53 protein-coding genes, 2 tRNA genes, 3 rRNA genes and 3 pseudogenes (1 of these 61 running past the window's edge) are annotated in these 57,671 nt (G+C 35.1%); 38 read left to right on the top strand and 23 right to left on the bottom strand.

Translation table 11 applies throughout. The annotated features are described in order from the left end of the window. The 4 genes from SO785_RS08645 to SO785_RS08630 form a co-directional block, all read left to right on the top strand. Positions 1-494, top strand: the 3' portion of a protein-coding gene (locus tag SO785_RS08645; RefSeq protein ID WP_021873994.1) for a DegV family protein. Its footprint begins 436 nt before the window's first position; 494 of the gene's 930 nt are visible here — the last part of the coding sequence; the start codon falls outside the window, past its left edge; the stop codon is at positions 492-494. A 120-nt stretch (positions 495-614) separates the two neighbouring features. Next, positions 615-1,493 carry an ROK family protein gene (locus SO785_RS08640; RefSeq protein WP_011254003.1) on the top strand — a complete coding sequence of 293 codons (879 nt, stop codon included), beginning with the start codon at positions 615-617 and terminating at the stop codon, positions 1,491-1,493. A gap of 145 nt (positions 1,494-1,638) precedes the next feature. Continuing rightward, positions 1,639-1,827 carry a CsbD family protein gene (locus SO785_RS08635; protein WP_003549333.1) on the top strand — a complete coding sequence of 63 codons (189 nt, stop codon included), beginning with the start codon at positions 1,639-1,641 and terminating at the stop codon, positions 1,825-1,827. Positions 1,828-1,878: 51 nt separating this feature from the next. Beyond that, the gene (locus SO785_RS08630; protein WP_003549332.1) at positions 1,879-2,139 is read left to right on the top strand and encodes a GlsB/YeaQ/YmgE family stress response membrane protein; all 261 of its coding nucleotides are present in this window, start codon (positions 1,879-1,881) and stop codon (positions 2,137-2,139) included. Between the two features lie 49 nt (positions 2,140-2,188). Here the strand turns inward: SO785_RS08630 and SO785_RS08625 are convergent, their stop codons facing one another. After that, complete coding sequence (locus SO785_RS08625; RefSeq protein WP_003549331.1) at positions 2,189-3,415, bottom strand: DUF2974 domain-containing protein; 1,227 nt, start codon at positions 3,413-3,415, stop codon at positions 2,189-2,191. A 190-nt stretch (positions 3,416-3,605) separates the two neighbouring features. On the opposite strand from SO785_RS08625, the gene SO785_RS08620 reads away from it, so the two are divergent. The 3 genes from SO785_RS08620 (at position 3,606) to SO785_RS08610 (ending at position 4,976) form a co-directional block, all read left to right on the top strand. Then, positions 3,606-3,678, top strand: a tRNA-Thr gene (locus SO785_RS08620). 307 nt (positions 3,679-3,985) lie between these two features. Beyond that, entirely contained in the window at positions 3,986-4,606 is a 621-nt protein-coding gene (locus tag SO785_RS08615; protein WP_015613270.1) for a CadD family cadmium resistance transporter, read from the top strand. 16 nt (positions 4,607-4,622) lie between these two features. Further along, positions 4,623-4,976 carry an ArsR/SmtB family transcription factor gene (locus tag SO785_RS08610; RefSeq protein ID WP_003549329.1) on the top strand — a complete coding sequence of 118 codons (354 nt, stop codon included), beginning with the start codon at positions 4,623-4,625 and terminating at the stop codon, positions 4,974-4,976. Positions 4,977-5,455: 479 nt separating this feature from the next. Here the strand turns inward: SO785_RS08610 and SO785_RS08605 are convergent, their stop codons facing one another. Continuing rightward, complete coding sequence (locus tag SO785_RS08605) at positions 5,456-6,406, bottom strand: hypothetical protein (protein ID WP_011254006.1); 951 nt, start codon at positions 6,404-6,406, stop codon at positions 5,456-5,458. A gap of 136 nt (positions 6,407-6,542) precedes the next feature. Between SO785_RS08605 and SO785_RS08600 the strand changes: the two genes are divergently transcribed. From SO785_RS08600 to SO785_RS08545, 12 genes are all read left to right on the top strand, one after another. Next, the gene (locus tag SO785_RS08600) at positions 6,543-6,854 is read left to right on the top strand and encodes a hypothetical protein (protein ID WP_003549327.1); all 312 of its coding nucleotides are present in this window, start codon (positions 6,543-6,545) and stop codon (positions 6,852-6,854) included. Then, entirely contained in the window at positions 6,854-7,930 is a 1,077-nt protein-coding gene (locus SO785_RS08595; RefSeq protein WP_011254007.1) for a cell division protein, read from the top strand. The genes SO785_RS08600 and SO785_RS08595 overlap by 1 nt, the downstream gene beginning before the upstream one ends. Further along, positions 7,927-8,457 (top strand): hypothetical protein, encoded by a 531-nt coding sequence (locus SO785_RS08590; protein ID WP_003549322.1) that lies wholly within the window; start codon positions 7,927-7,929, stop codon positions 8,455-8,457. Before SO785_RS08595 ends, SO785_RS08590 begins: the two co-directional genes overlap by 4 nt. A gap of 185 nt (positions 8,458-8,642) precedes the next feature. Next, the gene (locus SO785_RS08585; protein ID WP_011254008.1) at positions 8,643-9,584 is read left to right on the top strand and encodes a Rep family protein; all 942 of its coding nucleotides are present in this window, start codon (positions 8,643-8,645) and stop codon (positions 9,582-9,584) included. A gap of 220 nt (positions 9,585-9,804) precedes the next feature. Then, entirely contained in the window at positions 9,805-9,996 is a 192-nt protein-coding gene (locus SO785_RS08580) for a helix-turn-helix transcriptional regulator (RefSeq protein ID WP_003549318.1), read from the top strand. 63 nt (positions 9,997-10,059) lie between these two features. Next, positions 10,060-10,854, top strand: coding sequence for a phage integrase SAM-like domain-containing protein (locus tag SO785_RS08575; protein WP_021873996.1), 795 nt, complete (start codon positions 10,060-10,062; stop codon positions 10,852-10,854). Between the two features lie 32 nt (positions 10,855-10,886). Then, positions 10,887-11,294 carry a hypothetical protein gene (locus tag SO785_RS08570; RefSeq protein ID WP_236622503.1) on the top strand — a complete coding sequence of 136 codons (408 nt, stop codon included), beginning with the start codon at positions 10,887-10,889 and terminating at the stop codon, positions 11,292-11,294. Between the two features lie 260 nt (positions 11,295-11,554). Then, the gene (locus SO785_RS08565; RefSeq protein ID WP_003549314.1) at positions 11,555-11,770 is read left to right on the top strand and encodes an AbrB/MazE/SpoVT family DNA-binding domain-containing protein; all 216 of its coding nucleotides are present in this window, start codon (positions 11,555-11,557) and stop codon (positions 11,768-11,770) included. Positions 11,771-11,773: 3 nt separating this feature from the next. Continuing rightward, positions 11,774-12,175 carry a type II toxin-antitoxin system death-on-curing family toxin gene (locus SO785_RS08560; RefSeq protein WP_003549313.1) on the top strand — a complete coding sequence of 134 codons (402 nt, stop codon included), beginning with the start codon at positions 11,774-11,776 and terminating at the stop codon, positions 12,173-12,175. Positions 12,176-12,305: 130 nt separating this feature from the next. Next, positions 12,306-12,530, top strand: a complete 225-nt coding sequence (locus SO785_RS08555) for a DUF3923 family protein (protein WP_003549312.1) — start codon at positions 12,306-12,308, stop codon at positions 12,528-12,530. A gap of 2 nt (positions 12,531-12,532) precedes the next feature. Continuing rightward, positions 12,533-12,727, top strand: a complete 195-nt coding sequence (locus tag SO785_RS08550) for a hypothetical protein (RefSeq protein WP_003549311.1) — start codon at positions 12,533-12,535, stop codon at positions 12,725-12,727. A gap of 47 nt (positions 12,728-12,774) precedes the next feature. Continuing rightward, positions 12,775-13,083 (top strand): hypothetical protein, encoded by a 309-nt coding sequence (locus tag SO785_RS08545; protein WP_011254009.1) that lies wholly within the window; start codon positions 12,775-12,777, stop codon positions 13,081-13,083. Between the two features lie 405 nt (positions 13,084-13,488). Here SO785_RS08545 and SO785_RS08540 read toward each other — a convergent pair whose 3' ends face one another. After that, entirely contained in the window at positions 13,489-14,313 is an 825-nt protein-coding gene (locus SO785_RS08540) for an aminoglycoside N(3)-acetyltransferase (RefSeq protein WP_003549308.1), read from the bottom strand. A gap of 165 nt (positions 14,314-14,478) precedes the next feature. On the opposite strand from SO785_RS08540, the gene SO785_RS08535 reads away from it, so the two are divergent. The 4 genes from SO785_RS08535 (at position 14,479) to SO785_RS08520 (ending at position 18,247) form a co-directional block, all read left to right on the top strand. Continuing rightward, positions 14,479-15,879 carry a C69 family dipeptidase gene (locus SO785_RS08535; RefSeq protein ID WP_011254010.1) on the top strand — a complete coding sequence of 467 codons (1,401 nt, stop codon included), beginning with the start codon at positions 14,479-14,481 and terminating at the stop codon, positions 15,877-15,879. Between the two features lie 167 nt (positions 15,880-16,046). Then, complete coding sequence (locus tag SO785_RS08530; protein ID WP_021873998.1) at positions 16,047-16,988, top strand: collagen binding domain-containing protein; 942 nt, start codon at positions 16,047-16,049, stop codon at positions 16,986-16,988. Between the two features lie 116 nt (positions 16,989-17,104). Then, positions 17,105-17,353 (top strand): LPXTG cell wall anchor domain-containing protein, encoded by a 249-nt coding sequence (locus SO785_RS08525; protein WP_021873999.1) that lies wholly within the window; start codon positions 17,105-17,107, stop codon positions 17,351-17,353. A 96-nt stretch (positions 17,354-17,449) separates the two neighbouring features. Beyond that, positions 17,450-18,247: a putative ABC transporter permease gene (locus SO785_RS08520; RefSeq protein WP_003549297.1), complete on the top strand. Its 798-nt coding sequence runs from the start codon at positions 17,450-17,452 to the stop codon at positions 18,245-18,247. A gap of 18 nt (positions 18,248-18,265) precedes the next feature. Here the strand turns inward: SO785_RS08520 and SO785_RS08515 are convergent, their stop codons facing one another. From SO785_RS08515 to nrdJ, 4 genes are read right to left on the bottom strand one after another with little or no spacing between them, the layout of a single operon-like run. Next, positions 18,266-18,829, bottom strand: a complete 564-nt coding sequence (locus tag SO785_RS08515; protein WP_011254011.1) for a cob(I)yrinic acid a,c-diamide adenosyltransferase — start codon at positions 18,827-18,829, stop codon at positions 18,266-18,268. Then, positions 18,829-19,353, bottom strand: a complete 525-nt coding sequence (locus SO785_RS08510; protein ID WP_003549293.1) for an ECF transporter S component — start codon at positions 19,351-19,353, stop codon at positions 18,829-18,831. Before SO785_RS08510 ends, SO785_RS08515 begins: the two co-directional genes overlap by 1 nt. Positions 19,354-19,356: 3 nt before the next feature. Continuing rightward, positions 19,357-19,755: a DUF4430 domain-containing protein gene (locus SO785_RS08505; protein WP_015613271.1), complete on the bottom strand. Its 399-nt coding sequence runs from the start codon at positions 19,753-19,755 to the stop codon at positions 19,357-19,359. Between the two features lie 17 nt (positions 19,756-19,772). Beyond that, positions 19,773-22,007: a ribonucleoside-triphosphate reductase, adenosylcobalamin-dependent gene (gene nrdJ, locus SO785_RS08500; RefSeq protein ID WP_003549289.1), complete on the bottom strand. Its 2,235-nt coding sequence runs from the start codon at positions 22,005-22,007 to the stop codon at positions 19,773-19,775. 247 nt (positions 22,008-22,254) lie between these two features. Here nrdJ and SO785_RS08495 point away from each other — a divergent pair, with 247 nt between their 5' ends. Beyond that, on the top strand, positions 22,255-23,295 hold the full coding sequence (locus SO785_RS08495; protein ID WP_003549287.1) for an AI-2E family transporter: 1,041 nt from the start codon (positions 22,255-22,257) through the stop codon (positions 23,293-23,295). After that, positions 23,292-23,864, top strand: coding sequence for an SGNH/GDSL hydrolase family protein (locus SO785_RS08490; RefSeq protein ID WP_003549286.1), 573 nt, complete (start codon positions 23,292-23,294; stop codon positions 23,862-23,864). Before SO785_RS08495 ends, SO785_RS08490 begins: the two co-directional genes overlap by 4 nt. 35 nt (positions 23,865-23,899) lie before the next feature. Here SO785_RS08490 and SO785_RS08485 read toward each other — a convergent pair whose 3' ends face one another. Continuing rightward, a complete protein-coding gene (locus SO785_RS08485; protein ID WP_003549283.1) occupies positions 23,900-24,082 on the bottom strand; it encodes a hypothetical protein in 183 nt (60 codons plus the stop codon). A 229-nt stretch (positions 24,083-24,311) separates the two neighbouring features. Between SO785_RS08485 and SO785_RS08480 the strand changes: the two genes are divergently transcribed. After that, a complete protein-coding gene (locus SO785_RS08480) occupies positions 24,312-25,646 on the top strand; it encodes an SLC45 family MFS transporter (RefSeq protein WP_015613273.1) in 1,335 nt (444 codons plus the stop codon). A 118-nt stretch (positions 25,647-25,764) separates the two neighbouring features. Here the strand turns inward: SO785_RS08480 and SO785_RS08475 are convergent, their stop codons facing one another. The 4 genes from SO785_RS08475 to trpX all read right to left on the bottom strand — a co-directional run bounded on the left by SO785_RS08475 (position 25,765) and on the right by trpX (position 28,976). Then, positions 25,765-26,121, bottom strand: a complete 357-nt coding sequence (locus tag SO785_RS08475) for a hypothetical protein (protein ID WP_003549279.1) — start codon at positions 26,119-26,121, stop codon at positions 25,765-25,767. Positions 26,122-26,332: 211 nt separating this feature from the next. After that, positions 26,333-27,094, bottom strand: coding sequence for an ABC transporter ATP-binding protein (locus SO785_RS08470; RefSeq protein ID WP_003549277.1), 762 nt, complete (start codon positions 27,092-27,094; stop codon positions 26,333-26,335). After that, complete coding sequence (locus tag SO785_RS08465) at positions 27,091-27,987, bottom strand: ABC transporter permease (protein ID WP_003549276.1); 897 nt, start codon at positions 27,985-27,987, stop codon at positions 27,091-27,093. Before SO785_RS08465 ends, SO785_RS08470 begins: the two co-directional genes overlap by 4 nt. Continuing rightward, complete coding sequence (gene trpX / locus SO785_RS08460; RefSeq protein ID WP_011254013.1) at positions 27,984-28,976, bottom strand: tryptophan ABC transporter substrate-binding protein; 993 nt, start codon at positions 28,974-28,976, stop codon at positions 27,984-27,986. Before trpX ends, SO785_RS08465 begins: the two co-directional genes overlap by 4 nt. Positions 28,977-29,330: 354 nt before the next feature. On the opposite strand from trpX, the gene SO785_RS08455 reads away from it, so the two are divergent. The 3 genes from SO785_RS08455 (at position 29,331) to SO785_RS08445 (ending at position 32,965) form a co-directional block, all read left to right on the top strand. Continuing rightward, a complete protein-coding gene (locus tag SO785_RS08455; RefSeq protein ID WP_025079808.1) occupies positions 29,331-30,038 on the top strand; it encodes a YjjG family noncanonical pyrimidine nucleotidase in 708 nt (235 codons plus the stop codon). Between the two features lie 68 nt (positions 30,039-30,106). Continuing rightward, positions 30,107-32,026, top strand: coding sequence for an elongation factor G (locus SO785_RS08450; protein ID WP_011254014.1), 1,920 nt, complete (start codon positions 30,107-30,109; stop codon positions 32,024-32,026). 120 nt (positions 32,027-32,146) lie between these two features. Next, positions 32,147-32,965, top strand: coding sequence for a Cof-type HAD-IIB family hydrolase (locus SO785_RS08445; protein WP_021874000.1), 819 nt, complete (start codon positions 32,147-32,149; stop codon positions 32,963-32,965). Positions 32,966-32,999: 34 nt separating this feature from the next. Here the strand turns inward: SO785_RS08445 and SO785_RS08440 are convergent. Beyond that, positions 33,000-34,086: pseudogene (locus SO785_RS08440) on the bottom strand (endonuclease/exonuclease/phosphatase family protein). A gap of 123 nt (positions 34,087-34,209) precedes the next feature. Beyond that, positions 34,210-35,223: a D-2-hydroxyacid dehydrogenase gene (locus tag SO785_RS08435; RefSeq protein ID WP_015613274.1), complete on the bottom strand. Its 1,014-nt coding sequence runs from the start codon at positions 35,221-35,223 to the stop codon at positions 34,210-34,212. Positions 35,224-35,826: 603 nt separating this feature from the next. On the opposite strand from SO785_RS08435, the gene SO785_RS08430 reads away from it, so the two are divergent. The 3 genes from SO785_RS08430 to SO785_RS08420 are packed head-to-tail and all read left to right on the top strand — an operon-like array spanning position 35,827 to position 41,051. After that, positions 35,827-36,654 carry an exodeoxyribonuclease III gene (locus tag SO785_RS08430; protein WP_003549252.1) on the top strand — a complete coding sequence of 276 codons (828 nt, stop codon included), beginning with the start codon at positions 35,827-35,829 and terminating at the stop codon, positions 36,652-36,654. A 59-nt stretch (positions 36,655-36,713) separates the two neighbouring features. After that, positions 36,714-38,156, top strand: coding sequence for an amino acid permease (locus SO785_RS08425; protein WP_003549250.1), 1,443 nt, complete (start codon positions 36,714-36,716; stop codon positions 38,154-38,156). A gap of 60 nt (positions 38,157-38,216) precedes the next feature. Further along, complete coding sequence (locus tag SO785_RS08420; protein WP_011254017.1) at positions 38,217-41,051, top strand: DUF3427 domain-containing protein; 2,835 nt, start codon at positions 38,217-38,219, stop codon at positions 41,049-41,051. A 28-nt stretch (positions 41,052-41,079) separates the two neighbouring features. Here the strand turns inward: SO785_RS08420 and SO785_RS08415 are convergent, their stop codons facing one another. After that, positions 41,080-42,093, bottom strand: coding sequence for a serine hydrolase domain-containing protein (locus tag SO785_RS08415; RefSeq protein ID WP_025079807.1), 1,014 nt, complete (start codon positions 42,091-42,093; stop codon positions 41,080-41,082). A 298-nt stretch (positions 42,094-42,391) separates the two neighbouring features. On the opposite strand from SO785_RS08415, the gene SO785_RS08410 reads away from it, so the two are divergent. The 5 genes from SO785_RS08410 to SO785_RS08390 all read left to right on the top strand — a co-directional run bounded on the left by SO785_RS08410 (position 42,392) and on the right by SO785_RS08390 (position 48,330). Further along, positions 42,392-42,805: a peptide deformylase gene (locus tag SO785_RS08410; RefSeq protein ID WP_011254019.1), complete on the top strand. Its 414-nt coding sequence runs from the start codon at positions 42,392-42,394 to the stop codon at positions 42,803-42,805. Positions 42,806-43,384: 579 nt separating this feature from the next. Next, positions 43,385-44,948: ribosomal RNA gene (locus SO785_RS08405) — 16S ribosomal RNA — on the top strand. Positions 44,949-45,152: 204 nt separating this feature from the next. After that, positions 45,153-48,058: ribosomal RNA gene (locus tag SO785_RS08400) — 23S ribosomal RNA — on the top strand. A gap of 69 nt (positions 48,059-48,127) precedes the next feature. Then, positions 48,128-48,244, top strand: a 5S ribosomal RNA gene (gene rrf, locus SO785_RS08395). The 16S, 23S and 5S rRNA genes sit together here with 1 tRNA gene alongside, the layout of an rRNA operon. Before the next feature lie 13 nt (positions 48,245-48,257). Next, a tRNA-Asn gene (locus tag SO785_RS08390) sits at positions 48,258-48,330 on the top strand. A gap of 43 nt (positions 48,331-48,373) precedes the next feature. Here the strand turns inward: SO785_RS08390 and SO785_RS08385 are convergent. Further along, a pseudogene (locus SO785_RS08385) lies at positions 48,374-49,292 on the bottom strand (LysR substrate-binding domain-containing protein); the annotation flags it as partial. A gap of 135 nt (positions 49,293-49,427) precedes the next feature. Between SO785_RS08385 and SO785_RS08380 the strand changes: the two are divergent. After that, a pseudogene (locus SO785_RS08380) lies at positions 49,428-51,277 on the top strand (flavocytochrome c). 29 nt (positions 51,278-51,306) lie between these two features. Here the strand turns inward: SO785_RS08380 and SO785_RS08375 are convergent. The 7 genes from SO785_RS08375 to SO785_RS08345 all read right to left on the bottom strand — a co-directional run bounded on the left by SO785_RS08375 (position 51,307) and on the right by SO785_RS08345 (position 57,485). Beyond that, the gene (locus SO785_RS08375; protein WP_003548560.1) at positions 51,307-51,948 is read right to left on the bottom strand and encodes a LysR family transcriptional regulator; all 642 of its coding nucleotides are present in this window, start codon (positions 51,946-51,948) and stop codon (positions 51,307-51,309) included. A gap of 160 nt (positions 51,949-52,108) precedes the next feature. Beyond that, on the bottom strand, positions 52,109-52,339 hold the full coding sequence (locus SO785_RS08370; protein ID WP_003548562.1) for a cytochrome b5 domain-containing protein: 231 nt from the start codon (positions 52,337-52,339) through the stop codon (positions 52,109-52,111). A gap of 95 nt (positions 52,340-52,434) precedes the next feature. Beyond that, positions 52,435-53,304 (bottom strand): lysophospholipid acyltransferase family protein, encoded by an 870-nt coding sequence (locus SO785_RS08365; RefSeq protein ID WP_003548564.1) that lies wholly within the window; start codon positions 53,302-53,304, stop codon positions 52,435-52,437. Then, entirely contained in the window at positions 53,301-54,248 is a 948-nt protein-coding gene (locus SO785_RS08360; protein ID WP_011254020.1) for a glycosyltransferase family 8 protein, read from the bottom strand. The genes SO785_RS08365 and SO785_RS08360 overlap by 4 nt, the downstream gene beginning before the upstream one ends. A 12-nt stretch (positions 54,249-54,260) precedes the next feature. Further along, positions 54,261-55,217, bottom strand: coding sequence for a glycosyltransferase family 8 protein (locus SO785_RS08355; protein ID WP_003548569.1), 957 nt, complete (start codon positions 55,215-55,217; stop codon positions 54,261-54,263). A 29-nt stretch (positions 55,218-55,246) separates the two neighbouring features. Further along, positions 55,247-56,083 carry a glycosyltransferase family 8 protein gene (locus tag SO785_RS08350; protein WP_011254021.1) on the bottom strand — a complete coding sequence of 279 codons (837 nt, stop codon included), beginning with the start codon at positions 56,081-56,083 and terminating at the stop codon, positions 55,247-55,249. A gap of 643 nt (positions 56,084-56,726) precedes the next feature. Further along, positions 56,727-57,485: a lysophospholipid acyltransferase family protein gene (locus tag SO785_RS08345; RefSeq protein WP_011254023.1), complete on the bottom strand. Its 759-nt coding sequence runs from the start codon at positions 57,483-57,485 to the stop codon at positions 56,727-56,729. Between the last annotated feature and the right edge of the window lie 186 nt (positions 57,486-57,671).

Below are 57,671 nucleotides of genomic sequence, written 5' to 3'. Positions count from 1 at the left end.
ATGATCTAACTGACTTGCAAAAAACGATGGATGTGCGCTTTATTGTGGACGATTTGAGTCATTTGAAGAGAACAGGTCGTTTATCTAATGCAGCGAGTTTTGTAGGCTCATTATTCAAAATTAAGCCGATTCTATCAATGGATGTACAAGATCAAGGCAAAATTTCAGCCATTGCCAAAGAAAGACAAACAAAACGTGCATATAGGCATGTTCAAAGTGATTTTGATAACTTAACTAAGAATATGCCTTATAAAATTCAATGTACGATTTTTGATTCATTGGCTCCTGATAAAAAGAAGGAATGGATTGAAGACTATAGTGCAAAATTCCCTAAATATAAGTTCGATGAGAGTATTATTGGGCCAATAGTTGGTGTTCATGTGGGACAAGGGACAATGTCAATGATCTGGTGCCGTGATCTTGATGATTACTTTGATGAAAATGACAAGCCAATTGAAGGAATCAATTCTGAGGAAGTTGTGGATAAGGCGTAAGTAAATAAATTTAATTACATATGCATGAAAGCCTTTACACATAAGGGCTTTTTTCTTTATAATATTAAGAGCAAAAAACTATTTGGAGATAAAAAAATTTTACAAGAAAAGGATGAGAATATGGCAGAAAAGAAATATGTCGGTAGTATTGAAGCCGGTGGTACAAAATTTATCGTAGCAGTTCAAGACGTTGAAACGGGTAAGGAAGTTGCCCGCGACAGAATTCCTACTACAACTAATAAAGAAACTTTAGAAAAGACTGCTGAATTCTTTAAAAAGCATCCAGTTGATGCTTTAGGCATTGGTACTTTTGGTCCAATTGATATCAACCCTAAGTCACGTACTTATGGTTACATCCTTGATACACCAAAGCCAGGCTGGTCAGGTACTAATGTTAAGGGCTTCTTTGAAAAAGAACTTGGTATTCCAGTTGTAATGACTACTGATGTTAATGCATCTTGTTATGGTGAATATGTTGCACGTGGCCGCGATGATTCTAAGAGTTACTTCTATGCAACTGTTGGTACTGGTGTTGGGGCTGGTATCGTTCAAGCGGGTAAGTTACTTGGCTTGAATAACCACCCAGAAATGGGTCACATGCTTGTTCGTCGTTATCCTGGTGATGATTACAAGGGTTTTTGTCCATTCCATAATGATGCATGTGTTGAAGGTATGGCAGCTGGTCCAAGTCTTGAGGGCAGAACTGGTATCCCGGGTGAAAAGCTTTCACGTGATAATGAAGTGTTCACTTACTCCGCATACTACATTGCACAAATGCTCTACAACGTTTATATGACTGCACGTCCAGATGTAATGATTGTGGGCGGTTCAGTACTAAACGAAGATGATCTTGTTAAAGTGAGAAAATTCTTTGATGAATTTAATGACAATTATGTTGCTACACCTGATTTGGATGAATTAATTGTTTCTCCAGCGGTTGCAGACAATGGTTCTGCAACTCTTGGTGATTTTGAACTTGCTAAGAATTTACTCAAATAAAAACACACGATTTACTTAAATAAGCAATAAAAAGGCTCAGCATGTTAAGAAAGACATAAGCTGAGTCTTTTTTGACGTAATTAAGGGTATATCAGCGTAGTATTAACTTTACAACGTATCACGTTATTAATGAAAGGAGCCGCTTATGAGTAATATGGATAGTGGCTTAAAAGACAAGATAATTGGTAAGGCTAAAGAAGTTGAAGGTAAAATTACTGGAGACAAGTCTCGCGAAGCAGAAGGAAAGGCTCAAAAGACAAAAGGTAAAATAAAGGCTAAAGCTAAAGAAGTAAAAGATGATATAGAATCTGATCATCAAATAAATGATAGGTAATAGAATCATCACTTGGAAAAATATAAACTTAGTTAGAAATATGGTGATCCTATGATTTATTGGATTTGGGTTTTAATTGTCGGAGCTATAATAGGACTGCTTGCCGGTGTCATAACTGGTAGGGGTGGTTCAATGGGCTTTCTTGCTAATATCATAGCAGGACTTGTTGGCTCAACGCTAGGCCAAGCAATCTTTGGCTCCTGGGGACCGCAAATGGCTGGGATGGCAATAGTGCCGTCGGTACTAGGGGCAGTTATCTTGGTATTAGCAATCTCGTTTGTTACGGGAATGTTTAATCGAAAACATGCATAATAAATAATAAAACGCATACCTATGGGCATGCGTTTTGTTTCATGTGAAACTATTTATTTTCTCGTTCACGCTCTTTATCATCTTTAAAACGCTGTTTAATTTCTTCAGGCAAAAGGCTTGGAACAGTTTTATCGTAAAATTCAAAGAAAATAGGAGCTTTGTTAGAATCATTACTCTTAGGATATAAAGCAAAATCAGTTTCATTAAATGGCAAACTGATATTGCCGCGAATTGCGTTAAGAATTTCCCCAATCATATGTAAAACATATTTACGTGTTTCAGGAGTTAAAGCCATAATTACACGGCTAAATCTAACAGTACCTAATAATTTGTTGGCAGTAATTTGGAAGACATCAGTAATATTTAGTTCGTTAAATGTTTGAAAAAGTGTATCCCATAATTCCCCACGTTGTTTATCTGGAATAGTATGGTTGAAATCTATGAGAGAATGTCTTAATGATCTTGAACCAGAGGTGAGCCCTTCGGCTAGTACGAAACTATCACGCCCCACGCTCCATCTACGGGGGTCATGCTGTTGAATCATGGGAGCATTGCTTTTGACAATAATAACTCGTTCAGGGTGATCTAGCATGGTACCGATAATTGAAGCCTCAGGTAGATAAGTTTTCATTTTTGGAAGAGCTCTAACAAAGCCCGGTGAACGCCAAACTTGATGGAAAAAGCCAGGACCATCAAAACTAAAAGCTTTAATAACACGATCCTGCAATGCTGGTTCTGCTACACTTAAGGCATATTCTGCGTAATTACCACCTTTTGAGTGACCAGCTAAGTAGATCTTATCATCAGGATATTTTGCGGCAATTTCTTTAAGATAGTTAGCAGCAACGTCTTGTCCATAAACCTTAGGCATATAGTTCATATTCATATCTTCGTTCCAACCGATGATTGAGCTGTCGGTACCGCGATAGACAATTAAAATAGTTGTTGCATCTAACCGAAAAGTTGCAGCGGTAAATTGAAGTGGATATGGGTCTTTTTCCAGCCTATTAGTCCAATTCAATATTTCAATATTACCTAAACGTGGACTTTTTGGAAGAAGTAATACTTGAGCGCCAGTTTCATCATGCATTTGTACTTGAAAAGAAGGAAGAACGCGAAGTTTTTCTGCTACTTCGTTTAGAGTGTGTCCTTTAGCTGATTTATCTACAGGGAGATAGATAAATGAGGCGAAGAGTGATGCATCTACACTATTGAATGGCTTCTCTTTAAATGTCAAATCTCCGCGCCAACGTAAATAATCAAGAGTTCCTGCCATAAAGTCATCCTTTCATAGTTAATGATATTATTTTACTAGTGTATTCATAAAAATGAAAATCACTCGAATAATTAAATACGGGAAAAATACTAATTTTGAAAAATTTTTCGATTTTTTTGCAAAAAAGGGTTGCGCAACCTCCATCTATATGGTTTAATAAATACTGTTGTTGATGAGACAACAAAGAGTTGCTGACTTAGCTCAGTTGGCAGAGCACGTCACTAGTAATGATGAGGTCGGAGGTTCGAATCCTCTAGTCAGCATTATAAAGATTCATTTAGATTGATTAGCTTTGATTTATCAACGTTTTATGAAGATAAGTTAAGGCTAATTTTTTTACGTAAAGAAAAATGATGCACACTAAGTGCACGCAGTTAAATTATTAAAGTGCAATTTTTGCACACGGTTTTAAGAGCGGAATAATGTAATGATAAAGATCATGGTCATGTAGACCATGATCTTTTTACTTTTTAAAGAAAAAAATAAAGATATCTTGACATTTAGATGCAAATATTCCAAAATAACATTCAAATGTAGATTTGAATGTTATTTGGAGGAAATCGAAATAAAATGTTAAAAACTATTATTACCAGTGCAATCACATATAGTAGTACCGCTATAGATTTATTAATAATTTTGATGCTCTTCTTTGCCAAAATTAAAGACAAAAAAGGTATTAGAGACATTTATATAGGACAATTCCTTGGATCTGATGTTCTAATACTAGTTAGTTTATTCTTTGCTTTTATATTGCATTATGTTCCTGATAAACGGTTATTAGGACTACTTGGAATAATCCCTATATTTTTAGGATTAAAGGCTTTAATTTTTGGTGACTCCGATGGTGAAAAGATGGCCAATAAGGAACTGAATAATAATAATAATAAAATGAATTTAATAAAAACTCTTATGTTCATTACTATCGTAAGTTGTGGGGCTGATAATATTGGACTATTTGTACCTTACTTCATTAGTTTGACACCATTGAATTTGGTAATAACCTTGATTGTATTTTTGATAATGATTTTTTTGTTAGTTTTTGTTGCTCAAAAATTGGCTAATGTTCCTACTATAGGTGAGGTTCTTGAAAAATATAGTCGTTGGTTCATAGGATTCGTCTATATTTTTATTGGCGGTTCTGTTTTAATTGAAAATGGATCAATTCAATTTATAATTAATTTATTTAAATAATGAGTGAGGTAATCTTATGGACGTTTTAGATAAAGCTGATATTACTTGTGATCAAACATTAGTAGAAACAGATAAAGTGATAAAAGTTTCAGACTTTTTGGACAAACCCAATATAAAGAAATACTTCTATGCATTGTCTAAGATTTCTGATGAAAAGAAATTAAAAATCGTTTTTTCATTGATTGCACAAGAATCACTCTGTGTTTGTGATATTGCATATATTTTGGATTGTAGTATTGCTACTGCTTCACACCATTTAAGAAAGCTTTACGACGAGAATATTTTAGGTCGTGAAAAAAGAGGGAAAATGGCGTACTACTTTATTAAGGATGATGATTTGAAAGAATTATTTGCTCAACTTAATAAATAAGATTGTAATTAATATTTTTACAAAATGGGTTGTTTTGTTCGAAAAATCGAGATAGAACGTATTTTATATTAATAAACTTTACTAAAGAGGTTAGTAATAGAACTACATTGTATGTAGCATTTACCAGTATGCTGGTAAGTTTAGCTATTAATTCATAAGTAGCTCTAGAAAATCTTAATAATTAAGCCAAAAAACCAAGTTGATTTTCAACTTGGTTTTATTTTATTTAAAAAATAAATAATTTCCGTCTACTGACATTAGTAATATTTTAACGGTCACTAATTGAATACTTTGATCATAAATTCATATGATCAGGGTGATAATGAGCAAATAATCAATATCTTGTATTTTTAAATTTTTTATTTACCTAATGCTTAAAAAAATAGGTAATGTAGCTGCCCAATCGGTGTCAATAAAAATATTATTTTTAATACTCTGAATTAAATAGTCTTTTGTATTTTCATATTTAAGATTATTAATTATTTTCTTTTACCGAATAAATCATTATTCTCAAGCATAGTTTCAGCTGATCTTTTGTAAAAAGTATTATCTTCATCTATTCCCATTTTAGCTAACTCATTTAAATAAAATTTATCCAGTTTTTCTATCCACTCAATTAGCAAATTGATTGCTGTATTAAAACATAATATATTTTCATCTGACGTATCATTAAAAAGACACATTCTAAAGTAATTATAATTATAGTTATCTGTGTTCCAATCATCATCGCTAAGCATAAATTCTAAATCTGGCTGTAAATTATTAAAGCTTTCACTCAGTTTAGAAAACATACAACTTGGTGGATATAAATACGAGTTATTTTTTTCGTTTATCATATGAAGATTAGAATCAGAGAACTCAAAAAAAGTAAATGGTGGTTGCGGTTCAAACAATATACTATAGTCATTTTCATTAAATCCATCATCACAGAACTTTTTTAAGGCAACATTATTAAAGATGTCTTTTCTATCCTCTTCGGCACGAATTATTAAATAATTCAAATTCAAATATTTTTTTGCACGAGTATTACTAGATATTATAAAACCTATATTGTACATATTTAACGAAATTTCCGTTTCGCCAATATCAAAGTCTTTAATGAAAGTCTTTATATAGTTATAGACCTTCATTAAATATTCAGTAGCATTAGCTGGAATAAGAAAAAGAGTTTCAATATAATCAATTGCACAAATCTTACATAAAGCCTCTCTAATAACGGGTTCTTTGGGTCTATTTCCTTTTTTCCAACTAAAAATATTGGAATTTCCGTTTTTCATTTCAGACTTATCTATTGGTATAGCTAGTTTCTTTGGAACTAGCTTATTTATTTTGCGCGCAAAGTCATTTTGTGAGTCTGAATGACCACTTAAATATTCATTAATAAATCTAGGAAAATTGTTATTAGGAATAGGATATTTAGGTTTGGGCATAATAATATCTTCTTTCACCGTCAAAAGTTATGAACATAAAGCTGTACGTGTATTTTATCATCATACACTTTATAGTAAACAGTGAAGATTAAAGAAATCTTCAAAATAAATTTTAATTAAGGAGGATTTTCAAAAAATGAAAATCAAACGAACAAGTGGCTACTCAGAAACACTAGCCAAAATGTACATTCCAAGTGACGTCTCAACTTACTCATTATCTATTAATTTAGATACTCAAGTTAAATGGGTCAATGGAAGACCTACAGATGAGGTAACGGGCTATCAATGCTGGTTTATTGCTGAAGGAACAGAGCCGTTTAAGGTTAAATTCACTAATAAGGTTAGCCTACCATCTATGTTTACCAAAATTAAATTTCAAAATCTTGAGGCTTGTGAGGTTGGAAACAACGTATATTTCAAAGCCAATGGGTTTGAGGTGATGAAATAATGTCAAGTAATGAAACTGCTCGTTATATCACTCAATGTCTTAACATGTCACTTGATCTTTCAGGTGAAACAAGTTATACGAACAGCTTTAAAGTCAAGGTGTTGAAGAATGGCTTTCTTTTCATTCCTCATTTACCTGCAAGTTACATCATTGATAATGATCTTTATCAGCGGATTTATAAGATTGCCAATTCCGCATTATATCCGCTTAAATCGTTGCTAAAGCAGTCAACTATGTATCTTGTAGCAACCAATGAAGAAGACTTTGGAAACCAAAGAGCCTTCTACTATCCGTGGACTGGCATTAGTAGAAGACTCACAATTACAGATATGAATGCATACCTTGCTTCCAATCCTAATAAAGACATTGAAATAATGCAAGGTGTATCTATCGACTATGACAAAGTAACTTCAATTTTGATTGCTGGAAATTCTGGCTCAGGTAAGTTCTACACGCTGACATATTTACTTACAGTTCTTTATTTAAAAGATATTTCTGACCTGTATATAATCGATCCAAAATGTGATGTGCCAGCGCGTTGGGCGCATGTCTATGGTTTAGAAGATAGAACAATCTTTCCAACCGAAGAAATGTCAAATAGCGATTTTGTTAACCAATGTAATGAACTATTGGCTAATGTCGTTAAAGAGATATATGTGCGTCAAAGAATCCTTTACATCGATCCACATCATCACTTCAAGCATTTAACAGTTTGTATTGATGAAGTGCTGGCTTTAACTGATGGATTGCCAAAAAAAATAAAAGATACTTTTTTCTCATTACTCTCACAGATATCTCTTCTTGGTAGAGCAACGAAGGTGCACCTGCTTTTGATTAGCCAGCGTTTTAGCAATGATGCTATTCCCATCGCCGTTCGTGAGCAGGCAAATGTATGCTTGCAGTTGGGCAATATCAATAAGAAAACAACACAATTTCTTTTTGATATTGATCCTGATGGGATATTAATACCAACGGGAAAAGGTACAGGTCTTTTTCAAATAACCGACAATACTCATCCATTTCAGGTGTTACCTCTATTAACACCTACGTACAATATCAAAGGAGGAATTTTATGATTGAAAATCATAAATATCAACCCAGTCCCATTAAGTTATATTTACCTTTTATGATGTTTTTGGGCACATTGATTTTGACTTCCATTAATTGGGCGCTATTTTACTTTTGGAAAGTAAAAATTGCGCAATCATTAATCGTAAATACTATTATTGCTGGAATCTGTTTACTCATTTTAGCAATTCAAATTGTTCACAAAAGTTTAATTAACTATATTAAATCACTTTTGCTAACATTTGATATTCAGCATATGTTGGTAATTCCAGCAGAAATTAATGAATTTACAGGCAAAAGAAAAATTAATGCGATCACACAAACATATAATTCTTATCTTTACCAAAGCTATGGCGAATATAGAGATAATAAATTATACATTTGTATTAGATTACCAATCAACATTGCTGCAGCTAAATTGTTGGATGACAACCTAAACAAACTACGTGAATCAATTGTTAGTCAGAATCCTGACTATTCTTTCACAGGTTTTGAACGACAAGGGTATTATCTAATCAGCGAAGGAACCAAATAAAAGGAACGCGAGTGCCGTAGCACGCGTGCCCTGACAAGGGATAACGCGTAAGCGAAGGCACTCGCACTTTTATGTAAAATGTGTTGTGTAAAGTATCCATAATCACTATTGCTCTGGGCTGAGAGCTTGTTATTCAGTCCCTACACAAGATTGTGTAAATTGTGCAAAAAAGGAGAGTGGTAAAGATGAAAAAGGCTGTAAGAGCCAGACAATTCATGTATACCCAAGACATTGAACACCTCCCATTCAAACAGGAAGACTTAAAAGAGCTACTTGAAAAGTCGAATGCCGAACAATGGGCGTATATTCTTCATGACAAAGATGTTAACGAAAAAGGCGAACCAATTAGACCACATTTTCATGTGATTTTAAAATTTAAAGATGCAAAAACAATTTCCCGTATTGCTAAATTATTTAATGATCAACAACAATATGTCGAAGTTTGGCACAATACCATTAATAATGGATATAGTTACTTAATTCATGAGACAACTAATGCCAAAAATAAACATCATTATGATCCTAGTGAAGTAGTTGCATCTTTTGACTTTGTAACAAGGATTAAACAAATTAGGGAAAAAGTTAATAAACCGTCAAGACATGACATAGAGAATTTTATTGATGATTATTCAAATGAACAATTAACCAAAGAAGAACTTCAAGAAAAAATTGGTGTCCTTGAGATGGCAAAACATAAAACGTTGTTGGATCATATTGAAGACATTTTAGCTTATAAAAAACATCAACGATTTTTAAAAGACTTTAAAGGACAAAAGTGTACCACTTATTGGATTTGGGGATCTTCTGGAATTGGAAAAACAAAACTTGTTCGTGAAGTTTTAGAAGAATTACATCCCAACAATTTTATTATTCTTGGGTCTCAACGTGATCACTTTCAAGAGTACAAAGGTCAGGAATTTATAGTAATTAATGACCTTAGACCCAACGATTACGACTATGGTCAATTACTTACCCTTTTAGACCCTTGGGAAATTGATAAAATGGCGCCTGCACGATACCATGATCGTTATCTCAATGCTCGTTCAATTTATATCACTACACCATATGATCCACTTAGTTTTTATTTTGAATGTAACATTTCAAATCAAGTAGTAGATTCGTTTTAGCAATTAAAAAGAAGAATTGTTTCTTTAAAATTAACCGAGGACACGTATAGTGATCTAAAAAACGAACTAATTAAAGATGAAGAAATAGCAGAAGCAATTTGGAAGATAAAATCACAAAAAAATACTAGTCATGCTGATAGCGATAAAAGCAATGACTAGAATCTCGACTAATTTGATTCTATCCCAAAATTGCTTATAAAACAATTTAAGGAGAACAATAATGATTAAATATCTAACTGGTAAAGAATTATGTGAAGCTTTAGGAATTAGTACAACGCTATTGTATAAATTTCGAAAAGCAGGTATGCCCTATCATCAACTACCAGGCGGTAGACCTTTTTACTTGATTGATCAAGTCGTTGATTGGTTAAAAAACGCAGGTTATCATCAAGAAAAGGTTTGGACAAAGTAATCAAGAGGGCGGATAATGAAAGGGATCATTATTCCGCTCTCTTTTTTATAAGAGAGGTTTAATATGATCAAGAAAATTTTAAAGGGTAAATACAAAGGTCTTTGGTTAGTTAGAATCCAACCTATGATTAATGGCAAGCGTAAAAGTGTAACAAGAAGAGCTGACAGTAAGCTTGAAGCACAGAAGCTTGAAATTGATTTGAAAGTGAAATATGCGAGCTATAAGAATGGTTTACCAAGTATTACTGATGAATCTAAACTTCTAATTGAGTACACCAAATTTGTTGAGAAAAAGGCACAGTCTATTACTGCGACAACTAATCGAAGCTGGAAATATTCATTAACTTTGTTAAATGAATATCTTGAGCAAGAAAAGAAAATAGATATTCAGCTAAGAGATGTTGATCAACATTTCTTTAACGATTTTGGACATTGGTATCTTAAGAACCATCCTAAAGCAAGCGTTAAGAAGAGTACTGTAATAGATGTAACTTTGGCACACTTTAGAACATTCTTTACTTTTCTTTTGGATAAGGCAGTTTTAAGCGTTAATCCAATTCCTAGAGGTTATCTAAAATTATTCTTTAAGCAGTCTGATTTTAGTACTGGTAGGAAGTGGCACTTATTTTCTAAAGATGAAATTAGTGCTTTAAGAGAAGAATTACTTAAAGAGTATAAAGGAGCTACGGTTGCTAATTCTGTGTCTAGGTTAGCTTTAATTGTGGATACTTATCTAGGATTACGTCCAGAAGAATTACAAGTATTAAAGTTTGACCAATTAGTAGAGTATGAGGGTTCTTATACTTTTAAAATCGACGATAGCTGGTCTGAAAAAGAAAAAAGCCTAATGGTTCTTTGAAAGACAGACCCAAAGGCGCTTATAGATATTGTTTGCCAATTAAGAATATTGAAGTAATTGATTTAATTAAAGATTTTCAGATGAAACAAAAAAGGTACCTCGATGAATATGGTTTAAAAAATACATCGGGATACATCTTTCTGAACTTACATAATTATAAATCAATTAGTTCAAATAACCAATTACCGGTAACACAAAAGAGCTTAAATGAAAAATTAAAAGCTGTTTGTAAGAATGCAGGGATTGAAAAACAGAAAGATTCAATTTTAGCTTTGTATTCTTTGAGAGTTTATTTAAGCAGTTTACTAGGCAATGATAATCGCATATCTAATATGTATGCTTGCCAAAGAATGGGAAATACTATTCAAGTTTTTCTTTCAACTTATGTAAAGGAAAATCGTGAATCTTATAAAGAAAATTCTCAACTTTGGAATTGTTAGTTAAAAATGCACTTTATTTGCACTTTGCAAGTATTGTGCTTATTAAAAAATATTGATATATCAAGGATGTTGGCTAAAACCTCTGCGCTTCTAGTCAGCATTAATAAATACGTTAGATCTAGTCGAGAGACTAGATCTTTTTTTGTGCTTAGATAACATATAAATAGTATTAAAATAAATTTTATTGCATTTCAGCTGAATATAATTATTATACGTATTATACTTATAATAATATATCAAAATAAAATGAGGTGATTTAAATGGATGATGTATTATATAAAAAAGTAGTAAAGAATGGTTCTTCACTTGCTATAAATATTCCTGTTAAAGAAGTACAAAAACAAAATATAAAAGCAGGTGATATTGTAGAAGTTAAAATTAAAAAGGCGCATCAAGTCAAGCAAGAAGATATGCATGAGATTGATGGATTAATTTCTGATTATTGGGATATGCTTGAGTATTTAAAGGATAAATAGATTGTGGTCAATTATTTAAGTGAAGTAGATATTTTAACTATTAATGCACGAATTATTCAACGTGAAGGTGAAAAGCATCAAGTATCACATGTTAGAGACGCTGAAGCATTACATTTTCTAATTGAGCAACCCAAACAGATAAGTTTTGGACAAGAATTATATCCGACATTTAGTTCTAAAGCAGGAATATTGTTAATTAAATTAATAAAAAAGCATGTATTTGATGATGCTAATAAACGTACAGCAACTATAGCCTTTTTACTATTTCTAAAAAGAAATTCATATCATTTAAAATGTTCATGGAAAGAGTTGGCGGATTATACTCTTTCAATAGCCCAAGTAGATGACAGCGAATTGGAATATACTGATATTTATCATTGGGTTAGTGAGAATATAAAAAAATAAAAGCTTAGAGGTTCGAATCCTCTAGTCAGCATTAATAAATACGCTTGAAAGATCTGATTGAAAAATCAGATCTTTTTTTGTACTATAATTAAAATTTTTAACATTAGTACAATTTTCTTGAAGGAAAATTATGAAAGCGGGGAAACCAAGTGGATTAATTGTCTTGTTAGTCTGGATAATAGTTGCAGCAATTATTTGGTTTAGAAATATCGATGGAGCAGGAGTAGCTCAAACGGTTCAATTAAAAGAGGTAACTCTAATGATCTGGCTGATTTTTGCGATCCCTATCGCTATTGGCTATGTAATTTGGTTTATCATTTTGAAGAGAAGACAAAAAGCATCATCTAAGGAGTAGAAATGCGTAAAGATATTATTACTGATCATGCTAAGATTTCATGGATTCTTGATCAATGTCAGATTTTGCATCTAGGTTTATCTAATAAAAACGGCAGCTATATTGTGCCAGTTCACTATGGTTATCAAGAAGATACTGATGTAAATATACTATTTATATTCATGGCACAGGAGACGGTGAAAAAGCCGCTGCTCTAGATAAAGAAGAATCAGTTGGCTTTGAAGCAGACCATAGTCATGAGAATTTGATTTACACGCCACCACGCAAAGGTGATTTTGGACCATCATTTATGAGTGTGATTGGTAATGGTGTAGTGCGCAAGATAACTAGTTTACAAGAAAAATTGTTGGCTTTACGCACAATCATCCATCATTATGTGAATACGATTCCCGTTGCTATCTCTACTGATGACGTTAAAAATGTCTCTGTTTGGGTAATTGAAGAACGTCATGGCAAGCATTATGAAAATGGTGCAGTAGCTTTTGATGATTTTGATTATGAAAAACTGGACGATACACCAGATGCGGAAAGTAGCGCTTCGCAAAAGAAGTGATTCTAAAAGATTATCAAAAAAATGTATTTTTGCACATTTTTTCCTTAATATAGCTTTTGATATAATAAAAAAGTGCACTGATACCATCAATGCACTTTTTTATGAAAGGTCGTGACTTCACTTGAAGGAGTCCTTTTATGCGCTTGGCTGATGGTGTATGCCAGTACACCAAGATCAAGAGCGTTCAGCGACAAGTGTTGTCAGCCTAATTGATCAACAATATTGATTAAATACTACGATAATATTGTAGCATTTGCTCGCGATTTTGAAAACTATCAGGATTTTTAATGTCAGGATAGTTTTAGCATGGAGTATTACATTCTGTAATGCTCCATTTTTTGTTACTATGAGTCATAAAGAATAGCAGCATGAGAAAAAATCTCGTGCTGCTATTTTTAGTATCTATTAATTTATTGCGTTACCAAATCGATGATCTTTTTCATCAAACCATTGACGAGCAAAGTCGACTAAAGGTCTACTATTAATTACTTTAATGATTCCTTTGCCTAATTTTTGTGATTTGAATTCATCAGGGCACTTTTTCTCAAAAGTTTCGCCCAATTCATTAAAATCGTCGTAAGAATCCAAATCGACGTTTTGATAATCCGTCCAAATCGTTTTCCCATCTTGATCAATACTGGTTGCGGCAGAACAAGTTTCAGTTTTGCGATGAATCGTAGATTCCGCATAATGAAGCATTGTGCAAGTTTCGTAATCAGTACCCAAGAAAATAATTTTTCCGTTGTTTTTGTACAAATAATCAAGTGGACTATTGATACCATATGGCATGTTTAAAGGTTGACGTACTGCGATGTCGGTCGCATTTTTGCCCCAGATGGCAATTGGCAAATAGGGATGCGTGCTGCGAACTACATCAGACAAGTTTCTGAAATATTCCGGTGTTACTCCTAGGCCTTCTGTTGCTGAAGTCTGGGGATCATATGGCGGCATATTATCTCTGACAACTTGAATCAAATCCTTGCGAACAGGTGGATATTCCCAAGTTGCCGGATCGCAATTTGTTGAAACCTGTGAAGGCATCATTAAAGTTCCATCAGACAGTGTTTCTTCAAGAGCTTTGACGATTGTCTCAGGACCACCAGGCAAATATTGAAATTTGCTCATGGCAGTGTGCACCATGCAGACATCCGCTCTCTTAACACCTAATTTGTCAAAAGCATCTTCTAAATCATTTTTTGTAACGACAGTTTCGATTAATTTTTCAGACATTGTATTTTTCCTTTTCTAAAATAATTTACTGGCTTGGTCTGAAAAATCTTACTCTTGTTTTAATTTCACGTTTGTTGATCATAGTTTGTTTATTACTCATTTTTATTCCTCTAAAAGATTTACAATAAAGATAAACTTATTATAAAACTATAGGAGGAAAAATATATGCCATGTACAACAATTTTAGCCGGTAAAAAGGCTACTGCAGACGGTTCAACCTTAGTTGCCAGAAACGAAGACTATGGTCACGCATTTAATCCCAAGCGTTTTATCGTTGTAACGCCAGACAAGCAACCTAAGGATTATCAATCTGTAACTTCTAAATGCAAGGTGGATTTGCCAGATAATCCAATGCGTTACACCGCTGTGCCTGAACTTGAATCAACTATCAAAAAAGTAGGCTGGTGGGGTGAAGCAGGTATTAACGAAGCAAACGTTGCTATGTCTGCTACTGAAACTAGCACTACTAATTCACGTGTATTAGGTATCGATCCAATGAATAAAAAGGGTATCGGTGAAGAAGACTTTGTTACTATCGTTTTGCCTTACATTCGTTCTGCTCGTGAAGGTGTGAAGCTATTAGGTAAATACTTAGAAAAATACGGTACCTACGAATCAAATGGTGTTGCCTTCTCGGATAAAGATGAAGTTTGGTACATGGAAACTATTGGTGGTCGTCACTGGGCCGCTATTAAGGTGCCAGATGATAGTTATATCGTTGCACCGAACTGGTTTAGCATTACCAATTTTGACTTTAATAGTGACGATACAATGGCTTCAGATGATTTGGAAAAGATGATTCAAGATAATCACATGGATATTGATCATAGTGGTAATCCATATAATTTGCGTCATATCTTCGGCAGTCATGACGATTCAGATTATGAATACAATATTCCACGTCAATGGTATATTCAAAAGCTGTTCAATCCGAGCGATGTTCATGAACCTGATGATCCAGATTTGCCATTTGCTAAAAAGCCAGAGCATTTACTTACTATTGAAGACTTAAAGTATGCTTTGTCATCACACTATCAACACACTAAATACGATCCATACGGCTTAGAGGGCACAGATGCGGATCGCCACGCTTTTCGTCCAATTGGCTTACAACGTAATCAAGAATTATCTATTTTACAAATTAGAAATGATGTCCCAGCCAAAATTGCTGGTGTGCAATGGATTGCCTTTGGACCTAATACTTTTAATGGTATTGCACCATACTATACCAACGTTCTTGATACGCCGGAAACATATCGTGATACTAAAGAGCATTTCAATATTCAAAACATGTATTGGTTAACTCATGCAATTACTACAATTGCTGATGAGCACCCATTCCGCTACAGTGCTTCGATTGAAGCAATGAAGCAAAGCACTTTAGCTGCTGGTCGTCATGTTTTGCTTGAAACCGATCAAGAAGTTCAAGAACTTGCCGGTGAAGAATTACAAAGAAAACTTCAACAGGCTAATGATAAAACTGCTAAAGCTGCTTATGATACCGCAATGAAATGCTTTGGCGAATGTGTTGAGACTGGATCACTTAAGATCAGATTGAATTATTAATCAAGATAACTCACGAAAGTGGGTTATTTTTTGAACAAAAAATAGTTTTTGTCTAAAAAGTAGCGACAAAAATCGAAAAATGTCGGCCTATTTTAGTAGCCTTACGTAAAACTGGGACTTATTCGCTATAATCACATTTAAAATTTTAAAAATAGTGAGGAATAAATGTGAAAAAGTTTTTAATAGGTATCGTATTTGGAATTGCTTTGTTTTTGACTCAAAAAACAAATATTACATATGCGGCAAATTTAAGTGATAATTTTACGCAAATTTTGATTGATAATGACCAGAATAATTTGCTTAATAATAGCGAAATTGCTCACATTAGTGTTAAATTTAATGATCAAAAAAATAAATTTACAAAAGATAGCACTATGTTTATCTTATTAAATTCGAATAAAAAGGATGTTCATGTACAAGCATTAAATGAAGTGAAAAAATTAATAATTAAAGACGATACTGGTGAGGCTTATCAAGTTGGCAAATATATTGTTAAAAATAATCAAGTACAAGTAATTTTTGATAAAAATATTGAAAAGTTTGAAAATATATCCGGTCAAATTGATTTTGATATACAAATAAGTAATGAAACTACTTCTAATCAATTTATTCAAATAGAAGCAGGCGAAATTAATGAAAAAATTTATGTTTCATCTCGTCCACAAGTTAATAAAAATGTCGTAACCGAAATTAGTGGCAAATATAACTCAGATAAAAATAAAATTGCTTGGGAAATAAAGATAAACTCTGAGAATAAAAGCGAGCTACAAATTTTTAATACTATTGAAAATCAAAATATTGATCAAGATACGTTAAAAATAAAAATAGACGGTAATTTAATTAAACTCAATAAAAATAATATTGAATTTAATAAAGGATTAAAGCTGAAGTTGGTAGGTAAAGATATTGTTATTACATATATTACTAGTGCAAGTGAAGTTAGTTCTGTACTTAATATAGTCCGTGTAATTGAAGATAATGAAAATCAAAATGTTACTAGTGCAAAAGTACAAGTAAATGATATCGTTAACATTGATGGAAAATTTAATCAGACATCTACGAATAAGAAACAAAGAGAGAAAAAAATTTCTAAATTTTTTCTAATTTAGCTAAATTAATTATTGATAAAAAGCAAGAAAAAACTGATCAAAATAATGATGAAAAAAGTCAATTTGAATTAGCTCAATCTACTGCTTTAGCTAATGCCAAGTCAACAAAACATGACATGGTCGTTTCAAGTAAAACACCGTCATTAGATGATACTTTTGAGCATAATATTGATGATAAAGAAGTTAAAGAAACTATAAATGAGAGTATTCCTAATACTAAAAAGGCTCATTCAAAAAAGCATTCCGCAAATAAAAGTAACTTACCTAAAACGGGAGAAGATAATATAGAATTATTTTTCAGTATAGTAGGAACTATTTTTTTGAGTATCTCAGCTATATTTTTTTATAAAAAATCCAGAAAATAATATATATTTAGGCATAAAATCTGTGTTTTTGATAGCCAAAATTCTCTCTTTCACGTATTATGTAAATATAAGTTTGTAGCATGAAAGAGATTAAAAATGCCATATTCTATTTCAGAAATTATTGTTTTATTTTTTACATATTCTTTTATTGGCTGGCTTTGGGAAACAATCTATTGTTCAATAAAAGATCACCATTTTGATTATCGTGGATTTTTATTCGGACCATATTGTCCTGTTTACGGTTTTGCTGTAACGACAATTCTTATATGTACTTATAAAGTACAAAATAATATATTTCTGCTATTTCTTGTGGGGATTGTTGTTGCAACAGTTTTTGAATATATAGCTAGTTGGCTTCTCGAAAAAATATTTCATATGAGATTGTGGGATTATTCAAATTTAAAGGGGAATATTCAAGGGCGAGTTGCTCCAGCTATTTCTCTTTTTTGGGGATTTGGTGTAGTTCTATTAGTCAAATTTGTACAACCATTTATTTTAAAAATTATTGAAGCTGAAGAAAGAGATACGCATGGCTGGTTGGCAGTTGGAATTACTGTTGTAATGGGACTAGATACGATTTTAACTGTAATCAGTGTAGAAAGATTCCATACTACTACGAAGATGTGGGATGTGCATATCAATGAATTTATTGAACGCGTTAGAGCAAAAGTAGAAAGTCGTATGCCTGAAAAAGGGAAACTTAAAGTGGGTGATTGGCATCATTCAGTTATTCAACATTTCGATGAATTAAATCCACATCGTTTAAGTTGGAACCACAGAAGATTCCTTAAGAGTTTTCCAAAATTAAAGATTTTAGATGCTCCAAAATTTATGGAAATTAAAAAAGATATCCTTAAAAAAGAAAGTAAATCAAACAAAAATACTGCTGCCTAATCTGGCAACAGTATTTTTTTAGCCATTAATACGGTTTTTATCCCTAACTTTACTTTTTTTTTCAGTATAACCATCAAGTACATTGGCATAACGTCCCAATATAAAAAGATAATCGGATAAGCGATTCATATATTCCAAATCACAATCAGCTAATTTTTGTTCATTGAGACTCAACTTGACCAAGGAGCGTTCAGCGCGTCTTGCAACTGTTCTGGCATACTGTAAATTGGTGCCTGTAACTTTGCCACCCGGCAAGATAAATTCAGGAATATACGGTATTTTGGGTGTTAATTCATTAATACGATTTTCTAGTTGTACTACATTACTTTCATTAATTTCATGATGATTTTTTACTACAATATCCGCTTGTAATTGGTATAAGTTACGTTGTACATTTTCTAATTCATTACGTAGTTTCTGGCAATTATTAGATAAATTAGCTAAAACTACACCCAGATATGATTGTAATTCATCTATATTGCCTAATGCTTCAATTTGTAAATCATACTTAGGTACCATTTTGCCAGTGACTTGCTTAGTTAAACCTTTATCACCAACTTTGGTATAAATTTTAATCGTCATTAAATTATCCTCCGTTGATATGCTTCAAGTGCCTTAGTTACAGGTTTATATAAAACAAAGTAAAAAGCAAAATTACCAATGGCATGATAGGTATCAAAAGCAAAACTAGAAATAAGATAAGCGATGAAAGCAGATAAACCGCCAAAAATAGTCATACCAAGGTCTACTAAAAAACCGTATTCCCAACCTAAAAATGTAGCTAAAGCTACTTGTAACAAAAAGTAATTTTTCAATGGTGTAAATTTAGCAAAGAAAGCCACAGTTAATACACAACCTGTGTATGCTAAAATTTGAGGAATAGTCCAAATACCGAATCCTAAATAAATATTCGAAATTAGCATTGTTAATGTAGCTAAAGTAATACCTGAACCAATACCTAAATTAAGTGTAACAATCATTAAAATATCAGTTACTGGTTGTACATTGGGGATAGGAATAATTTTAAAAATTCGTAAAACCACACACATTGCTGTAAGCATGGCCATTAATGCGATTTGTCTGATTTGTAGTCGCTCAGTAACCATAAATTACTTCACCTTGTCTAACGTGAATTTAACTTTGTCTTTGTTAGCAACGGCTTGTTGATCGGCACCTTTATTTGCCCATTTACCGTTAATTGTATAAGTCCAATAAATCTTCTTCTTAGGATTTTGCTTCTTACCATCGATTGAGGTAATAAAGCCTTTAGTTTCTTGTACTTTCCATGCTTTTTTCAGACCTGTAATTACCTTAGCTTTTTTCTTAGGAATTTTAACAGATTTGGTATCTACAGTCTTTTTACCTTGTTTCAAAGTATAGTTGACTGTAATTTGATTTTTAGCAGTATTTTTTGTAGCAGATGAATTACTATTTGAACTTCCCGTTAAAAATAAAGCCAAAAAGGCAACGATTGAAAATAATAAATTAAATTTATGCTTGTTCTTCATTTTTTCCTCCATGTAAATTATTTGATTGGGCAGGCCCCGCCTTCACAATCAGTTTGTCCTACAAGTTCTAATCCCTTTTGATCATCATTTTGCTTAGTAAATACTTCTTCAACATCATCTGTGATTAAAGCAGCTCTTTCTTCATAAGTTTTCTTGTTAATTGGCTCTTTGGGAGCCTGCTTCAGTGAACCACCATAATAAGGAAGAAGAGAGGTAGATTTAATGGTGTGTCTGTATTGGCGAAGCAATGGTGCGATTTCATCATTTTCATCCGATTGGAAAGTAATGGTGCAGCTAACAGCATTATCGGACCAGTATGTTTGTAAGAATGCTTGTGTCGCAAACTGTTCTTCGATTGAGACAGTTCCAGCTGAAGCAAAGTTTTTACTATCTGCATGAGCTGCGCGTAATGGAAATTCAACACAAATAGTGTTCTTAGTGTAAATATCTGGTTCGGTGTGATAGCCACATTCTTTCAAAGCAGGAAGTAATGGATCGCTAGCTTGGAAACGAATTCTTTGAATTAAGTAACCAGCATAGTGGAAATGCATCCCTTCTGATACACCAGCTAATTTAGCTACTGTACCAGATGGTTTAACTGTAGTGTGTTTAATTGATGGATTAACGCCTAATTCTTCACTGTAGGCCTTGTCTGCTGTGATAACAGCTTTATATAAACTGTCAACCATTTCAATTCCTTTTGGATCATAGATTGGCTTTTTAATTTTTTCACCACTTTGTTCATCAACAGCATCTTCAAAACCTGTGACTACTCTGTGACCCAAATCATTTAACAGCCAATCTTGAATACCAGACATAGAAACACCAATTCTGCGATTCTTTTGAATAATCTTGCGTGAAACTTCCCAGTCATAATGGCTGAAGGTAACTCTCTTAGCAAAACGAGTAGCTAAAGTGAAAGCTTCTTTTAAGTTCCATCCTTGTTTTTCAGCTGTATATGGGAAAACTTCAAACAAATTACATGGTTCACCATTAGCTAAAGAAATTTCACCACAAGGATTTGTACCTTCAACGTCGTCGTCAATCCCAGGTTGGTAGCCATCAACGATTCGACCATAATTGCGTGATAAATCAAGGTTAACAATACCAGGTTCACCATTATGTAAGATTCCATCAGCAATTGGACCGTAATTATTGAATTTAGAATTAATGGCTACACTGTTGTTAGAAGCCCAACGGTGGTGATAAAGCTTTTCTTTGTCTTGCTTCATCTTGATGAAATCTTGATCGTCATTAGAACCAAGAGCAAGTTCAGCTGAACGACGTACGTTGCCAGCTACAACCGTTTTACCAATTAAATTGCAAATATCTGTTGCGTCTACAGCGGTTAAATTCTTGCCCACACGAGCATTGATAACGTTATTAATATCAATGAACATTTCAACTAAAGGCATTGGACCTGAAGCAGTACCACCGAAGCCGTGAATTTTAGCACCATATGGACGAATATCGCTAATATCCAAAACCAGTTTGGTCTTTTGGTCAGGATTAGTATTGTTAAAGTGCATATCAATTAAACGGGCATTGGCAAGAACCCAACCTTCACGGGTATCAGGTAATCTGTAGTAAATTATGTCATCGTGATCGGGATTTTGCTTTTCCCATTCATCTTTATCAACAGCACCAACTTTGATTGAAGCATCGTGTGATTTACTGCTCTTATTGATAACGACAGTTAAATCAATCTTGTTATCGACTTTAGGAATTTGCTTGATGTTGCTGTTAACAACTGAAAAGCCTACGCCGCCGCCTTTCATCAATTGATCAAATAAGAAGGAGAAGGGCATGGAAACGGCTTTTTCTCTTTTATCAATGTAAGTAGGGACAATGTGACTGTCACCATATTCTTGAGGACGAATAGCAATAAACCAGCAATTATTTAAAGAATCACCGGTACGCTTTTGATAATCAGTTCCCGAAATCCAAAGATTACGACCGGAAGGTGTAGCAGACAAACCGTATGTTAAACGAAAAAGTTGCTTAGCCTCATTAGTTAATTCATTGATGACTTCTTCAGAGGGAGTGCCTTGAAGACGTGGGTCAAGGTTGACGTTACCTTCAATTACACGCTTGACTGTTTCATCCCAATTTTCTGAACGATTCTTTTCTGGTAACCAACGAGCATAAGTTCTTTTGTAAGTTACCCAGCCTAGTTCACCCCAATGAGGTTTAATTTCATGTTTCACTTGATCAATAAAGTCTTGATCTAGTTCGATTCTAGTAGATGACACGATTTTCACTCCTAAAATTTATTATTGTTTCACAAAACACATTATGTATGATGCATTACTAATTGTACCACAATATCTTGTACCTATGGATAAAAATATGGTGGATAGTTTTGATTTGTAAAATACAAATCCTATTAGAATAGGGCTAAAAAATTATAAATTTTTTTAAGTGAAATATAGTATAGATTTAAAAAATGGAGAAAGCGATCATGTTACAATTTAAGACATAGGAAAACGAGGTTTTATTATGAGTACAGCATGGCAAAAATTTAAAAATAATGTGCTATTACGCAGATTTGTTGTATTTTTATTGATCGTAGCTTGTTTGTATGAGATGCGAGCGATGATGAATACAATTTTGTTGACGTTTATTTTCACTTATGTGATTGTGCACTTAATCCATTTAGTTCAGCGTTATATCCCTAAAATGCCGACAGGAGTTATAGTTGTAGTTACATATTTGATAATTTTGGCATTATTGTATTTCGTTATAACGGTTTATTTGCCAATGCTGATAGTGCAGATCAGTAAAATGGTGAAGTCCGTTATGGCCTTTTATGAAAAAAATGAGTCTTCACGACTAGTATCATATATAACGCGTTACATTAGTAAAGGTGAACTCGTGACGCAGGCTAAACATGCTATGACGTTTGCGTTTCATACTGCTACTAATATAGGGACGCTTACTATTGCTACATTTATGTCTTTGATTTTGAGCTTCTTTTATACGATTGAACTAAACAAGATGAAGGAATTTTCTAGTTTATTCGTAAAGAGTGGTTATTTAAAATGGCTTTTCGAAGATATTCGTTATTTTGATAAAAAGTTTACTAATACTTTTGGTGTAGTGCTTGAAGCTCAGTTCTTTATTGCACTTTGTAATACTGCTTTGACGGTAATTGGCTTGGTCATAATGAAAATGCCACAAATTGTTGCACTAGGCTTAATGGTCTTTCTCTTAAGTTTGGTACCAGTTGCTGGTGTAATTATTTCATTGATTCCACTTAGCATTATTGGTTATTCAGTGGGCGGAATTCGATATGTGATTTATATTTTCATTATGATTATGATTATTCACGCTGTTGAAGCCTATGTATTAAACCCAAAGTTTATGGCTAGCAAAACGGAATTACCTATTTTTTATACTTTTTTAGTATTACTTGTGGCAGAACATTTCTGGGGTACTTGGGGCTTGATTGTTGGTGTACCAATCTTTACTTTCTTCTTAGATGTGTTAGGTATTAAATCATCAAAGAAGAGCGATAAGAAAAAGGCAGAACAAAAATGAGATTATTACTTACGGGTGATAGCATAATTGCACGTAAAGAAGGCAAAAATGAGCCACACATCAATTGGAACTTAAAACAGGTATTACCTAAGCTAGAAATTGAGAATACTGCGGTATCTGGTATTAATTCAGGTGCTTTTTTAGCAAGATTAAATGAATTAGTTTTGAGTGTAAAACAATGTGATAATTTGATGATTTTGCTTGGAACTAATGATTTAGCGACGCATAAGCAAGTTCCGTTAAATCAATTTAAACAAAATATGGAATTTATTTGTTCAGCAGTGATTTGTAAGTATTATCCACCACATGTTTTACTCATTTCACCACCTGCTGTTGATGAAGAAAAGCAGCATGTGCGTAATAATGGTTTAATTAAAAAGTATAGTGAAACTATTCAAAATATAGCTGAAGAATATCATTTCGAATATGCTGATCTGTGTCAGGCAATGCTAGAAGCAGGAGATATAAAAAAGATTTCCCAAGGAATAAAAAATGATGGCTTACATTTTGGAGATTTAGGTTATGAGATATTGGCTAAGTTGATTGTAGAAAATTTAAAACGTATATAAAAAAGAGGCGTAACGCCTCTTTTATTTTTCCTAAATTATTTAATCGCAGCCCATATTAATCCTCCAACGGCAAATAGTGCTAAGAAGGGGATTAATAAATAGGCACAAAATACAAAAATTAAACCAACCAAAATTAGAAAACCTAAAATTTTAATTAGGCCAATTCCTAATTTGAAAAATAACCAAATTAGGAAGATGGTTAATAAAAGTGAAAGCATAATACACATACCTCCATGTCTATGAGAATATTTTACTATTAAGAATTAAAAATAGGGTAGATTAGACATCAAATTTTTATAATAGGGTAGATTAGACATCAAATTTTTATAAAAAGTAAAGAAAAAATGTAATTAAGTTACCGTTAACATATAAAACTGTATTGAAAGCTCTTTCTGTAATCGGTATCATTTAAAACAATGAAAGCGATTTATGAGAAGAGGAAAAAACTTGGAGCAAAAGAAATCAGGATTGCCCACACTTGCTAGTACCACGATTTGGATGATTAGCTTAGGATATTTGGGTGTACAAATTGCATTTACTTTGGAAACTTCACAAATGAGTAGAATTTTCCAAACGTTAGGAGCTGATCCAACAAAATTAGGCTGGTTCTTTATCTTACCACCTTTAGCTGGGCTTTTAGTTCAACCAGGAATTGGATCTTTATCAGATCGTACTTGGATTCCTAAAATTGGTCGTCGTTTGCCATATTTATTGATCGGAATGGTTTTTGCTGTAATAACAATGATCATTTTGCCTAATGTAGGTAGTTTCGGTTTAGGTTATGGTTCTTTAGAAGCACTCGTTTTTGGTGCTGTTGCAATCGCTGTATTGGATGTTGCTTCTAATATGGCGATGCAACCATTTAAAATGATGATTGGTGATATGGTTAATGACGATCAAAAGTCATATGCCTATGGTATTCAAAGTATGCTTTCAAACTTTGGTGCTGTAATTGCTGCATTCTTCCCATTTTTATTAACCAGTTTAGGTGTTGCTAATACTGCTAAGAAGGGTGTAGTACCTCAATCTGTTGTAATCTCATTTTATGTTGGTGCAGCTGTTTTAGTAGTAACTTCATTATTTACTATTTTTAGAGTTCATGAATATGATCCAGAAACTTATGCACGTTATCACGGAATTAAGGAATCAGATAATAAAGAAGGCGGCGGCTGGATTGAATTATTAAAGAAAGCCCCTAAAGTGTTTTGGCAAGTTTCATTAGTTCAATTCTTTAGTTGGATTTCTTTCCAATATCTTTCAACTTATGCGACTGGAGCAATTGCACAAAACGTATGGCATACTACTTCTGCGTCTTCATCTGGTTACCAAATTGCTGGTAATTGGTTTGGTGTATTGACTGCTGTCCAATCAATCGCAGCTGTGATTTGGTCATATGTTTTGGCTAAGGTGCCAAATAATCATCATAAATTAGGTTATGGTGTAAGTTTATTCTTAGGAGCTATTGGTTATACATCAATCTTTTTAGTTCATTCACAAATGATGTTAATTGTTTCCTTTATTTTAATTGGAATCAGTTGGGCAGGTATGAATACTTATCCCTTAACTATGGTATCTAATGCTTTATCTGGTAAACATATGGGAACATATCTTGGTTTGTTTAATTGTTCTATTTGTTTACCGCAGATTGTAGCTTCACTACTTAGCTTTATCATTTTCCCACTTGTAGGAAATTCAATGCCAGCTATGATGTTGATTACTGGTATCTCAGGATTTTTAGCTGCATTGTCAGTAATTAGTATTAAAGAAACCTATGTAAAATAATAAAAAATCTGAAATTAATTCCAGATTTTTTTGTAAAGTAAAACCGTGTTATGAGGAGTGATCACAACACGGTTTTTATTTTGGTATTCAGAAGTTATTTGATGAATCTTGATCTAGATTAGTCTTTAACAACATCCTTGGTGTTTAACCATTGACTGCTATTGATTTTAACAATCTTCTTACCGCTAACTTTCTTAACATCCTTGGCGGTATAAGTTGAACCCATTGAGACTTTTTTGGAAGTCTTTTGACCTTTAGAATTTAAAGTGTTAACAGTTTGGTTCTTAGTATCTTTTACAGTAACAAAGATTTTGTCGCCTTTTTTAATAGCTGGGTTAGAAGGCCTAACTTCTGAAACCCCAAGTTTTGGAGCATTAAAACTAGCAGCTTGAGTAATTGAAGCACTAGCACCCAACAAGCTCATTGAAGCAACTGCAACAGAAACAACTTTAACTAATTTATTTGATTCTAACATAATGAATACCTCGTATTTCTATATCACTAATTGTTTGGAACTTTTGGTTCCTCATTCCTTACACTTTTTATTATATAACCTATGTTATTAAATGCAAGAGGTTATTTAATATTTTTCCTAAAATATAAGTTCATAAAAAGTTTCTATAATAACGATTATTCATTTTTGTAGAAAAGTGTTGTAAAGATTATTAAATAAGCTAATTACGTTATTAATCCGTGAAATACTGCAAAATATCTTCCTCAGTTAACTTCTTTTTCTCTTCACCTTTAACGTCTAAGACAATTTGACCACTATTTAAAATAATAGTGCGATTGCCATACTTAATTGCATCCCTCAACTGATGTGTGATCATAATACAAGTTAATTTCTCTTCATGAACCACTTTATTCGTTAATTCAAGTAGTTCACGGCTAGTATTAGGATCAAGCGCTGCCGTATGCTCATCAAGTAAAAGTAAATCAGGTCTGTTAATTGTGGCCATCAAAAAACTAAGTGTTTGTCTTTGACCACCAGATAGATTTCCAACGAATGTATTTAAACGTTCATTTAATCCATTAGGAAGCTGAGAGGTTTTTTGCTTAAATTCATCCATATGTTTATCCAGTTTTCTGAGATGTAACCCACGTCGCTGTCCACGTTTGGTGGCTAACAGTAAATTTTCTGCGACTGTCATTCTTGGAGCGGTTCCCATTTTAGGATCTTGAAAAACTTGAGCGATATATTTAGCTCTTTTTACTTCAGACAAATTGGTTAAATCACGATTTTTTAAAATGATTTTTCCACTGGTAGGAGTAATTGAACCGTTAATAATGTTGAGCAAAGTAGATTTACCAGCACCATTGGTTCCAAGTAGCGTAACGAAGTCGCCATCTTCTAATTTTAAATTGATATTCTTAAGAATTTGTTTTTCTTCATTAGTACCCACATTAACTGTAGTAATAATATTTTGTAAATCTAAAATTGTACTCATGGTTTTTGAATCCCTTTTTTAAGCAATTTAGTCATATGTAATTTCTTTTCAAATAGTGGAAGCATCATACAGATAGCTAAAATAATTGCAGAAATTAACTTGAAGTCGTTGGTGCTGAAACCTAATTGAAGGACTAAAAGTAAAATTAAGCGATAGATAATACTACCAATGACTACAGCAATTAAACGAGCAGTCAAACTTAAGTTGCCATAAACAACTTCGCCAATGATGATGGCGGCAAGACCAATAACCATGGTTCCGATACCCATGTTGACATCGGCATACCCACCATTTTGTGCTAAAAGTCCACCGGCAAGACCAATTAAGCCGTTAGAGAGCATTAAGCCTAAGATCTTCATATTATCGGTGTTAATTCCAAGTGAGCGAGCCATCTTTTCATTATCACCGGTTGCAATAAAACTCTGACCAAGGTCAGTATTAAGAAATAATGCCAATAAAAAGATAATGACTATTGCGAAAATTAGGCCAACAACAATGGTAGGAAAGTTTGCTGGTAATTTCTCCAAAAAATGTTCATTAAGTAAAGTGGCTTTGTTTAATAAACCTACGTTAGCTTTGCCTAAAATGCGTAAGTTAATTGAGTAGACACCAGTCATCGTTAAAATTCCAGCAAGTAAAACTGGAATTTTTCCCTTAGTATAAAGAAGACCAGTGGTTAACCCAGTTAACATACCACCTAAAAAAGATAATGCTGTAGCAATTAAAGGGTTAACGCCGTTTACTAGAGCACTAACGCAGATAGCTGCACCAAAAGGAAATGTTCCTTCAACTGTCATATCTGGGAAATTTAAAATTCTAAAGGTTAGAAAAAGACCGAGTGCTAAAATACCCCATAAAAGTCCTTGTCCGATAGTTGATGTAATTAGACTCATTTGATAATCCGTCCTTTCTTTTGTGCGGCTTTAATTACACTCTCTGGAATTTGAATGTTTAATTCATTAGCCGCTTTTTGGTTGATTACGGTTTCGTAACTGGTAACTCGTCTAACAGGAGTATCTGCAGGATTTTTACCTTTTAAAATTTGACCAGCCATTTTACCAGTTAAAACCCCCATATCGAATTGGCTGACGCATCTAGTGGCAAGACCACCCGACTTAACCATAGTATCGGCAGCAGGGAAAACAGGAATTTTTGCTTCATTTGTTGCTTTAAGCAAAGTTGCAATACCTGAAGCTACAGTATTATCAGTAGGTACATACACTGCTTGAACTTTACCAGCCATCGTTTGGGCAACTTGTTCGATATCATTGGTAGAAGTGATGGTATAGGGACGGACTGTTAAGCCGTCTTTTTCAGCTAACTTTTTGAATTCGCGGTATTCAGAAGCAGATGAGTCATCACTAGAGGTATAAATGACGCCGATTGTTTTGGCTTGGGGTAAAATTGTTTGTAAAAGTTTTAATTGTGCACCGACCGGTTGTCTGTCTTGAACCCCTGTAATTTTTCTACCGGGGTGACTCATGGTATTAACCAAATGAGCACCAATTGGATCACTGACAGCTCCCATGATTACGGGAGTATTTCCTGGTTGATTGGCCAGGGATTGAACAGCTGGGGTAGCAATTCCAATTGTGACAGTGGCATTTTCTTGATTAAAACGATCGCTCATCGATTTTAAATTACTTTGATCACCTTGAGCATTTTGAAAATCAATTTTAATGTTTTTTCCTTCTTCATATCCTTCATCTTTTAAACCTCGAATAATTCCGCGATGAATTTGATCCAAAGCTGGGTGAGACATGGTTTGTAAAATACCTACCACTTTCTCTTTTTGTGCTGTATTTTGTTTATTTATTTCTACAACAAATGCAGCAATTAAAAAGAAGAAGAGACCAATAATTGTTCCGATTAATCTTTTCATAACTTACTCCTAATAACAAAAAAAGACATTTCCGGTTTTTACGGGAAATGTCCAAAACAAAACCCGCACGTTTATTAAATCCGTGCGGGTTACTTTTTTCATGAAGATTTACCAGCACAGATGCGAAATATCTGAGTCGCATCTGTGCTATTAAGCGTGCAGAAACAACTCTAGTGCTGGAATTGCCAACGATTGATTACTACATTCTTAAACATGGTTAAATCTTCCTTTCATTCAAATTACTTGTTGCCACAATTTTAAATAGTTATTAAAAAGATGTCAATCAATTTTTTCACTTGATTTAAAAAATTGATATAATTAATTTCCGAGAAAATAAGGAAAGGACTAATGACATTGCGCTATAAACAAATTATTTTTGACGTTGATGATACTATTATCGATTTTGCAGCAACTGAAGATTTTGCTTTGCACAGTCTTTTTAACGCCCACCATTGGCCACTATCTCAAGAACTTCAGCGCCAGTACCATGCTTACAATCAAGGATTATGGCGCAGACTTGAACAAGGTGAATTAACTTATGAGCAGTTAAGCGAAATGACTTTTCACGATTTTATTAAAGATCATTTCAATCTTGAAATCGATGGAAATAAGGCGATGGATGAATATCGTTCATATTTTGGTGAAGCACATCAATTATTGCCAGGAGTAGAGGATACTTTGAAGTTTGCTAAAAAGCAGGGGTATAAATTAACTGTTTTGAGTAACGGTGAAAAATTTATGCAAAATCATCGTCTGGAATTAGCGGGTGTAAAAAAATATTTTGACTTGATTGTTACTTCTGAAGAAGCACATTATTCTAAGCCTAATCCGCATGCTTTTGATTATTTCTTTAGTAGAACCGAAATCGGTCCTGATGAAACTGTCTTTTTTGGCGATGGACTACAATCTGATATTTTGGGTGCAGAAAAGTATAATTTTGACAGTATTTGGTATAATCACCGCCATCGTAAAAATACTTTGCATCTACACCCAATTTTTGAAGTGGAAAACTATCCAGAATTTGTTAAATTAATGCAAAATAATTTTCAAAAGAAGTATTAATTGAATTAACTTAGTAGGTATTTTATCTTTGAGATAAGATACTTTTTTGTTTTAAGGTGAAATAATCAATGAAAAAAATAACAATGGGAATAGTTGCTCACGTTGATGCGGGTAAGACTACTCTTTCAGAAGGCTTACTATATAAGGCTGACAATATAAGAACTTTAGGAAGAGTTGATAATGGAGATGCATTTTTAGATACAGATGCACTAGAAAAAGCTCGCGGGATTACTATTTTTTCGCATGAAGCTAAGTTGATGACGGATAATTCAGACATTACTTTACTAGATACTCCAGGACACGTTGATTTTGCGTTTCAAACAGAAGAAATTCTCAGTGTGTTAGATTATGCAATTTTAGTAATTTCTGCTTCAGATGGTGTTACTAATTATACGAAGACTTTATGGAATTTGCTTAAGAGACATAATGTTCCAGTATTTATTTTTGTTAATAAGATGGATACAGTGGGTGCTAATAAAGTCCAGGTTTTAGATGATATTCAAACTAATTTGTCACAAAATAGCGTTGATTTTTCTAAGATTGATGACAATTTTTATGAAAATATTGCAGCTAGTGATGATGAGTTATTAGAGAAATATTTAAATGATAATCGAATTGAAGATACAGATATTCAAGATTTAATTGAGAAGCGAAAAGTTTTCCCGATATATTTTGGTTCCGCATTAAAATTGACAGGTATTTCAGAATTTTTAACTAGTCTTGATCAGTGGACTAAAGAGACCGATTTGGGTAAAGATTTTGCAGCAAGATGTTTTAAAATCACACATGATAAAAATGGTGAACGTCTAACGTGGTTAAGAGTTTTAGGTGGCGAATTAAAGGCAAAAAGTGAGCTGAATCATGAAAAGGTAAATCAACTACGTGTTTACAATGGTGAAAAGTTTACAACGGTTGCTTCGATTGGTGCCAGTGAAATAGTTGCGGCGACAGGCTTGACTAAGACTTACCCGGGTGAAGGTTTCAATACTTCAGATGCATTAAATGCAACGCTTAAACCTGTGTTAACTTATCGAGTTAATTTTGAACCTGATGATCTACATGCATGTTTAAATGCTTTGAAAACTTTAGAAGATGAAAATCCTCAATTGCATGTTACTTGGTCAGAACATCTACAAGAAATGCACGTTCAGGTAATGGGTAAGATACAGTTGGAAATTTTAGAACAGCTTTTAAAAGAGCGATTCAACTTAGAAGTTGATTTTGATCAGGGGAATATTCTATATAAAGAAACAATTATTGATTCCATTGAAGCGGTAGGTCATTTTGAGCCACTACGCCATTACGCAGAAGTACATTTATTACTTGAACCCGGTGAAAAAAATAGTGGTGTTGTTTTTGAAAATAAGTGCAATTTAGAAGTTTTAACTAAAAATTGGCAACATCAAATTATGACTGCATTAAAATCGAAAGAACATCTTGGCGTGTTAACAGGGATGCCAATTACTGATTTAAAAATTACACTTATTAGTGGTAAAGGAAGCATTGTACATTCGGTTGGTGGTGACTTCAGAGAAGCTACATACCGTGCAGTTCGTCAAGGATTAATGGAATTGAAGAGTCAAAATAAATTGCAGTTACTTGAACCTTGGTATGATTTTCACTTGGAAGTGAGCCAAGATCAAGTTGGTCGTGCGATGAATGATATTCAACGCATGCACGGCAATTTTGATAATCCAGAAAATATTGGTGATCGTGTGATTATTATTGGAAGTGCACCAGTTAGTGAAATGCAAGATTATGCAGCTGAAGTACGTAGCTATACTCATGGTGATGGAAATCTAGAATACGTGGTTAAAGGTTATTTGCCATGCCATAATACTCAAAAAATAATTGAAAAAATGGCTTATGATCCAGTCTCCGATTTAGAAAATACGCCTAATTCTGTCTTTTGTTCTCATGGTGCAGGTCATACAGTAACCTGGGATAAGGTGCCCGAAAAAGTTCAATATCCATATAGTTATAGATGAAAATTTATTGCATAAAGTGAAACATATGATTACCTGTGAAAGAAATTTTATTTTGTTTGAAAAATAATGCTTAAAAAGCGCTTACATAGTAAGATAAGGGTATTGGAAAGGTTGATACATATGACTACAATACTCTTTAAAGCCGTTGCTGTTGATATGGATGGCACTTTTTTAACTGATAATAAAACTTTTGATCATGAACTATTTGGCAAGATTTTAAAAAAGCTACAGACAAACAACATTCCTTTTATTTCAGCAACTGGAAATCAATTAATTAGATCACATGAATATTTTGAGGAATTTAGCAGTGGAATTGATTATGTGTCTGAAAATGGCGCAATCTTAGAAGCAGACGGTAAAGTAATTAAAAAGACAGCAATAGATTATGATATTGCCCAAAAGTTACTGCATTTTATTCAAACAGAATATCCTGAAGCAATTATTATGGTTAGTGCGGAGCATCATTGCTATATCTTAAAGAGTATGGACAAAGCAATGAAAGATGATATTAGGATTTATTATCGTAAAGTAAAAGAGATCGATAAATTCAATGATATTAATCCTAGCGATTCTATTTTAAAAGTTTGTCTAACTGCTGATGATGAGCTGGCTACCATTATTCAGGATCGTTTTAATGAAAAATATGGTGATTGTATCCGCGGAACTAGTAGCGGTAATATGACAATTAACTTAGTTCATAAAGGTATTAACAAGGCTAAAGGTGTAGCGGATATGCTTAAGTATTATGATATTGCCCAAAAAGATTTGATTGCTTTTGGTGATGGTGAAAATGATATCGGGATGCTTAAAGCCTGTGGTTATAGTTATGCGATGGCTAATGCTAATGAAAAGGCAAAGGCTGTAGCTAAATATGAAGCCCCATCAAATAATGAAAATGGTGTTTTGCAAGTTTTAGCTAAGTATTTAGAAATAGAATAAAAAAATCGTTACTTTGATGTAGTAACGATTTTATTTATTTTAAACTGAATTCTAGTCTGACAGGGTTGTGATCTGCATAGCGATAATCGGTGTTAATGTTGGTTGCTTTAGCTTTAACATTTTTAGAAACGATAAAACCATCACAAATTGTCATGTAATTAATTTTGGGATTATATTTCATGTCAGTTGAACGAACTGTAGCAATTTTATCTCGGTTAGTAGCTTTAACCATAGTAAAATTTTTAGGCAACATTTCTGATCAAGGATCGATACCCAATCCGGTATTTTTTCTTGATGGTCAAAGTGCGTTAACATATCTTTTCCTAGAGCGTGATTAAAGTCACCACCCACGATAACATAATTCCCGGCTAGATATTCTTTTTCCATTACATTAGAAATAAGTTTCATTTGTGCTTTACGCATCTTTCCACCTTTGTTATAAGCAGACATATGACTATTGATCATTACAAGGTATTTACCATTGTTAATAGGAAAGCGCATGATGACAAAACAGCGATCTAAATCGGTAAATTTTGAAATAAATGCACTTGTAATGGGATATTTTCTTCTAATCGCAGAGGTCATTTTATATTTGCTCATACTTAGCAAGCCTGATTGGACACTGCCGTGGGGGTCATATAGTGGCCAAGCTAAGAAGGCGGTATGAAAGTTATTGGCAAAAGTATAATCATAATTTTGAAAATGATTTTCAACCATTTTTACTTGATTAACATAATGACTACGAGTAGAGTGGGTATCAATTTCTTGAAGAAACATAAAATCAGGATTTTGTTTTTTCATAGTTTGAATAACTCCATTAGTTGAATTTAAAACGGCAGTACCGCGATGACCTTGTGTTTTTTTGACATTCTTTAATTCACCGTGATCCATAAAAAATCAAAATTATGATTATATGCACCAAAGCCTACGTTATAAGTTGTAGCTTTGTATGTTTTATGTAGTTTTAACTCATTTTTTTGATTATTACCAATAATTAATTTTTTGTGATCAGGAATACGACAGTAATGTGCTTGCATATGTCCAATGTAACAGCCAATTGTTATCAGGAGGATAGCAAGCAAAATTAATATTCCCATACCGATTCTTTTTAATATTTTAATTTTTCTCCTTGATTCTTTGTTAATTATAGCAAAAATAAAAAGATCGAAATTCAGCTGAATTTCGATCTTTATTTTTATCTAGGAATCAAAAGGTTTCTAGACGTTTGCTATTTCGTAATGGCTTTAGAACTTGTTCTTGTCCAAAGCAACTGGAGAATCTGGTTTTTCGCCCTTGATTAATTCCAAGTTGTTGTCAAATGCCTTAACAACCATGTTACGTACAGCGTGAGTAGTGTAGAAGGCAGTGTGTGGGGTTACCAATACGTTTGGACGATCAATTAAGTCTGCCAAGCGTTCGTCTGGGAATTCTTTACCTTCCCAGTCCTTGTTAAATACACCAACTTCGCCTTCGTAAGTATCCATAACGAAGCCGAAGATCTTGCCTGAGTCTAAACCACGAATTACTGCATCAGTGTCAACAAGTGGACCACGTGAGCAGTTTACGATTACAACGCCATCCTTCATTTTGGCGATTGATTCATCGTTAATCATGTGTACGTTAGCTGGAACGTCTGGTACGTGAAGTGAAATTACATCAGCTTGCTTGTACAAGTCATCAAGTGAATCAACGTAGTAACCCTTCTTTTCAAGTTCAGGGTTCTTGAAGATATCGTAAGCAATAACTTTTGCGCCAAAGCCTTCCATAATCTTCATAAATACTTGACCAATGTGACCAGTACCAACAACACCGACAACTTGGTCACGAACTTCACGGCCGATAGTTGGTGCCCAACGTAAATCACGTTTAGCCATCTTTTCGTCCATGCGCTTGTCTTGACGTAATACACGTGCAGCTTGAATAGCAGCATGTTCAGCAATAGCGTCTGGTGAGTAAACAGGAACATTAGTGATTTCAAAGCCTAATTCTTTGGCCTTGTCCATGTCGATGTTATCGACACCAACGTTACGTAATGACATCTTAGTTACGCCAGCATCTGCCAATGCTTGAAGGGTTTCAGGAGTGTAGTCTAATTGTTGGTAAACAACAACACCGTCTGCACCTTCAGCAAGCTTTGCAGTTTCAGGAGTCAAAAGTTTATCAGTGTAATCAACATCGATATCTTTGTGAGCTTCCTTCCATTCGTTTAAGAATGGTTCTTCGTCTTTACGAATAGCGTAAGCAAAAATCTTTGTCATAAATTTAACCTCCGTAAAATTTATTAGTATGACCATTCCTCATTATACACTTCCGTTTGTTCAACAAAACACAAAAACAATATTTTTCTAAAAAAGCAGTTGCACGTGAAACATCATTGAAAACAAATGAAAAACTATAAAGAATTTATTAAGACAAGTAAATAAATGGTGACACATTGTCATTTAAAATGTAATATATACTCATAACAAAAAACAACGCAACAAATAGAGATGATTTGTAAGAAGGTAACAAATCTTCTAATTCCTTATTAATACATCCTATTTTGGGCTTTGACAATCATACATTGGGTATTATCTTAAAGCCGTCCCCTATGCGACTTTAAGCTTAAAAAATTGGAAAAGTCCATCCCCTTTTTGTGAAAGTAGGTAATTAAGTCCCCTGCTTCGTCTCTAGCGTTGAACGTTTTGTTAACCTTAATTATTTATTTTCACAACATTAGTGATGAGTAGGCTAATGTAAAAAAATCTCGTTATTCTCATTCAACACAACTCCCTTAAAGGGCTGATTTAGAAAGTTTCTAGATCAGCCCTTTTCCTTTTTTAGTTATAATTAATAAAAAAGAACTTGAAGGGAAGAGAACGATGATTTTAATTTCATGGAATATTGATTCTTTAAATGCGGCTTTAACGGGAACTTCAGCTAGAGCGGAAGAAACCAGACAGGTATTAGAAAAAATTCACGCTAAAAATCCAGATATTATTGCCATTCAAGAAACAAAATTAAAGGCAACTGGCCCAACAAAAAAGCATCAGGAAATTTTAGCAGAAAAATTTCCTGAATATAATTATGTTTGGCGTTCTTCTGAAGAGCCTGCTAGAAAAGGCTATGCGGGGACTATGTATTTATATAAAAAGGATTTAACCCCGATTGTTTCTTATCCGGTAATTGGTGCACCAGAACCAATGGATTGTGAGGGACGTATTATAACTCTAGAATTCAATGACTTTTATGTGACACAAGTTTATACGCCCAATTCCGGTAGTGGATTGAAGAGATTAAGTGACCGCCAAGTTTGGGATCAAAAGTATACTAAATACTTACAAGAATTAGATAAACACAAGCCAGTTTTGGCAAGCGGTGATTATAACTGTGCTCATACTGAGATTGATTTGAAGCATCCAAATAATAATCATCATTCTGCCGGTTTTACTGATGAGGAAAGATCTGGGTTTACTAATTTACTAAATGCTGGTTTTACAGACACTTTTAGAAAAGTTCACGGTAATATTACGGATGTATATTCTTGGTGGGCTCAACGTGTAAAAACCGCTAAAATAAACAACTCTGGATGGAGAATTGATTATTGGCTTGTATCTAATAGGATTGCTAATAAGGTGGTTCGCTCAGAAATGATTGATACCGAAAAAAGAGCAGACCATTGTCCAATTTTGCTTGAAATTAACCTTTAAAATGTCAAAAACACTAGTATAATGTTTTTGACATTTTAAAAAATAGGGGTTGAATTTTCTTGAATGACGAGAAAACAGAAGATTGGGCTTTAGAGCAAGATCTTAAGTACAATCGGTTAACGGCATTTAAGCTGTTTGCGATGACTAGTTCAATGGTTATTTCCGTTGATGAACTAGCACCGTTTGGCAAGACTGGTGCTACTGCACTATTTTATTTGCTAATTGCTGGAATTGCCTGGTTTATTCCCATCACTCAAATGGCTGGTGAAATGGCTTCAATTAACGGTTGGGAAAAAGGCGGTATTTTTACTTGGGTAAAAGGTTCACTGGGCGATAAGACTGGATGGACTGCTATGTTTTATCAATGGATCCATATTACAGTTGGGATGGATACCATGATGTATGTGATTATTGGTGCTCTTTCAATCACTTTTAATACGCCTTGGTTTAATACTACACCGCTGATGCGTTTCATTTTGATGATGATTATTTTATGGGGTGCTACGGCAATTCAGATAATTGGTATTAAAAAGATAGGTAGAATCGCTGAATGGCTCTTCATTCTTGGAATTTCGACACCTGTAATCCTTTTGATTATTTCGTTTTTTGTTTATGTGTTACAAGGGCATCCCTTACATATGACAATTAATTGGAATACGGTTATCCCACATCAATTAAATGGCACTACACTAGTTGCATTTGTTCCTTTCATGTTGGCTTTTTGTGGTGGTGAAGCATCTGCTCCACATGTTAAAAATTTGGATCATCCTAAGTCATATTCAAAAGTTATGCTTGCTTTAGCAATTACAGCTATTTGTTTTGATCTTTTAGGTAGTATGGCAATTGGAATGACAGTTCCTAAAGATCAAATTCAAAATAGTACTGGTTTTGTTTACACTTATGGTAAGTTACTTACTTCAATTGGATTACCAGGAGATGTTTTACAAAAAATTGTTGGGATAATGCTAGCATGCGGAATTATCGGTGAATTGGGTAACTGGATTGCTGGTCCTAACCAAGGGATGTATGAAGCTGCTAAAGATGGTTACATGCCTAAATTTTTTGCCAAAACTACTAAGCATGGTGTACCAATCAGAATTATGATTTTACAATCAAGTATTGTAACTATTTCTGCATTATTAATTACCTTTACTAGTGGTGCTGATGCCGATTTTGCATTTAATGTATCTTTAGCTGCCACTACAGCACAGTATTTAATGGTTTATATGATAATGTTGATTTCTTACATTGTTTTGAAGAGAAAACATGAAGATTATCACCGTATGTATTACATGACCAAAAATCCCAATTTAAGTATTGCAATTGCTGCAGTAGCACTAGTTATTACTATTGTGGCATTCTTTGTAACCTTTGTTCCTGCACAAGGAACCCCGATCCGGTTACGTCATATTTATATTTGGACATTAGTTGGTATGTGTGCAATTGTTTCAGTATTACCGTTGATTCTTTATCGCTGGCATGCAAAATGGCAAAATCAATAAAAGCGTTCGTTTATAAAAAGCGAATGCTTTTTTAGTAGAATTGTTTTGAGGTGACAAAATATGGCAGATGCAATGCAAGATGCGATCTTAAATGGTTTGTATGATTCATCCTATCCTGGTAGTGAAACATTAGGTCCAAGTATTTTAAGTAATAATCATGATGAAAAAATTTGGTCAATTTTGAGAAACGAATTATATAGTTGTACAGGATTTACGTGGGCAGTAGCGTTTATAACTCAAGATATGCTTGTTCCTTTGAAAGTTGTACTTGCTGATTTAGCGCAAAAAAATGTCAGTGGAACAATAATTACAGGAAGCTATTTAAATTTTAATAATCCAAAAGTTTTTGAAGAATTAAAGAAAATTCCTAACTTAGAAATAAAAGTCGCAACAGAAAGTGGCTTTCATGCCAAGGGATATTTGTTTGAACATAAAGATTATCAAACAGTGGTAATTGGTAGTGCCAACTTTACCCGAGCAGCGCTTCTTACCAATTATGAATGGGCTCTGAAGATTAGTTCAAAAACTCAGGCTGATCTAACTAGACAAATGGCACAAAAACTTGCTGAATTAGAAAAGAATAGTTTTGTTCTTACTGATGAATGGCTAGCTGAATACAAGAAAAATTGGATTAAACCTGTAAGTAATACTAAAAAAATCGTTTCAAATGCAAAAATTGAGCCGAATCAAATGCAGAAAGCTGCTTTAAAAAATTTAAATTCATTAGTAAATGAAGGAGCTAAGCGGGCTTTAGTAGTTTCGGCTACTGGAACGGGTAAGACTTATTTAGGTGCTTTTGCTGTAAAAGACTTTAAGCCTAAAAAATTTTTATATATAGTGCATCGTCAGCAAATAGCTAAAAAAACTCTTGATAGTTTTTACAAAGTAATTGGTGGAGCAAAGTCAGATTATGGCATATTAAGCGGTAATCACCATGATACTGATAAAAGATATTTATTTGCTACAATTCAAACATTAAGCCAAGATAATGTGCTTGATGATCTAGTTAGAAACGAATTTGATTACATTTTAATTGATGAGGCACATAGAACTGCCGCTCCTAGTTATCAGAAAATTATAAATTATTTTCAACCTAAATTCTTATTAGGGATGACAGCGACGCCTGAAAGAATGGATGAGCAAAATGTGTATCAAATTTTTGACTATAATTTGGCATATGAGATTCGGTTGAGGGATGCATTAGAAGAAAAGATGTTGGCTCCTTTTCATTATGTGGGTGTGCAAGACTATGAAAGCAATAATCAAATAATCGATGAAACAACAAATTTACGTTATTTAGCATCTAAAGAACGTGTAAATTATGTTTTAAAGGAAATGGATTATTATGGCTACTGCGGAGATAAGGCTAAAGGTTTAGTATTTTGCAGTAGACAAGAAGAAGCGCATGAATTAGCAAATCTTTTTTCTGAAAAAGGTCATCCTGCTGTGGCATTGACTAATAAGGATAGTGACAAAAAACGGATTGAAGTTGTAAGCCAATTAGCAGACGGAGATATCGAATATATTATTGCTGTTGATTTGTTTAATGAAGGTATAGATATTCCCTCATTGAATCAAATTATTATGTTGCGCAATACTCAATCTGCTATCGTATTTATTCAGCAATTAGGGCGCGGCCTTAGAAAATATCCAGGTAAAGAATTTGTGACAATTCTTGATTTTATTGGAAATTATAAAAATAATTACTTAATTCCAATTGCGTTGAATCAAGACAATTCTCGTGATAAAGATAAGGTCAAAAGAGAGACGAGATTACCTAATTTTATTGATGTTTCTACAATTAACTTTAGTAAGATAGCTTCTGATAGAATTTTAGCTTCACTTGATCAGATCAAATTGGATAGTATGCGTGAGTTACGAAGTAGTTATCAAGAATTAAAAAATAAATTAGGTCGAATTCCGTTTTTGTTAGATTTCTATCAATATGGGACAGTTGCTCCGGAAGTTTTTGCAAATAACCACGGACTAAGTAGTTATGCAACCTTTTTAGAAAAAATGGGCGAACCAATTGAGCTTAATAAATATGAAGATGAAGTATTAAGTTTTGTCACTAAAGAACTACTTAATGGTAAAAGAGCACATGAATTAGTTTTGTTAAAAATGCTGTTGAAGCAAAACTTTGTTAAGCAAGAAGATTATCTTGCTAAGCTGCAACATAAAAAAATCTATGTTAACGATGAAGTGTTAAGTTCAGTAGACGATATTTTAGATTTATCATTTTTTGATGTAAAGCAGGGAAAAACTACTAAAAAAGCTCAATATGGTGATAGGCCATTAATTGAGCATAGTAATTTATTTGATTATAAATTGAATGATGAATTAAGGAATGCATTGAATAAAAATTCAATGTTTAAACAGCTTTTTAAGGATGTAATAGATGTCGGTCTTGAACTAAATCGGCAGTACAATAACCAAAGTCAATTTACGTTGTACCAACAATATGATAGAAAAGATGCCTGTCGTTTACTTAATTGGGCTAAAGATGTTTCTGCACCAATGTATGGCTATCGTGTAGGTGAAAAAGATACTCCAATTTTTATTACTTATCGTAAAGATGATCATGAAAAACGAAATGCACTATATCATAATACCCTAGAAGATGGACGTAGCTTGCGTTGGTATACTAGAGTACCACGACATTTAGATTCAGAAGAGGTAAAGAAGTTATTGCATACTAAAGACATGCATTTACATTTATTTGTGAAAAGAAGCGATGCCGACGGAAAGCAGTTCTTCTATTTAGGAGAAGCTACAATTCAGGCTGATTCAGTTAAAGAAGAGCTTTTAGGTGTTAAGAAAAAGCCGGCGGTAGGGATGAATTTACTTCTAAAGCATCCTTTAGATAATTCAATGCATGAATTGTTATTTGAATAATAAAAAAAGAAGCCTTAAGGCTTCTTTTTTATCTACTAAGGAATGTATATGGCTTAATATGATTTAAAATTTGATATCCCATTTGCTTTTGGGCATTTTCATCGCCTGATGTTTGGTTTAAAAACATGATTAACCCATTGCGGTTATCAGCCGTCATTTGAATCCATGCACCAAAGTGAGTATTTGTTAAATTTCCATAAGCAGATTTAATAGTGTCATTATTATCAAGATATAGACCACCAGAGTAATCATTTACTCTATTTTTTAAATGAGTAAGATACCTAAAGTCCTCTCGACTTAAAATACTTCCATTAGTTAAACCAAGCTGAATTTTGTAATAATCAATTGGTGTGGTGAACATGTTCCCCGCACCCGGTAGTTGAGAGGCTAATGATCTTGAAACATATTCAGGTTCTTGATAGTTTTTGCCATTGTTCCATATATAAGAAATTGGATCTGTCTTCCAGCTAGGGATGTTTTGATAAAGGAATGTATTGGCTAAACCAAGTTTGTTAACAATTCGATTGTTAAAATTCTCTTCATAGGATTGGCCACTAATTTTTTTGATAATTCCTGCAAGCAAAATGTAGTTCGTATTATTGTAAAAGTATGTTCCTGGGGTGCCTGTGCTAGTGTTGTTCACATTATCAATTGCCCAGTTGATTGCATCGTCTTCTGAATAATTAATATTACGATCAATTTCAGTGTTAACTGCATTGATACCTGAAGTGTGTGTCATCAGTTGACCTAAGGTAATATTATCGGCATTTTTTAGATTAGGATACCAACGCGAAATTTTTGTATATTGTGAAAAGCGTTGGTTAGTATGCAAATTTTCATTCATTAATTGAATAATAATTGCGGCAGTAATAACTTTTTGTAAAGAACCTGTAGGATAAACTACGCGTTCATTACCATTGCCGATCTTTTTACCATACCAGGCCCAACCGTAACTAATTTGTTGCGGTTGACCATCCTTAATAATTACCGCGCTACCGCGACTATTATTTTGTGCAAAAACATTACGTACAAAATTACGCATCTCAGTTCTGGAATATGAACTTGCATGAACCGTTGCGGTTGGAGCAATCATTGTTGGTACTGTTGCTGATAAAAGACTAGCAGCTGCAAGTTTGATAAGTAATTTCTTCAAGACTTGGGCCTCCCATTAAATATGTCTATCTCTCATTTTAGCGTATTTACTATGTACAAGCGTAAATTTATTATTAAATTCCAGTTTCAAAATATTATTTATTATTTGTTTCATCAGTAATTTTGTCGAGATTAATTTTTGATTTAGTATAATTATGAAAAAAACTATTTAGAAATGTGGAAAAATAATGGCAGTAAAAAATATAATTCATGATCAACTTTTTTTAATGCAAAAATCTACTTTGGCAAACGCAAAAGATATGCAAGTGGCAGTTGATTTACGTGATACGTTATTAGCAAATAGAAATAAAGCAGCAGGTTTAGCAGCCAATATGATTGGAGAAGCTAAAAGAATTATTGCGTTTTATATAGTAGGAATGCCTATGGTGATGTTTAATCCAAAAATTATCCAAAAAGGTAATGAGTATTTAGCAACTGAAGGATGTTTATCTTTAAATGGTGAACGACCAGTAAAAAGATATGAGCATATTACAGTGAAATATCAAAATATAAATCTAGAGTATGAAACGCAAGAGTTTTCAGGCTTTGTTGCTGAAACGATTCAACATGAAATAGATCATTGTGATGGAAAAATAATCTAAAAAGAATAAAAAAAGCAAATTTTTACAAAAAAAATCTAGGCAAAAAAAGGCAAAAAAGGGGCAAATCACGAACGAGTAAAAAGCAGAAAGAACAGAATGTAAAGAATATAGTTAACAAAAAGAGAAGAGAGGAGAAGAAACAATTACAACTAAACCAAGCGTTTCATAAATGAAGCGAACGAAAACAAAGATTTGCCAAAAGGAAGAAAATAAGGTAAATTAATAAAGTCGCTTCGAGAGAAGAGACGAAGACAGCAGAATAAAAAGCCAAGCAAAGAAAAAATAAAAAAAGTACTTGCAAAGCGAAAGAAAAGCTGGTAACATATTTAAATGTCGTCAAGCGAAAGCGAAAGCGACAAAAAACAAATTCGAAAAAGTTCTTGACAAGAGCTTGAGGGTTTGATAAAATATAAAAGCTGTCTGGTTTAACCGGACAGAGGTAGTACTTTGAAAACTGAACAAAGTTTCGCTAAAAGTGTGCGGGTGTAAAAACCCAAACAAGAAGCGAAGTCAATTCGCAAGCAATAAATTTGAGACAAAGATCTTAAATAATCGAATGAGCAATCATTCAAACTTTTTAAAAACGAGAGTTTGATCCTGGCTCAGGACGAACGCTGGCGGCGTGCCTAATACATGCAAGTCGAGCGAGCTGAACCAACAGATTCACTTCGGTGATGACGTTGGGAACGCGAGCGGCGGATGGGTGAGTAACACGTGGGGAACCTGCCCCATAGTCTGGGATACCACTTGGAAACAGGTGCTAATACCGGATAAGAAAGCAGATCGCATGATCAGCTTATAAAAGGCGGCGTAAGCTGTCGCTATGGGATGGCCCCGCGGTGCATTAGCTAGTTGGTAGGGTAACGGCCTACCAAGGCAATGATGCATAGCCGAGTTGAGAGACTGATCGGCCACATTGGGACTGAGACACGGCCCAAACTCCTACGGGAGGCAGCAGTAGGGAATCTTCCACAATGGACGAAAGTCTGATGGAGCAACGCCGCGTGAGTGAAGAAGGTTTTCGGATCGTAAAGCTCTGTTGTTGGTGAAGAAGGATAGAGGTAGTAACTGGCCTTTATTTGACGGTAATCAACCAGAAAGTCACGGCTAACTACGTGCCAGCAGCCGCGGTAATACGTAGGTGGCAAGCGTTGTCCGGATTTATTGGGCGTAAAGCGAGCGCAGGCGGAAGAATAAGTCTGATGTGAAAGCCCTCGGCTTAACCGAGGAACTGCATCGGAAACTGTTTTTCTTGAGTGCAGAAGAGGAGAGTGGAACTCCATGTGTAGCGGTGGAATGCGTAGATATATGGAAGAACACCAGTGGCGAAGGCGGCTCTCTGGTCTGCAACTGACGCTGAGGCTCGAAAGCATGGGTAGCGAACAGGATTAGATACCCTGGTAGTCCATGCCGTAAACGATGAGTGCTAAGTGTTGGGAGGTTTCCGCCTCTCAGTGCTGCAGCTAACGCATTAAGCACTCCGCCTGGGGAGTACGACCGCAAGGTTGAAACTCAAAGGAATTGACGGGGGCCCGCACAAGCGGTGGAGCATGTGGTTTAATTCGAAGCAACGCGAAGAACCTTACCAGGTCTTGACATCTAGTGCAATCCGTAGAGATACGGAGTTCCCTTCGGGGACACTAAGACAGGTGGTGCATGGCTGTCGTCAGCTCGTGTCGTGAGATGTTGGGTTAAGTCCCGCAACGAGCGCAACCCTTGTCATTAGTTGCCAGCATTAAGTTGGGCACTCTAATGAGACTGCCGGTGACAAACCGGAGGAAGGTGGGGATGACGTCAAGTCATCATGCCCCTTATGACCTGGGCTACACACGTGCTACAATGGACAGTACAACGAGGAGCAAGCCTGCGAAGGCAAGCGAATCTCTTAAAGCTGTTCTCAGTTCGGACTGCAGTCTGCAACTCGACTGCACGAAGCTGGAATCGCTAGTAATCGCGGATCAGCACGCCGCGGTGAATACGTTCCCGGGCCTTGTACACACCGCCCGTCACACCATGGGAGTCTGCAATGCCCAAAGCCGGTGGCCTAACCTTCGGGAAGGAGCCGTCTAAGGCAGGGCAGATGACTGGGGTGAAGTCGTAACAAGGTAGCCGTAGGAGAACCTGCGGCTGGATCACCTCCTTTCTAAGGAAGCGAAGGATATGGAGAGTAGAAATACTAAGAGAAGTATCCAGAGCAAGCGGAAGCACACTAAGAAACTTTGTTTAGTTTTGAGGGTAGTACCTCAAAAGAGTTAGTACATTGAAAACTGAATATAATCCAAGCAAAAAACCGAGACAATCAAAGAGAACAGATTGTAGAGCGACCGAGAAGAGAATTCTTGGGTAAGGTCAAGTAGAAAAGGGCGCACGGTGAATGCCTAGGCACTAACAGCCGATGAAGGACGTGACGAACTACGAAAAGCTTCGGGGAGCGGTAAGTACGCAGTGATCCGGAGATGTCCGAATGGGGGAACCCAATGCAGCGATGCATTATTGGTTGATGAATAGATAGTCAATCAAAGGAAGACGCAGTGAACTGAAACATCTAAGTAGCTGCAGGAAGAGAAAGAAAAATCGATTTCCTTAGTAGCGGCGAGCGAAGAGGAAAGAGCCCAAACCAAGTGATTTATCATTTGGGGTTGTAGGACTGCAAAGTGGTAGCGTAAGCGATAGTTGAATTATCTGGGAAGGTAAGCCAGAGAGGGTGAGAGCCCCGTAAGCGAAATTGCGAGCGCGCCTAGCAGAATCCTGAGTAGGCCGGGACACGAGGAATCCCGGTTGAAGCCGCGAGGACCATCTCGCAAGGCTAAATACTAGTTAGTGACCGATAGTGAACCAGTACCGTGAGGGAAAGGTGAAAAGAACCCCGGAAGGGGAGTGAAAGAGAACCTGAAACCGTGTGTCTACAAGTAGTCAAAGCACATTAAAGTGCGATGGCGTGCCTTTTGTAGAATGAACCGGCGAGTTACGTTATCTAGCGAGGTTAAGTCAGAAAAGACGGAGCCGGAGCGAAAGCGAGTCTGAATAGGGCGAAGAGTTAGGTGACGTAGACCCGAAACCAAGTGACCTACCCATGGCCAGGCTGAAGGTGTGGTAAAACGCACTGGAGGGCCGAACCCACGTAAGTTAAAAATTGCGGGGATGAGCTGTGGGTAGCGGTGAAATTCCAAACGAACTTGGAGATAGCTGGTTCTCTCCGAAATAGCTTTAGGGCTAGCCTCGTGGAGAGGATAATGGAGGTAGAGCTCTGTTTGGACTAGGGGCCCGTCAGGGGTTACTGAATCCAGATAAACTGCGAATTCCATATATCCATACACGGGAGTCAGACTGCGAGTGATAAGATCCGTAGTCGAAAGGGAAACAGCCCAGATCACCAGTTAAGGTCCCCAAATCTATGCTAAGTGGAAAAGGATGTGGAGTTGCGTAGACAACTAGGACGTTGGCTCAGAAGCAGCCATCATTCAAAGAGTGCGTAATAGCTCACTAGTCGAGTGGCGCTGCGCCGAAAATTTACCGGGGCTAAGCATAGTACCGAAACTGTGGATGCATCGAAAGATGCGTGGTAGGAGAGCGTTCTAAGTGCGGCGAAGGTTAACCGAGAGGATAATTGGAGCGCTTAGAAGTGAGAATGCCGGTATGAGTAGCGAAAGACAGGTGAGAATCCTGTCCGCCGAAAGACTAAGGTTTCCTGGGGCAGGCTCGTCCGCCCAGGGTAAGTCGGGACCTAAGGCAAGGCCGAGAGGCGTAGTCGATGGATAACAGGTAGAAATTCCTGTACTGTGTTTAATCGTTATGAGCGATGGAGGGACGCAGGAGGTGAAACACGCATCGAGCTGGATCGATGTTCAAGCAACAAGTGCGGTTAAGAGTCAAATGCTTCTAACCAGCAACACGAGTTGTGATGAGTAGCGAAGTAATAGTAGCGAAGGTGATGTAATCACACTGCCAAGAAAAGCTTCTAGCCAGAGAGGACACACCCGTACCGCAAACCGACACAGGTAGTCGAGTGGAGAACACTAAGGTGAGCGAGAGAACTCTCGTTAAGGAACTCGGCAAAATGACCCCGTAACTTCGGAAGAAGGGGTGCTGGCCACGAGAGTGGTTAGCCGCAGTGAATAGGCCCAAACAACTGTTTATCAAAAACACAGGTCTCTGCAAAATCGTAAGATGACGTATAGAGGCTGACACCTGCCCGGTGCTGGAAGGTTAAGAGGAGAGCTTAGCGAAAGCGAAGGTTCGAATTGAAGCCCCAGTAAACGGCGGCCGTAACTATAACGGTCCTAAGGTAGCGAAATTCCTTGTCGGGTAAGTTCCGACCTGCACGAAAGGTGTAATGATTTGGGCACTGTCTCAACGAGAGACTCGGTGAAATTATAATACCCGTGAAGATGCGGGTTACCCGCGACAGGACGGAAAGACCCCATGGAGCTTCACTGTAGCTTGATATTGAGTATCTTTTAAACATGTACAGGATAGGTAGGAGCCAAGGAAGGCAGGACGCTAGTTTTGCTGGAGGCAATGTTGGGATACTACCCTTGTTTGAAGGATGCTCTAACCTCGACCTGTAAGCCAGGTCAGGGACAGTGTCAGGTGGGCAGTTTGACTGGGGCGGTCGCCTCCTAAAGTGTAACGGAGGCGCTCAAAGGTTCCCTCAGAATGGTTGGAAATCATTCGCAGAGTGTAAAGGTATAAGGGAGCTTGACTGCGAGAGAAACAGCTCGAGCAGGGACGAAAGTCGGACTTAGTGATCTGGTGGTACCGTATGGAAGGGCCATCACTCAACGGATAAAAGCTACCCTGGGGATAACAGGCTTATCTCCCCCAAGAGTTCACATCGACGGGGAGGTTTGGCACCTCGATGTCGGCTCGTCGCATCCTGGGGCTGAAGTCGGTCCCAAGGGTTGGGCTGTTCGCCCATTAAAGCGGCACGCGAGCTGGGTTCAGAACGTCGTGAGACAGTTCGGTCCCTATCCGTCGTGGGCGTAGGAAATTTGAGAGGAGCTGTCCTTAGTACGAGAGGACCGGGATGGACGCACCGCTGGTGTACCAGTTGTTCCGCCAGGAGCATCGCTGGGTAGCTATGTGCGGAAGGGATAAGCGCTGAAAGCATCTAAGTGCGAAGCCCCCCTCAAGATGAGATTTCCTTTGCAATAGCAGTAAGACACCTCAAAGACGATGAGGTAGATAGGCTGGGAGTGGAAGTTCTGTGAAGAATGGAGCGGACCAGTACTAATCAGTCGAGGACTTGACCAAAAGCGAAGCAAACTGTAAGGTTTTTTGCGAGAGATTATGTTTAGTTTTGAGCGTAGTAGCTCAAAAGAGTACGGTGGCGAAAGCAAGAAGGATACACCTGTTCCCATGCCGAACACAGAAGTTAAGCTTCTTAACGCCGAAAGTAGTTGGTGGGCAACTGCCTGCGAGGATAGGAAGCTGCCGTGCTCTTTTTTAATATTCCGGCTTAGCTCAGTTGGTAGAGCGCTTGACTGTTAATCAAGATGTCGTCAGTTCGAGTCTGACAGCCGGAGTAAAGCAGAGGAGAAGGCAATGCCCTTCTCCTTTTTTTGGTTCTATTGTTGAATTAAAATCGATTTGTTGGAATTCCTTGATTAGTTCAATTATAGATGGTGAAACATTTCCTTTTGATTTAGTTGCAATGAAGAAATCAATATAAATTAAACTTTTGTCTATTGGTAATAAATTTATAGGAGACTGTTTTATTCGTTTTAAGATGCTAGCTGATGTGATAGTTAGCCCAAGTCCTTTAAGAGCAAGTTCCGTTGCCGTAATAATACTTTTACTTTCTAAAACTATATTTGATTTAATATAAAATTTTTGAAATAAACCATTTACTTGATGACGTATAGCTGATTCAGATGAACTTAGGACCATTGGAGCTTGTAAAACTTCTTTTAAATTAAGATCTTTGAATTTTAATTTAAATTGTTAGGTTTATAATACTTAGAATTTTTGGGAATTACGATGTAATATTCTTAACCGGAGTTAATGAAATAATTTACCTTAGAAGAATTTTCAGGGGTTTGGCCGATATAACAATCGATATTTCCATTAATTAGGTTAGTTTCATTTTCACGAGGTGAATTTTCATATAATTGAATTTCTATGTTAGGATTTTGTTTTAAGAATAGCGGTAAAAGTTGAGGAAGAATAAAAGTTCCTAGGCTTTCCAGTGTACCTAATTTAATTATTTCTTTATTAGGATGGGTGAAAGGCAAAAGCTTAAGTTCTAATTGGTGATCGTTATATGAAATATTTTCCAAGTATTTGTAATAAATTATTCCAGCTTCTGTTAGAGAAAATGGAATATGATTGCGGTTAATAATTTCAGCACCTAATTTTTTCTCTATCCGCTTAATTAATTGGGTTAAATTAAGGTTGTGATATATATAATTCACGTGCAGCTTTGGTAAAATTGCTTTCTTTTAATAAAAACATCTATATAATGTAATAATGCTTCAGGATCGTTCATAATCAGCCTGTTAACCAGCTCCATAATAAAAGTATTATAACTTATTAGCTATACTACTATTTTGCCTGATAGCTAATCGTTATTAAAATTAAATAGAAAGCCCTTCCAGTAAAGACAAGAAAGGAAGAATAGAAAATGAAACCTAGCAAATATTCTGTAAAAGCGCAAGGACATGGTTCCAGCTATATGCCGATGGAGGTCACTCTATCAAAAGATAAAATTGAAGATATTAATGTTGATGCAAGTGGTGAAACACGTGGTGTTGCAGATGAAGTATTTAATCGTTTACCTAAATTAATAGTTGATAATCAGACCTTAAATATTGATGCTGTCAGTGGTGCGACAATTTCTAGTCATGGTGTTATTGATGGCGTAGCTCAAACTATTAATGAAGCTGGTGGGAACTCTGAAGAATGGAAAAGGCGAGCTAAACCTCGTAAAGTACTGCTAAAAAAGACAAAAAATATGATACTGATGTAGTAGTCATTGGTGCTGCGGGCGCAGGATTGGCCGCTGTAGCTCGTAGTATTCAATTAGGACATAAGGTAGTTATACTTGAAAAATTCCCTCAAATGGGTGGTAATACTAGCCGTGCTGGTGGTCCTATGAATGCCGCAGAACCAGAATGACAAAAAAAGTTTAAAGCTTTAGCAGGAGAAAAGGAAGATCTTGAAAATTTAGCTTCTACACCAGTTGAAAATATAGATCCAGAATATCGTGAAGATTTTCAAGAATTACAAAAGCAAATTAAAGAATACGTTGAGTCGGGGACTGATTACTTATTTGATTCCAAATTGCTTCACGAAATTCAAACTTATGTTGGTGGTAAGAGAACAGATTTAAATGGTAATGAAATTCATGGTAGTTATCCCTTAGTTAAAGAATTAGTGGATAATGCACTTGATTCAGTTAAATGGCTTAAAGACTTAGGGGTAAAATTTGATGATAGTCAAGTAACTATGCCTGTTGGAGCACTTTGGCGTAGGGGACATAAGCCTGTTGAACCTATGGGATATGCCTATATTCATGTTTTGGGCGATTGGATTAATGCGCATGGTGCGACAATTTTAACTGAGACACGCGCAAAGCATTTGTTAATGAAAGATAACAAGATTGTCGGTATTGAAGCAGAAAAAAATGATGGTTCTAAAGTAATAGTGTATGCTAAAGCGGTAGTATTGGCTTCAGGCGGATTTGGAGCTAATATGAAGATGGTGCAAAAATACAATACATATTGGAAGCATATTGACGATGATATGCCGACAACTAATTCACCAGCAATTACAGGTGATGGAATTGGTTTAGGTGAAGAAGCAAACGCTGATCTAATTGGAATGGGATTTATTCAGTTGATGCCAGTGTCTGATCCAAAGACTGGCGAATTATTTACTGGATTACAGACCCCGCCAGAAAATTATATTATGGTTAATAAAGACGGAAAACGTTTTGTAAATGAATTTGCAGAGCGTGATACTTTAGCTAAAGCTGCTATTGCCAACGGTGGATTGTTTTATTTGATTGCTGACGACAAAATAAAGGCAACGGCATATAATACCACCCAAGAGTCAATTGATGCTCAGGTGAAGGCAGGAACGCTGTATAGAGCAAACACATTAGCCGAGTTAGCTAAACAAATTGGCATGAAGCCAGAATTGCTGGAAGAAACGATTAGAAAATACAATTCCTATGTAGATAAAGGTAAAGATCTAGAATTCGGCAAAAGTGCGTTTAATCTTAAGTGTGAAGTAGCACCATTCTATGCTACTCCACGTAAACCCGCTATCCACCATACAATGGGTGGACTGAAGATTGATACTAAGGCACATGTAATCGATAAAGACGATAAAGTTATTAAGGGACTTTATGCTGCAGGTGAAGTAGCGGGCGGTATCCATGCTGGTAATCGTCTAGGTGGTAATTCATTAGCTGATATCTTTACTTTTGGTAGAGTTGCCGCAAATACTATATCTGAAGAAGTTGAATAAAATAAAAAGGTCTGATAAAAATTAGGCCTTTATTTTGTAATAAAATCTATTAAATTTAAAACGGGTTTTGATAGTACGAGCTTAGGATTATAAACTAGATAAATTGTACGTGTATTTTTAGAAAATTTAGTTTTTGAAGCCAAAAGGGATCCTTTTTTTGTAGTTACGGTAGTGTCTTCAGTATATAAAGAATAGAAAGTTAAGTCATTTTTATATTTATCGACACTCTCGCAAATACCGATATCATAATTACCATTGTATACTTCAAGACAAATATAATCTGAAATATTTGGATGATAGATATAATGAATCGATTTTGAATTTTGTTTATTAAATAAGGAAAGAACCTGTGGTAAAAAAGTATTTGTTGCAGTAGGAATACAACCTATTTCTATGGTATTATTTTCACCTCTTTTAGCTTTTTTAATATCACGTTTAATTTTTTCAAAGACTGAAATTACAGATTCAGATGTTTCAAGAAAAATTTGACCATATTTTGTTAGTTCTATTCGTCCATTTTTTCGTTCAATTAAGTTACAGTCTAGTTCTTTTTCTAATGATTTGATGGAATTCGATAGGCTAGGCTGTGAGATGTTAAGGTGTTTAGCTGCCTTGGAAAATTGATGTTGCTTGGCTAATTCATTAAAATAGTAAAATTGATTTAAATTCATTTTTTACATCCCAGAACGATAAGAAACATATTCAACTATTATTATATTATTTGTTATTGGTGTAAACAATGGAATAACTTTGGATGAAAGCAAAAACGTAGACATATGAATGTCTACGTTTTTTAGGGATTCATTTTTGATCAAAATTAAAAAAATATTTTTAGTTGTATACACCAACTTGATTAGCATTAACTAAGACTTTTTCTCCATGAGGAGATGTATTAGTTAAGTCAAAGCTTACATCTTTTCCGGCTCTTATACCGTGGTGTTCACCGTTAACCCAATGAGCATTGTTGGTTACGTCATAAACGATACCATTAACTGCAATATAAGCAGGTCGGCCGTTTTTACCATCATAATTTGACAGAGTTTCTTTTGTAAATTGTTTCATAATGAAGAAGCTCCTTTCTATATAAAATTGTCTTAACTTAATAGTAACATGTTGTCACTTAAGAAGATATAATTTGAGCTTCTCTTATGTTTTTCTTACGAAAGATGACCTCGCCAACCTGCAATATCCCAATCTAGGAAGTCATAATTTAGTTTTTTACCATAAACTTTTTCATAAGCAGCAACTTTTTGAGCATAATCTTGTTCCATCATCTTATGTGCGTTTTCATTAGCGCTAAGTGATACATCGGGAAAAATTGGTGGCAGGACATGTACTATATATTTAGTTTCATAGAAGTTAGGATCCTTTTTTTCGATTTTAGGTAGATCCCGTATTTCGACAAAAACAGAAATGATCGGTACATTTTGTTTAGCGGCAAAGTAATAGGCACCACGTTGCAGTTTACGTGGTTTACGATAGTTCCACCACATTTCTTGTTCTGGATAAATCAGAACCCAGTTGTTTTTAGCTAATGCATTACTTAAGTGTTTAGGAAAAATATTAGCTATGTAGCTGGGACTTTGGACTAAAGGAATTGTTCCAACATAATTCATCAAATAACGGAAAAATCCAGGTAATTTTAAATTGGTATCTTCAATTACGATTGAAAGTTGATGTTGCATTTTGTCAGCTAATAATTTAATTGGTAAGGAATCAATTTGATTAAAATGATTTGAAGTTATAACTGCCCCGCCAATAGGTAAATTACTTAAATTTTCTAGTCCTTTAAATTCGATTGAACCAGCTAAAGTTTTAGCAAGAGTATCAAAAATTACGTGGCCAACACGATTATTTAATTTGCTAGAAAAAGTTTTACGATTTTCCCAATATTCATCGACCAGTTTTAGTCTTTCGTCAAGGGATAATTGTGGATCACCGATTTCAACTTTTGCCGTGAAGTCTCGGTCATTAGCGGCTTCTTTGATATTCTTAATTACTTCTTCGCGATTATCTCCAAAGATCATAATTTTACTGCCTCACGTTCTTTAACTCGGGCCCAATTGTTAGGGTCTTGTTCTGTTTTATCTTCTTTTAAAAGCATATGATCAAGCTTTTGGCGATCAGCTTCGCGCTCTTGATCAGTATAATTCTCAAGTTCAGCTTTTAATTCATCATAAAACTTAGTTTCTTTAGCATTTTCCCAGAAATAATCTTCGTATTGTACGCCCTTAAAATGCCATGGTTTAAAGAAAAGATTGTAGTGAATTAATCCAGGATTGGAGATAGGTTCGGTATTTTCATTAGGCATAGCGTCCCAACGTGGGTTAAGGTGCAAAATGCTGCCTTCGCCCATCTCGTTTAAATAATCTTGATCAGGTGCAATACAATCAAAGTGATACTTTTCAAGTAAATTCATGAAATGATAAATGAATTTTTTATCACGAAAGGCTTTAGCATTCATTACTAGCATTCCTGAGTTGATATATTTCTTAGGATCAAGTGACAAAACGTCCTTGATGTATTTAATCATCTTAGGGACAAACTGAATTGAAGAATCAGTACAAGCCCCGAATAAATTATTGCCTAATTCTGTGTTATAGAGCTTGGCTATATCATCATTAACGACAGTATCGCTATCAATATAAATTGCCTTATCGTATTGTGGGAATAATTCTGGAATAAATAAGCGATAAAAGATAGACATAGTGAAAAAATCAGCACGTAAGAAATTTTCTTTACGGTTTTGAATTGGTTTAACTAATTCATCATCAATATGAAAAAATTCTACGTGAACATTTTTACTACCGAGAGCACTTAAATCTTTCTTGTGTTCATCTGATAAATCTTGATTTAGAAAATATACAGTGTAATCTGTATCAGGATTTGTATATTTAACCAGGGAATGTAATGAAACAGCAGCATACTTTGTAAAGTCATCGCTAATGCTGTAAAAAACTGGTACTGTCATAATTTTCCTTTCTTAGTCAATTTTAACGGATTCGTGTTTCTTAACTTTGGCCCATGTGTTAGGTTCATCGACAATCATGTCAACTTTCTTGGCCATCCATTCAAGATCGGCACGAGCCTTTTTACGATCTTCATCGGTAAAGTCGGCTAATTGTTTCTTTAACTCATCGTAGTAAGGTGTAGTTTTGGCAACATCCCAGAAGTAGTGGGCATATTGTACGTCTTCAAAGTGCCATGGTTTGAAGAAAAGATTGTAGTGCACAATCTTAGGATTTTCGATTTCAGGGATGCTTTCGTTAGGCATAGCGTCCCATTCTTTTGGTAGGTGGTAAATCTTATCTTCACAAATTTCGTTCATATAAGCTTGATCTGGGTCAACGTTATCGAAATGATACTTGTCCATGAGGTAATAGAATTTGTCGACAAAATGTTTGTCGCGGAAAGCTTTCATATTAAATAAGATGACACCGTTGTTGATGTACTTTTCTGCGGGCAAAATGCCTTGACATTCCTTGATGTATTTTTGTAAAAGTGGCATATAACGAATAGATAAATCAGGACAACTAGCAAACATATTATTGCCAATTTCAGTATCATATAATTCTGCAATATCTGCGCAAATAATGGTGTCGGCATCTAAATAAACAGCCTTGTCATATTGTGGGAATAATTCAGGGATGAATAAACGGTAAAAAATAGACATGGTGAAGAATTGTGCACGTAAGTAATTTTCCTTAGTATTATGAATTGGTTTAACCATCTCATCATCGATATGAAACACATTAACATGGATATTGTCTGTAGACATGTCTTCTAGACTCTTTTTGTGTTCAGGGCTAATATCTTGGACTAAAAGGGTGATAGTGTAGTCCTTATTTTTATCGGCATGATTAATTAATGATTGAATTGAAACGGAAGCATATGGTGTGTAGTTGTCACTGATAGTGTAAAAAACAGGAATAGTTTTCAAAATAGTTCCTCCTAAAATATTAATTATTGTTATTTCTTTAGATTATCGCGTATTTTAAGATACTCATTGAGCAAGTCGTCGTATTCATGTAAATGAAGTACGCTGTGTACGCGGGCTACATCCCAAGGTTTAACGGTTTGCGTATGGAAGTAGGGCCAGAAGCGAAAACTGGTAGTAAAGTGCTGAATTTTAGTATCTTTTTGTAATTTATATTGTTCATTGTATCGGCGTGGCACAACACGTTTAGCAACAGCCAATTTGTTGATGGCTGATTGGTCTGGCAAGAACATCTTCTTGGTTTGCATCATATGACGTACTTTAGCAAAAAGACCAGTTTGCTTAATTTTTTTCATGTTTAAAAGCAAAACGCCAGAATTTAGGTAGTCAAAAACGCGCTTAGTTTTAATATTGTGAAAGAAAAATCTGCCCCAGTAGTCGAGCACACCGACGAGTTCGATGCCTTTGATATTTTGCTTGTAAAAAGCAGTAATATCGCCGCGAATGGCAATGTCATCATCTAAATAAAGGATGCGGTCGGGAATCTGGGGCAATTCATCCGCAAAAAGCCGCAACATGGCATAAGGCGTAAAACGCGTATTCATGTTGGCAGTTGGTGGCTCTTTTAAGAATAAATCAGTACAATCGATTAACTCTAATGTGTTTTTAGGGTTAGCTTCAATCAATAAAGAGCGAATGTAGTCTGCAGCATGTTTAGAAAATGGTTGATACTTGCGCTCATCACTATGAGCTTCCATGGTTAAAATATACAGATGCAAATCTTTAGCACCTGAATTTTTTAATAAGGAAAGAGTAGTGATTAAAACGCCATCTTCAGCGTTTGCATCACCACAAAAAAGTATATTCATTTTTCCTTGCTATATAAAACATGGAAATATGTAGAAGAAGACGAATTTTCTACATATCAGAAAGATATATTTTTTCCTTTCTTTGTTTTCATTTACTGTCGTCTTCACTAGTATTTTGATATTCCAATATAAGAGTAATCACATTGACTAGCTCTTCAATGTCCTGCATCACTAGCAAAACAAGTTTTGCAGTGAGCGTGGCTCTTACAGTTTAAGGACCTAGCCAGCCCCATTTATTTTGCCAAAGCTAAAAGATTTAGTACTGCATTTTTATCTTGATCATTAAGACTTGGATTATCTTTTTTATTTAGTGTATTGAGCTTCATACATTAACTGCCGAGTTTTTAAGGCTTTATTCCAGCAGGTCGCATAAAGCATCAAGATGATTGTGCATTGTTTTATTAACTTTTTAGCTTAACTACTTGAGTTTTAATCAGCTTCATTTTCCATGTTTAACTTTCTAAGTGAAACTGCTTTTCCATTTTTTTCTACGTTTATCTATATTTTATTAACAGTTAAATTCCTCCTAGTTAGCTATTATCACTTTTTTATTATTATATTTATTCTATATGATACCATGGTTGACTATGTGATTTTTAATTTTGAAGAGTAAAAAAGGTTAAGAGGTGTAGTTCTCTTAACCTTATTTCTTTATATATTGACAATATTCATAGTCGCTAAGTTTAGCTCGCTCATTCATTGTTTCCCAGATCTCATCGTGAAGCTTATTTTGCGCTTCTTTACGGTTTAAAGTTTGATCCGGGTAAAATGGTCCGTCAATGTAAATAACAGCGCGAGGACGCTTGATAAAGCGTCTTTTATGATAGGTTTTGGTCATGACGAAACTTGGTGCATTGAGTTTAACAGGAAAGTGCATACTGGTTGCGTCAAATGGGCGAATCTTCGTGTAATATGGCCAAACGTGTGCTTCAGGATAGATCAAAACTTCGCCCTTTTTATCCTTAATTACGGTTTGAATGGCCTTGATCAGTTTGATCGATTGCTTCATGTCCTTGCCAACGGGAAGACCGCCGTAGCGCACTAGGTATTTACCAATGAAGGGAATGCCCCAGTTAGCTTGGTTAGCTATGGCATAAAAGTTCTTAATTGGAAAAATGGTGAGGGATGTAAAAACATCGCCCATTGGTCTGGTGTGATTGCCATAGATGAAATAGCCGTCATTGACTTGCTTTAGTTTTTCTTTGCCGATTACCTTAACATTGTCAAAAAAACGGAAGATGATCCAGCCAAAGCTAGCCGCAAGGTACCGAGCAATAGTGGACCAGATTTTAGCGCCGTGAGAAGTTGGTAAAATTACGTAGTCATCTGGTAAACTGAAATTTTGGTTGTGGCTATCGACTACGTCGTCGGTAGTTTGATGATAATAATAAATTCGTTTCATTCTTATTCCTTCAAGATAGTTATGAATTAATCTTATCATGAAAAATATTAAGCGAAAAATTGATGCATCAGGCAAAAATTTTTGTGCAATAATATTCCTGAATTCATTGAATAAAGGGATAATTGAGTATGAAACTTAGCAAAAAATTGTTGTTTTCTTCCGCTGTTATTGCGGGACTTCTTTTAA

The sequence above is a fragment of the Lactobacillus acidophilus genome (assembly GCF_034298135.1).
GTDB classification, from domain to species: domain Bacteria; phylum Bacillota; class Bacilli; order Lactobacillales; family Lactobacillaceae; genus Lactobacillus; species Lactobacillus acidophilus.
The sequence above is the reverse complement of the archived record's forward strand: the minus strand, read 5'-3'. Positions and strand labels throughout refer to the sequence as shown.

Excerpts from the sequence above, each read along its gene's own strand:
- SO785_RS08640 (WP_011254003.1), top strand. The coding sequence starts at position 615 with ATGGCAGAAAAGAAATATGTCGGTAGTATTGAAGCCGGTGGTACAAAA.
- SO785_RS08635 (WP_003549333.1), top strand. The coding sequence starts at position 1,639 with ATGAGTAATATGGATAGTGGCTTAAAAGACAAGATAATTGGTAAGGCT.
- SO785_RS08630 (WP_003549332.1), top strand. The coding sequence starts at position 1,879 with ATGATTTATTGGATTTGGGTTTTAATTGTCGGAGCTATAATAGGACTG.
- SO785_RS08625 (WP_003549331.1), bottom strand. The coding sequence starts at position 3,415 with ATGGCAGGAACTCTTGATTATTTACGTTGGCGCGGAGATTTGACATTT.
- SO785_RS08615 (WP_015613270.1), top strand. The coding sequence starts at position 3,986 with ATGTTAAAAACTATTATTACCAGTGCAATCACATATAGTAGTACCGCT.
- SO785_RS08610 (WP_003549329.1), top strand. The coding sequence starts at position 4,623 with ATGGACGTTTTAGATAAAGCTGATATTACTTGTGATCAAACATTAGTA.
- SO785_RS08605 (WP_011254006.1), bottom strand. The coding sequence starts at position 6,406 with ATGCCCAAACCTAAATATCCTATTCCTAATAACAATTTTCCTAGATTT.
- SO785_RS08600 (WP_003549327.1), top strand. The coding sequence starts at position 6,543 with ATGAAAATCAAACGAACAAGTGGCTACTCAGAAACACTAGCCAAAATG.
- SO785_RS08595 (WP_011254007.1), top strand. The coding sequence starts at position 6,854 with ATGTCAAGTAATGAAACTGCTCGTTATATCACTCAATGTCTTAACATG.
- SO785_RS08590 (WP_003549322.1), top strand. The coding sequence starts at position 7,927 with ATGATTGAAAATCATAAATATCAACCCAGTCCCATTAAGTTATATTTA.
- SO785_RS08585 (WP_011254008.1), top strand. The coding sequence starts at position 8,643 with ATGAAAAAGGCTGTAAGAGCCAGACAATTCATGTATACCCAAGACATT.
- SO785_RS08580 (WP_003549318.1), top strand. The coding sequence starts at position 9,805 with ATGATTAAATATCTAACTGGTAAAGAATTATGTGAAGCTTTAGGAATT.
- SO785_RS08575 (WP_021873996.1), top strand. The coding sequence starts at position 10,060 with ATGATCAAGAAAATTTTAAAGGGTAAATACAAAGGTCTTTGGTTAGTT.
- SO785_RS08565 (WP_003549314.1), top strand. The coding sequence starts at position 11,555 with ATGGATGATGTATTATATAAAAAAGTAGTAAAGAATGGTTCTTCACTT.
- SO785_RS08555 (WP_003549312.1), top strand. The coding sequence starts at position 12,306 with ATGAAAGCGGGGAAACCAAGTGGATTAATTGTCTTGTTAGTCTGGATA.
- SO785_RS08550 (WP_003549311.1), top strand. The coding sequence starts at position 12,533 with ATGCGTAAAGATATTATTACTGATCATGCTAAGATTTCATGGATTCTT.
- SO785_RS08540 (WP_003549308.1), bottom strand. The coding sequence starts at position 14,313 with ATGTCTGAAAAATTAATCGAAACTGTCGTTACAAAAAATGATTTAGAA.
- SO785_RS08535 (WP_011254010.1), top strand. The coding sequence starts at position 14,479 with ATGCCATGTACAACAATTTTAGCCGGTAAAAAGGCTACTGCAGACGGT.
- SO785_RS08525 (WP_021873999.1), top strand. The coding sequence starts at position 17,105 with ATGGTCGTTTCAAGTAAAACACCGTCATTAGATGATACTTTTGAGCAT.
- SO785_RS08520 (WP_003549297.1), top strand. The coding sequence starts at position 17,450 with ATGCCATATTCTATTTCAGAAATTATTGTTTTATTTTTTACATATTCT.
- SO785_RS08515 (WP_011254011.1), bottom strand. The coding sequence starts at position 18,829 with ATGACGATTAAAATTTATACCAAAGTTGGTGATAAAGGTTTAACTAAG.
- SO785_RS08510 (WP_003549293.1), bottom strand. The coding sequence starts at position 19,353 with ATGGTTACTGAGCGACTACAAATCAGACAAATCGCATTAATGGCCATG.
- SO785_RS08505 (WP_015613271.1), bottom strand. The coding sequence starts at position 19,755 with ATGAAGAACAAGCATAAATTTAATTTATTATTTTCAATCGTTGCCTTT.
- SO785_RS08495 (WP_003549287.1), top strand. The coding sequence starts at position 22,255 with ATGAGTACAGCATGGCAAAAATTTAAAAATAATGTGCTATTACGCAGA.
- SO785_RS08490 (WP_003549286.1), top strand. The coding sequence starts at position 23,292 with ATGAGATTATTACTTACGGGTGATAGCATAATTGCACGTAAAGAAGGC.
- SO785_RS08485 (WP_003549283.1), bottom strand. The coding sequence starts at position 24,082 with ATGCTTTCACTTTTATTAACCATCTTCCTAATTTGGTTATTTTTCAAA.
- SO785_RS08475 (WP_003549279.1), bottom strand. The coding sequence starts at position 26,121 with ATGTTAGAATCAAATAAATTAGTTAAAGTTGTTTCTGTTGCAGTTGCT.
- SO785_RS08470 (WP_003549277.1), bottom strand. The coding sequence starts at position 27,094 with ATGAGTACAATTTTAGATTTACAAAATATTATTACTACAGTTAATGTG.
- SO785_RS08465 (WP_003549276.1), bottom strand. The coding sequence starts at position 27,987 with ATGAGTCTAATTACATCAACTATCGGACAAGGACTTTTATGGGGTATT.
- trpX (WP_011254013.1), bottom strand. The coding sequence starts at position 28,976 with ATGAAAAGATTAATCGGAACAATTATTGGTCTCTTCTTCTTTTTAATT.
- SO785_RS08450 (WP_011254014.1), top strand. The coding sequence starts at position 30,107 with ATGAAAAAAATAACAATGGGAATAGTTGCTCACGTTGATGCGGGTAAG.
- SO785_RS08445 (WP_021874000.1), top strand. The coding sequence starts at position 32,147 with ATGACTACAATACTCTTTAAAGCCGTTGCTGTTGATATGGATGGCACT.
- SO785_RS08435 (WP_015613274.1), bottom strand. The coding sequence starts at position 35,223 with ATGACAAAGATTTTTGCTTACGCTATTCGTAAAGACGAAGAACCATTC.
- SO785_RS08430 (WP_003549252.1), top strand. The coding sequence starts at position 35,827 with ATGATTTTAATTTCATGGAATATTGATTCTTTAAATGCGGCTTTAACG.
- SO785_RS08420 (WP_011254017.1), top strand. The coding sequence starts at position 38,217 with ATGGCAGATGCAATGCAAGATGCGATCTTAAATGGTTTGTATGATTCA.
- SO785_RS08415 (WP_025079807.1), bottom strand. The coding sequence starts at position 42,093 with ATGCGTAATTTTGTACGTAATGTTTTTGCACAAAATAATAGTCGCGGT.
- SO785_RS08410 (WP_011254019.1), top strand. The coding sequence starts at position 42,392 with ATGGCAGTAAAAAATATAATTCATGATCAACTTTTTTTAATGCAAAAA.
- SO785_RS08375 (WP_003548560.1), bottom strand. The coding sequence starts at position 51,948 with ATGAATTTAAATCAATTTTACTATTTTAATGAATTAGCCAAGCAACAT.
- SO785_RS08370 (WP_003548562.1), bottom strand. The coding sequence starts at position 52,339 with ATGAAACAATTTACAAAAGAAACTCTGTCAAATTATGATGGTAAAAAC.
- SO785_RS08365 (WP_003548564.1), bottom strand. The coding sequence starts at position 53,304 with ATGATCTTTGGAGATAATCGCGAAGAAGTAATTAAGAATATCAAAGAA.
- SO785_RS08360 (WP_011254020.1), bottom strand. The coding sequence starts at position 54,248 with ATGACAGTACCAGTTTTTTACAGCATTAGCGATGACTTTACAAAGTAT.
- SO785_RS08350 (WP_011254021.1), bottom strand. The coding sequence starts at position 56,083 with ATGAATATACTTTTTTGTGGTGATGCAAACGCTGAAGATGGCGTTTTA.
- SO785_RS08345 (WP_011254023.1), bottom strand. The coding sequence starts at position 57,485 with ATGAAACGAATTTATTATTATCATCAAACTACCGACGACGTAGTCGAT.